The sequence below is a fragment of the Bacillus sp. E214 genome (genome assembly GCF_008087365.1).
GTDB lineage: Bacteria > Bacillota > Bacilli > Bacillales > Pradoshiaceae > Pradoshia.
The window spans coordinates 1,845,490-1,903,160 of record NZ_VENN01000001.1; the positions used below are offsets into that span (position 1 = coordinate 1,845,490).

The window sequence follows — 57,671 nt, forward strand, 5'->3', positions numbered from 1 at the left end:
GAAGCCTCCCACGTACGTGGATTCATTAATATTGCAGAATCAAGGCCCACATTGTATGGTGATTCTTGAATAAACTTCTTCCACCATGCTTTTTTAATATTGTTTTTTACCTCTACGCCAAGAGGGCCATAATCCCACGTATTCGCAAGTCCTCCGTAGATTTCGGAGCCGGGAAAAATAAATCCTCTATGTTTCGCGTGTGACACAATTTGATCCATTGATACTGTCATATTCGTTCTCTCCTTTGTACAAATTAAAAAAACTCTCGTCTCTATGCTTTTTAAGAGCATAGGGACGAGAGTTAACCCGCGGTTCCACCCTATTTGCCGGTTTTCCGGCCACTTTGTATGCGTTACTCCAGACTGCCTTCTTTGGTTGATATGTTCCGGCTTACACCAGCCCCGGACTCGCTTGGCATATCGTAATCCAAATACTACTTTCCTTCACTGTAACTACATATTAATTTATCTCACATTCTATACAATAACGACCTACATTGTCAATACAATCATATAAAGGAAATGATTAAAAATTCCCTTTAAATTTATTCATTTGATTTAAAAAACGCTTTGCCTTTAATTCTACACCTAAGTACTCGCCATAGTACGCATCCAGGACTTTTCGGATTTCCTGTTTGGTCTCATCTTTAATAGATATGGTACCAAGGCGATTTAAGTCCATGTAATACAAGATACGCAAAATCCTAACGACAGCCGGTGATATCTTAATTTTATAAGGATCAATATGCTCGCATCGATGACATAATAACCCGCCTTCTCTTACAGAAAAGGAAAATGTACCGTCCTGTGCTCCACAATTCACGCATCGGCTTAACTCAGGTCCGAATCCAAAAACGTTTAACATCTTCAATTCGACTATATTCATAATGACTTCCGGATCATATTCCTCATTGATATAATGGAGCGATAAATAAATTAGGTCATATAAGGATGGGTGAGGTTTTCTCTCCTCTGTTCCTTTATCCAGTAATTCAGCGATAAAGGCAGCATAGGCAGTTAAGAAAATATCCTCACGAATGGAACGGAAGGATTCTTTGGTCTCCGCTTGCTGTAATTGACCCAGCCCACGGCTCGCCTGAAATAAATATGTACCATAATGAAACAACTGAGTGACAGCTGAGAAGCGGCTGTTTGGCTTTTTCGCTCCTCTAGCCATCACTCCAATTTTTCCAAATTCTCTGGTATATAACGTAATAATTTTATTTGTTTCACCATAGTCAGTACTGCGAATGACAATTCCTTCGCACTTTGTTAGCACGTCACTCACTCCAATATGACGGCAAGATTATTAAATTATAGGGATTTCCATTTCTTCGTGATCCTCTTTAATCACATCAGGTTGGCCTTCATTCTGTCTTTCAAGTTCCTTAAAAAGAAGATAAGTATCCACACTGCCGGTTTGTCTAAAAACATTCCAGGTAAAGCTAATCATACTTATTCCACCTTTCGTTCATAGAAACGCTAATTGTCTCCCCTTACCTAACATTAGCTTCACCAACCTGAAAAAAATCATGTGATTAAAAATTTACTAATTCCGTTTCCCTATATTGCCGAATAAAATTATTTTTCAATGGAAAAGCCTGAAGGAAGCAGGTTATGAAGACTTGGCCACAGGATGTGGCGTTTTTAGTCTTTGATCCTTGATTCAGACCCTACGTCCTGCTTTTTACGCAATTGAGCTTCGACTCCTAACTCCTCGAGTCATAAGTGTAGCCACTGCGGAGGCCTACACGATGTTGGTCACAAAGACGTTGCCACACGATGTGGCGTTCTTAGTCTTTGATCCTTGATTCAGCTCCTACGTCCTGCTTTTTATGCAATCGAGCTTCAGGGCCTAGGAGCTCGAGTCATAAGCAAATACTCTACGGGAGAAAAATCCTCCCTCCGAGTATTCGTCTTATGCTTGTCGCGGGCCTATAGGAAGTAGGTCATGAAGACGTTGCCACAGGACGTGGCGTTTTTAGTCTTCGTTCCTTAATTGAGCCCTTCAGCATCTTGGTTAAAATCGAGCTTCGACGGCTAGGAGCTCAGGACATAAGCATAGCCACTGTGGGGGAGAACCTTCCCCTTCGTGCCTCTGTCTTATGCTCCTCGCTCCTGACCAAGCCGTCTCAGCATCTTAATAATCATCTTCCCTAAATCCAATGTCCCTTAGGTGGGAGGCTTTGTTTCTCCAGTCTTTTTGGACTTTTACCCATAGTTCTAGGAATACTTTGGAGCCTAGTAGGTTTTCGATGTCTGTGCGGGCGCGCTGTCCTATTTCTTTTAGCATCGCGCCTTTTTTTCCAATAATGATTCCTTTTTGGGAATCACGTTCTACAATCACCGTTGCCATAATGTGGACGGTCTCTGATTTTTCTTTTCGCTCAATTTTATCAATCACTACTGCAAGGGAATGTGGGACTTCTTCTCTTGTTAAATGCAGCGCTTTTTCACGAATCATCTCTGAAATAATAAAACGTTCTGGGTGATCTGTTATTTGATCAGCTGGATAATATTGCGGCCCCTCTGGCAAATAAGCATTAATTTGCTTTAATAAAGTTTCTATGTTATTTCCTTCAAGAGCAGAAATAGGAACAATTTCAGCAAAATCGTATTTCTCTTTATACGTATCTATGATGCTGAATAATTCATCGGGATGAATCTGGTCAATTTTATTAATGACAAGGAAAACAGGTGTCTTACATGTTTTTAACTTTTCAACAATAAATTCCTCACCGCGCCCAAAGCCCTCCTCGGCGTTTACCATAAAGAGAATAGCATCAACTTCCTGCAACGCAGTTGAAGCCACTTTCATCATAAAATCACCAAGCTTGTGCTTTGGTTTATGAATTCCCGGTGTATCAATAAAAATGATTTGACTTTCATTTGTTGTTAATACGCCTTGAACTTTATTACGTGTGGTTTGCGGTTTATCGCTCATAATGGCAATTTTTTGCCCAATAACTCGGTTGATAAAAGTCGATTTACCCACATTTGGTCTTCCAATAATAGATACAAATCCTGATTTAAATGGTTTATTAGTTTGATTAGTCATGCATTTCCTCCGGTGTAAGGCTCCGGATAACAGCTCCTGATCTTTCGAATCCTCTTTTGTCACACCTTGTATTAGCTTAAAATTACCTACCGGCAGCTCCACAAGAAGTAACAGGATGATCAGTATCAGCTGCTATCGCCAATTTTTTTATATTTGGTTAATCCATGAGAAAAAGACTGAAAAAATGCTTCTTGCACAGCCATACATAGAATAAGCTGCACTTTTATGTAACAGCAATGAATCAGTCACCTTTTCCGGCATCTGCTTCCAATAGGGTTAGTGCATATATCTTACCGCGCTTTTTACTCAATAATTAAACCTTGATTATCCATATCTTACTTTCTCTTCTTCAATTAAACAAGCATGCTCCAGATCTTAGGCAGAAAAATTATAAAACCGATAATAACCGAAAGAATAGCATACACCAATACTGCTCCGGCAGCTAAATCTTTTGCTGCCTTTGCTAGCGGATGATATTCTCCTGTTACTAGATCCACCACTTTTTCTATCGCTGAATTAATAAGCTCTAACGTCAGCATACCGCCAATCGCAATAAGGACAAATAACCATTCTATTTTTGTAATAGAGAAGTAAGAAGCCGCTATACAAACAACTATAGCGGCAGTCAAATGGAACTTGAAATTTGCTTCTTTTTTTGCTCCATAGAGGATTCCCTGCCAAGCATAATAAAATCCTTTAAAAAAACGGTACAATGGTTTCTTATCTTGTGAGTCCATACTGTTCCAACAATTCTCTTTGTCGTGAAAACATTACTTTTTCGTCCTCTTCATTCATATGGTCATAGCCCAGCAAGTGAAGGAATCCGTGGATTGCTAAAAAACCAAGTTCACGTTCATAAGAATGGCCATATTCTTCAGCCTGTTCCTTCGTACGGTCAATAGAAATAATAATATCCCCTAAGACTGCCGGAACGTCCTCTCCGATAATTTCAATTTCTCCCTCTCCCATTTCTTCCATAGCAAATGAGATAACATCGGTTGGCGCATCTTTTTGACGGTACTCTTTATTAATTTCATGAATACGTTCGTTATTTACAAAAGTTAGAGAAACTTCGCTGCCTTCTGTCACCTTTTCCTGAATAGCTGCAAATTCAAGCAATTTTGTGACGAGCTCCTGTTGTTCTGGAGTTACTTGCTCCGTTTCATCTAAGATATCAATGGTTAAACTCATTTCTTTCACCTACTCTATTCTTTTTCTAATTCTGGATATTCAATGCGATTATGAAATATACCAGCTAACGTTTCACACAAAGACTGACTTACTTTATTCAATTCCTTAAACGTTAAATCGCACTCATTCAACTGTCCATCATTTAGTCTATCAGCAATTATGGACTTTACAAGCTTTTCGATTGTAGCCTGCGTAGGAGACTTTAAGGATCGCACAGCTGCTTCTACACTATCCGCTATCCCAATAATTGCTGCTTCCTTCGTTTGTGCTTTCGGCCCTGGATATCGGAAGTTTTCTTCCTTAACCTCGCCCCCTGCTTCACATGCTTTGTGGTAAAAGAACTTTAGCAGGGTTGTCCCGTGATGCTGCTCAACAATATCGACAATCTCTTTCGGCATTTTATATTTTTTCACCAACTCAGCACCATCAGTCACATGGGAAACAATAATTTTTGTACTTTTCTCCGGTGATAGATGATCATGCGGATTTTCAATATTGACCTGATTCTCGATAAAATAATACGGTCTCTTCGTTTTCCCTATATCATGATAGTAACATCCAACCCTCGCAAGCAATCCATTGGCTCCAATCGCTTCACAAGCTGCTTCAGCAAGATTAGCAACCATCACACTATGATGATAGGTACCGGGAGCCTCCGTTAATATTTTTCGCAAAAGCGGATGATTCGGATTTGATAATTCAATCATCCTCATAGAAGAGAAAATACCAAACCCTGTTTCAATAAAAGGAAGAATTCCAATCGTAAAGACAGCAGAGATGACCCCTGAGGCAATCGCCGCGACAAGAATCATAATGTGATTAATACCGTTTCCGCCGATCCAGATCAGGCCTAATACCACTATCAAATTAATAATTGCATTAATCATACCTGCTCTTAATATGCTAGTACGCGCTATCCCTTGTTTTAATAGAAGGATTCCCGAGATGCCGCTTACAAGAATATAAATCCCCATCGTCACATGTACAGTTCCCGCTAATTCCTCTTTAAACATTATACTGCCGATAACGGAAAGGACAATAGTTATTCCCACAGCATAGCGCTCTCTCATGAGGATTGTTACAAGCATTGCCGCCATCGCTGCGGGAAAGAAATAAGCGATTGATTCCTGGCTTAACCCAACAAATATATGAATTATCTTCATAAGTAGTAATGCCAGCAGATAAACAATACTGAAGATGAATAGATTATCCCGATAGTCTTCATGTTCTTCGTTTCTGATTGTATTACCAAACATTACATAGACACCAGCAAAAACTAACACAATGACTGCAGCCAATCCAACATACGGAAGAAGGGAATCCTCACTATTCAGAAGACCAACCAGCTTTAATTGGCGATAAACATCTGCGTCAATTAAATATCCTTCCTCGGCAATGATCTGTCCCTGAAGAATCCTGACAGGTTCAACGGATTCACTTGCATTTTCCCTTGCTCTCTCTGTTGACTCAGGATCAAAAAACACGTTTTGAATGATTGCATACCTTCCTAAATCAATCGAAGCAGATTTTAATCGAACAGGGAGACTTGAGTATTTTATCCCCTCTTCGACCTTCATCTTGGCATTTTCCACCTCATTTGCCCTTATGCCATCCTTCATGGTTTCATTAATGCTGGTCATCGTAATATCCTTAGCTATCGATAAGTCAGATAAGGATGATCCCAGTAGATTAATCAATGTTTCATCAGTTAGATCTTTATTAACATTATCAGATAATTTCCCTCTTAAATCAGATACATAATCTGATGGCTTCAAGAGTGTTTGTGCCGTATTTTTCTCATCTTTCTCCACCTCTTGATTTTTCAAACCGGCACTAACCACACTCTCTGCCGATGTATAGATTTCATTTATTAAATTAACTCTCTTTTTCACATATTCTTTATTAACTGTATAAACATCCTCAACACTATTAACTGCTTTTTGCTGCTTTTCTTTTGTTTCGACTGGATCTTCTATTGTCTTCGGAGACCGAATTGTCGTTTCAGCAACATTGTAAAGTTCAACATTAAGTTTTTCCGGTTTAACACTGTCAAACAAAAAAATAAAGGAAATGAACGCCATTAATAAAAGAACACCTATCTGCGAAACTGGTTTGGATACCCAATTTTTAAAAGAGCTGCCTATGGTTTTGAATTTCATACGTTTCCCTTTCCGGCGGAGGATTTTATTTATATATAATTTTCTAACACTTTCTGTAATAATAACAGGTTTTATTGTTCCTTTCACTTACAATTGTAAGAATAACAAATTTATAATAAAAAAAGCCACAGTTGATTCTGTGGCATGTTTCTTAACTTTATTATCACTGTTGAGTTGGTCCAAAATTTTCATATGCCTGAATGATTTTTGCAACAAGCGGATGCCTGACCACATCAGTTTGATCTAGGTGGATAAACTTAATGCCTGAAACATCTTTTAATATTCGTTCAGCTGCCCTTAACCCTGATTGGACACCACGTGGCAGATCTATTTGTGAAGTATCACCCGTAACAACTATTTTAGAGCCAAATCCCAGTCGAGTTAAAAACATTTTCATTTGGGCCTGTGTTGTATTTTGAGCTTCGTCCAGGATTACAAATGCATCATCAAGCGTTCTTCCCCGCATATAGGCTAAGGGAGCTATTTCGATTGTGCCACGCTCAATCAGCCTGGTTGTTTGTTCTAATCCTAAGATGTCATGAAGAGCATCATAAAGAGGTCGTAAATATGGATCCACTTTTTCTTTTAGATCTCCCGGTAAAAAGCCCAAGCTTTCACCTGCTTCGACAGCTGGCCTTGTTAAAATAATTCGTTTAACATGTCCATTTTTCAACGCAGTCACAGCCATAACAACAGCTAAATACGTTTTTCCTGTTCCGGCAGGTCCAATTCCAAATACTAGATCTTTTGCTCTAATAGCAGAGATGTATTCTTTCTGGCCCAATGTTTTTACACGAATTGATTTACCTTTAGCGCTTCTGGCAATTTCCTCATCATATAAATCAGAAAAATACTCCAATGTACCGCTATTGGATAAATTTATGGCATAAACAACCTCACGAGGTCCGATTTTAATTCCTTTTCGTATAATGACTAAAAGCGTTTGCAGAATCTCATCCGCTTTTTCTAAGTTCTCAGGATTACCGGACACACTTATTGTTTCGCCCCTGGAAACAATACTGACTCCAAGCTCGCTTTCCAATATCTTCAGATTACTATCATGTACACCAAATAGTTCAACTGCCTCATTTGGTGATTCCAATTGTAAATTAATCAATTTAGACTTCTCTGACATTCCTTAGTCTCCTTGAATCATCGGTTGTCCGATTGCAATATTTTCTAAAACTTTATAATGTATAGTCATTTTAACTTTACCATTGTCAAGCTGGTTTTTCAAAATTTTTTCATTCAAAATAGTTGCATCATCAGGGGCATTCTTTAGAACATCCTTTTTCCCCATATTCATCGCCTGCTTCTCCGCCTCGATTTTTGTATAGATCCGTGTCACCTTTTCTTTACTGCGATAGATCTTTTTATGAAAGGCAATAGGAACATCCCACTTCAAAAATTTAAATGTTTTTTCATCCTCTTCCACTTCATATTCTTTGAAGTTATGTTCACCAAATCCCCATATCGGCACATGGGCATTTCCAAAACTTAGACTGTATTTATTTTTAGCATCACCATTAAACACATATAAATTCGTTTCGAGCGGAACCTCCACGCTTGTTTTATACCAGGCTTCACCCATGACCTTTCCTTTAGCTCCTACAAATTTTTGATTATCCTCTTTACCAATAAAACCGCTAACCAGGATTTGCCCCTTGCTGACAACCTGATGCTTTTCTACTAAGCCTTGTCCTCTTTCAACCATCGTTTGGACAATGGTCGCTTTTTTTGCGGAAATGAGATTCACATATAAATCAGCAGAATTCTTTTTAGGCTGCTTTTTTTCAACAACCTGAAAATGAAAGGTCGTCCCTTCCAGCTGTACGCCAATCCAGGTAATGGACGGTACCCGTTCACTGAGCTCCTTTTGTATATCTTCCATATCCCCAACAGCAAACTGGAGCTTCCCAACTTTTATATTCATATCATCCAATTCTTTACTGATTTGATGTTCAATTGCCGGACTGGCTCCTTCTATTTTTATCCCCCAAATCATATTGGATAGAATAAAAATGATCATAAAAAACATCATCACACCGACCACGAGACCACTGTACCTTTTCAGCTTTAAGGCAAAAAAAGGCCCTCCTCTTCTTTCTAAAAAAGAGACCTTACAGCCGCTGTTTCTTACTGCCTTCCTCAATTGAGGAACGTCAGATAGCTTCATATAAAAAACAACTGTTTCTGTGCCCATATTTTTCGCATCCCAAACTTGAATACCCTCTTTAAGCATTCTGTTTATAAATCGTTCTGTACCTTGTCCCTTTATTTTCACTTTAATATAGCCAGTAATAGTATTCGTCCATTGGTTTTTCATAAGAACCTCCTATTAGGTTATTCTTCGAGGAATATAACTTGATCAATTTTCCCTTCAAGTAAGATTTCTTCCGGAAGAATAGTTTTTAATACAAAAGCCTGACCTTTGACAAGGAGTTGTCCGTTCTTAAGCAGCAATCTTAATTCCTGGTCTGAAAATGTAAGTAAGCCTTTATGATTCTCTATGTAAATATGAATTTGACCCACCATCGTAATCCTTGGCAAATCCATCATGATATCCTGGGGCAGGTCCATTGCGGCCGTGACCCACCTCTTCAAACGATACCCCCATGCACGAGCCATAAGGAAACCTCCCTTTCCGCCGGTTAATATCTTCGTAATCGTTACAGGCTGTTCTGTAAAATCACCTCATAATCATACTTATTCGTTAAGAGGTCATTAAATGCTTAATTAAAACGTTCCGTTATCAATAATCTGACGGAGAGAAGACGTTGTTATCATTTATAATCCGATGTACATTCTAACGTTTACTTGATTAGCAAATAGTGTTGTAGAGTTTGATTGGTCAGATTTCATCTGTTTAAATCAATCAAGTAAAAGCTATGACCAATTACCATAGAAAGAATTGGGATTAAATGTTAAAATATTTTGTAAAAGTTAATTCAGACTATTCAATTAAATAACCTAAATCATGTAAAAGTGGACTTTCAACTATATAATTGAGGGTAAATAAAGGAGCTGACCGGAATGCCAAAATCTAATGCAAGACCTAAAATACACATACCGAAAACAAAAAGTGAGAGGATATGGGATACTATTGGTTATTCATGTTATATTGGATCTTTACTTTTTTTAATCTATATTTGGGGTGAACTTCCAGATAAAGTACCAGCTCATTTTAATGCTAAGGGCGAAGTTGATCGTTGGGGTTCAAAACTAGAACTTCTTATTTTGCCTATTATAGGTGCATTTCTTGCTGTATCAATGCATTTTGTCGAGAAATTTCCAGAATCACATAATTATCCTCAACGATTAAACAAAGAGAACGCTAAAGAATTTTATTTAAATAGCAGAAAAATAACAAATCAATTAAAAGCTATTTGTCTCATTATTTTTACATTAATTATTATTGAATCCGTTTCAATCGCGTTAGAATGGGGCGACGGACTTGGAGCATGGTTCTTACCAGTATTAATAGTGGGTGTTTCTATCCCCATCATATTAGGCATAATTAAACAAAGTAAGATTAGATAGCCAAATTCTCGATTTCCCTTATTCTTGATAGACGCCAAACTCTCTGCGTTGATCTATGTAATTCTGGAAAAATTTCATTTTTAACAATAAAAAAACTGCAGACGAAAACTTCAAAAAGTTTCTGTCTGCAGGCACTATAAGTAACTTTTATCTAATCTGTTTCCTTTTTGAACGGGGAGGACCCAATATTTCTGACATAACAAACGCTTCCTGCAGGTTGATATTCCGTACATCAAATCCCTGTTTAGAAGGCTTGACATGTCTTTCTGTTGCTTGTTTTACTGCTTTTTGAACTATTGGCTTGAATTCCCTCGGGACAATTACATCAACCGGGGTTTCCTTTATAACAACCGGCTTCTCAGCTTGCTGTACTTTCTTCTTCTGAGCTTCGTACTGCTCCTTTATTGTTTGAGCAAGAGAGGTTGCTTCTCTTTGCAAATCAGGATGCCCGCTTAATTTCTTTTTAATTTCTCTTTCGCGTTCCTGGATTTTTTTCCGGATATCATCATCCTGTTTCCCCCCAATAGGTTGTGATTGTCCCTTAACAGGTTCACTTTTGTTTTTTGGAGGAGATGTATATTTTCTATTTTGCGTTTCATCAGGCTTCTCTGTACCTTTATCCCTTTGAAAGAACCAGCTTATTAAAGTTATAATCAAAAACAGGATAATGGGATTATCCCATATAGCTCCCATACTCATGGGCAGGACCTCCTTTCCCAGCAATCAGATAGGGAAATTATTCATCATCTGTATTTCGATCATCCTTGTTGGCTTTGCTTATGGATTCTCTCATATGTGTATCAGATGCAAGGTTTTGATAGTTCATATAATCCATAACGCCCATATTCCCCGCTTTGAAAGCTTGAGCCATTGCAAGCGGTACTTCGGCTTCAGACTCAACAACTTTTGCACGCATTTCTTCTACTCTTGCTTTCATCTCTTGTTCTTGTGCAATCGCCATAGCACGGCGCTCTTCAGCTTTTGCTTGCGCAATTTTTTTATCTGCTTCTGCTTGTTCTGTTTGCAGCTCTGCACCAATATTTTTGCCGATATCCACATCAGCTATATCAATAGATAAAATCTCAAATGCTGTTCCGGCATCCAGACCTTTACTTAAGACAGTTTGAGAGATACGTTCCGGATTTTCCAACACAGTTGTATGACTTTCACTGGAACCAATGGTGGAGATTACACCCTCACCAACCCTCGCGATAACAGTCTCTTCACCTGCACCCCCAACCAAACGCTCAATATTGGCACGTACAGTGATTCTAGCCTTTGCTTTAACCTCAATCCCATTAATAGCAACACCCGCAATAAACGGCGTTTCTATGACTTTAGGGTTAACACTCATTTGTACAGCTTCCAGCACATCACGTCCTGCAAGGTCAATAGCTGCACAACGTTCAAATGTCAAATCAATATTGGCACGATGAGCCGCAATTAGCGCATTAACAACCCGATCTACATTACCACCGGCTAGATAATGACTTTCCAGTTGATTCGTTGTTACATTTAGACCTGCTTTTGACGCTTTAATTAAAGGATTGATAACACGGCTTGGAGATACTCGACGCAATCTCATCCCAATCAATGTAAAGATGCTTACTCTCACTCCTGAAGCGATCGCTGAAATCCAAAGCATAACTGGTACAAAAGTGAATAGTACTGCCAATAAAATGATAACTAAAGCAATGCCCACAAGAGCAAAAATAGATGCTGATGTTAATACCATTTGTTTATAACTCCCTTCATACTTCTAATTATTATGAATCTAATGGTCGTACTACTATACGGGAACCTTCTGTTTTAATTACTTTGACATGCGTTCCCTTCGTTACAAAACTACCTTCACTTACCACGTCAATTCTTTCCCCTTCAAGCGAGAGTGTTCCAGAAGGACGCAGGTCAGTGACAAGAACACCTACTTTTCCAACTAAATCATGACGATTAATATTGGAAACATATCCGCTCTCCGTATTCGTAGAATCTGTGAGTATAATCCTATTAAAGGCTGTCATTTTCTTTCCAAATACTTTAATTAATATCACACTTGCTATAAATCCTGCAATCAATGCAATTAATATTGCGATTGCCATATGCTCCACATCCCCCGCAGCAAGAAAGAAGCTTGCTATAATTGCCATAAAACCAATAATTCCTACAATACCGCCAGGAAGGAATAATTCCAGTAATAGGAATGCTATTCCAACTATAAATAAGATTAACGGTTCATATCCGGCCAGACCTGATACCATATGTCCATAAAAAAACAATAACAGAGACGTAATACCGGCAAAACCAGGTAAGCCAAAACCAGGTGAATAAAGCTCAACGACAAGACCTATTGTGCCAATCGACAATAAAATAGGAATCACAATAGGATTCGTAAGGAAACGGGCTACTTTATCAGCAAAGCTTTCACCAAATTGAATTAATTCAGCTTTTTCATATCCCAGCGTTTTTAATAATTCCTTTTGATTTTCAACTGTACCTTCACTATAACCAACCTTTACAGCCTGGTTTGCTGTCAGCGTAAGCAGCTCTCCTTTTTCCGCTCCATACTCTGGCAAATCAATATCCTCATCAGCCATTGCTTTAGCATATAACGGATCTCTTCCACTTGATTCAGCAGCCTTTTGCATATTTGCAAGCCAATAGGATTGCGCTTTTTTATCAGCTGCATTACCATCAGATGTTATGATAGCAGCTGCACCCATTGTTGCACCGGGTACCATATAGATCTCATCAGCATTTAAAGAAATAAATGCACCGGCAGATAGGGCTCGGTTATTAACAAAGGCTATTGTTTTTAATTTAGTATTTGCAAATGTTTCACCGATCTCATCTGCTGCATCTACCGCCCCGCCAGGTGTATTAATATCGAATATAATCGCTTCTGCCCCATCTTTCTCAGCGGTTGCTATTGCTCTTTTCAGGAAGTTAGATAGACCTTTTTCCACCTCATTTTGCAGAGGGACTATGTATACTTTATCAGTATTCGCATTTCCTGACGGCGGACCTGCAATTCCAATTAAAAAAAATGCAAAGATGATCATAATTGACCACCATCTTTTCCTCATACCTGTTCACCCCTCCTTTCTTCTCCATTTTTGACGTCTTAATTCATTATACGTTATTTACATGCATAAGTTTCACAATACTTTGATATTCATCATATAATTAATTTACGGGATATAAAAAACCCGCAATTAAAATTGCGGGTTTTAAACGTCTTATTTTGTAAGATTTTGCAGTACAAGTTTATTGACTAAAGATCCATCAGCTTTACCCTTCACTTTTGGCATGACTGCGGACATTACTTTGCCCATGTCAGCCTTGGAAGTGGCATTCGTCTCGGCAATCGCTTGAGTAACAATCGCATTTAACTCATCCTCGGATAATTGCTGTGGCAAATATGCCTCGACAATCTCGATTTCTGATTGAAGCTTTTCGACCAAATCTTGGCGTCCTGCTTTATCAAATTCCTGGAGGGAGTCTTTGCGTTGCTTTAATTCGCGAGAAAGTACGGTTAACTCTTCATCTTCGGATAATTCTTGTTTACCAAGCTTTATTCCTTCATTTTGAAGAGAAGCCTTCACCATTCGGATGACGGAGAGCTTGTCTTTTTCTCTGTTCTTCATAGCTTGTTTCATATCGCTGTTTAAACGCTCAACAAGACTCATTTAAGGGCACCTCTTTTAGAACTTGCGTTTTCTCGCAGCTTCAGACTTTTTCTTACGTTTTACACTAGGTTTTTCATAGAATTCGCGCTTTCTTACTTCCTGCATAGTACCTTGCTTGGAAACTGTGCGTTTGAAGCGTCGAAGAGCATCTTCAAGCGATTCGTTTTTCTTAACGACTGTTTTAGACATCTCTTTCCCTCCCTCCGAGCACAACAACTCTAATTTCCTACACATAGAAGGAAACCATGTACCTTCAAATTATAATATATGTGTCGTTCAAGGTCAACTGTTATTCCTATAATCGTGTAGGTTAATTGAATGATATTTATAATTGAGATTTAAACTCTCCAATCTTCCTATCTATATATACCTCATTTTAAAAAAATAAAAACGGGCTGACGCAATCTGCACCAGCCCCACTGCCTAATATTATGAATTAACTACAGCTTGTTCGACCATATCATCCATCACACGGACAAATTGTCCTTCATTGTATGGATATCCGGCTTTTGTAATTTTTACTTTCACAATCTTTCCAACCATATCTTCCGTTGCAGGGAACACGACTTTCAAATAGTTATCTGAATATCCTTGATAGAGTCCTTTTGTCTTTCCATCTTCATATAGTTCCTCTGGAATCACTTCTAGAACTTCATTTTCATAGCTGGAAGCATATTCTTTCGCAATTTGCTCAGATAGTGAAATCAAGCGATGCACTCGATCGTTTTTAACATCCTCATCCACTTGATCTTCCATGCGGGCAGCTGGTGTACCAGTACGTTTGGAATAAGGGAATACATGCAGTTCAGAGAAACGATGATCTTTAATGAAATTATATGTTTCCATAAACTCTTCCTCTGTTTCACCAGGGAACCCAACAATCACATCTGATGTAACCGCTAAGTCAGGAAGTACTTCACGCAATCTTTCCAGTCTTTCTGCAAAGAATTCAGTAGAATACTTACGACGCATACGTTTAAGGACCGTATTAGAAGCTGATTGTATCGGAATATGCAAGTGAGGCACTACTTTATCAGACTCACGCAATACTTCAATCACTTCATCTGTTATTTGAGAGGCTTCAATGGATGAAATACGAATTCGTTTCAAACCTGCTACTTTTTGATCGAGTTCTCTCAATAGCATAGCGAGATTATAATCCTTCAAGTCTTCACCATAACCACCTGTATGAATACCTGTCAGGACAATTTCTTTATAGCCCGCTGCGACAAGCTGCTGAGCTTGACGAATAACTTCCTGCGGATCACGGGAGCGCAGCAATCCGCGCGCCCAAGGAATAATACAGAATGTACAGAAGTTATTACATCCTTCCTGAATTTTCAGGGAAGCACGCGTACGATCTGTAAAAGCAGGTACATCCATTTCTTCATAAACTCTCGTTTTCATGATATTTCTTACGCCATTAATAGGCTGTCTTTCAGTTAAATACGTATCGATATAACCTATTAATTTATCACGGTCCTGCGTTCCAACAACTATGTCCACTCCTGGAATTGCCATGATTTCTGCCGGTGAGGTTTGTGCATAACAACCCGTTACACAAATAACAGCATCAGGATTCTTACGCACTGCCCTGCGAATAATCTGCCGGCTTTTTTTATCTCCTGTATTCGTAACAGTACATGTATTAATAACATAAACATCCGAGCGTTGTTCAAAATCGACTCTTTCATATCCTGAAGCTTGAAACAGCTGCCATATCGCTTCTGTCTCATAATGATTCACTTTACATCCTAATGTATGGAACGCTACAGTTGCCATTCCCTTCACCTCGCTAATTCTAATTGATAAGATATGGCTGACAATGCGTATAAAGGAGCAGTCTCTGTACGTAAAATACGCGGTCCAAGACTGCATGTTTGAAAGCCATTTTCTAAAAGTTGATTCACTTCCGCGGTATCCAAGCCGCCTTCAGGGCCAAATACCATTAAAAGAGACTGCCCTGGTACCATCCCTCTAATTGTTTTCGCCAATTGCGAAGATTCCCCTTGCTTAGCGTCTTCTTCATAAGCAACTAGCTTATAATCATAGCTTTCAGCAAGATCTAACAATCTGCGAATATCTACAGGATCGTAAACACTGGGTATTTCAGTCCGATGGGATTGTTCTGCAGCTTCCTTCGCTATTTTCCGAAGCCGTTCTGTTTTCTTTGCAGCTTTTTTAGAATCCCATTTTACAATAGAACGAGTTGCATTAAAAGGGATAAAGGTATTTGCACCCAATTCTGTCCCTTTTTGGATAATCAATTCTAGTTTATCCCCTTTAGGCAAACCGTTCACAATGGTAACTTGAATGGGCAGTTCTTTTGTTCCTTCTATCCAATCAATAATGCGGCCAGTCAGAGCTTTATCTTGAATGGATTCAATTTTGACGATTGCCGTTTTTTTATCAATAACTCCATAAAATGTATCACCTGGATTCATTCGCATGACCCGGGTCATATGGTGAAAATCATCTCCGGTTATCGTTACTTCAAATTGATTTTCTAATTTCTCAATAAAATATCTCTGCATGGCCTGCACCTTTCTATCCTTAAAATCAATAACGACTAAAGCATTATTGCGGCGGAAAAACGTTTAGGCGTCTGCCTAATAATCCCTCACGAAATTCCTGCCGTCCGCTAGAGTCCTTAACTTAAGTATAGTGGGAGTTTGAACTCCCACTATACTCTAACATCCACCTTGATGTGGTGATTTCACTTAAAACAAGTAATACTTATAATTTACGAGCTGTAATGGAGACCCAGTCTTCCATTGTCATGACATCCTCAATTACAAGTCCGGCTTTCTGAATAGCTTCTTCCACTTCCCGGCGTTTTTGCTGGATGATGCCGGAAGATATAAAGGTTCCGCCTGGTTTAAGCACTCTGGCTACATCTTCTGTACAACGTACAATAATTTCAGCCAATATATTAGCTACCACTATATCTGCTTCAAATTCAATTCCTTTTAAAAGGTCATTTTGTTTAATTGTAACTTTATCATGTACCTTATTTAATTTACAATTCACCCTGGCACTGTTCACAGCTACCTCATCCAGATCAAGCGCCAAAATAGACTCGGCGCCAAATTTAGCAGCAGTGATTGTAAGTACCCCTGAACCAGTCCCTACATCAATGACCTTCATCCCAGGTTTGACTGTTTTCTCAAGTGCTTGAATACAAAGTACAGTTGTAGGATGTGTACCTGTGCCGAATGCCATGCCTGGATCCAATTCAATAATTTTTTCGTCTGTATGAACCGGAGTGTATTCCTCCCACGTCGGAACGATTGTGACTTGTTCCGAAATCTTGACTGGATGGTAATACTTTTTCCATGCAGTGGACCATTCTTCCTCATTAACCTCACTGATGGTTACTTTATTATGACCTAGATCGATATCATATTTTATTAGATTATTGATAAGGTCCTTAATGCCATCTACTGTGTCACCAAGGAAACTTGTGACAGGGAGATAAGCTTTAATAAGTACGCCTTCTTCAGGAAAATCAGCAGGATTAAGTTGATAGATTTCTCCGAATACATTCTCCCTTTCACGAACCAATTCAAGCGGATCTTCAATCACTACCCCGCTTGCACCAGCCTCATGTAATATATTCGATATTGGTTCGATCGCTTCATTCGTTGTATGAATACATAATTCGGACCATTTCATTTTCTACCAACTCCTACCTGTTTATTCACCTTTGATTGCTCTTTTAACTTTCGAAAAAAAACCTTCATCATGTTCATCTAATTGTCCTTGACCACTGATTTCAGCAAATTCGCGAATTAATTCTTTTTGTTTATCGGATAATTTGGTTGGCGTTACAACTAAAATACGGATGTGCTGATCACCTTGACCATATCCTCTAACGTTAGGAACACCTTTTCCTTTTAAGCGGAAGCGAGTACCTGTTTGTGTTCCAGCCGGCACTTTCAGTTTCACTTTACCATGCATGGTTGGAACTTCAATTTCATCACCCAATGCAGCCTGTGCAAAGGTAATAGGCATTTCACAGTAAATATCGTCACCATCACGCTCAAAGAATTCATGCGGTCTGATTTGGAACACAACAAACAAGTCTCCCGGAGGGCCGCCATTAATACCAGGTTCACCTTTACCAGGAACACGTAATTGTTGACCATCATCAACACCTGCAGGTACTTTGATTTGAATTTTATTCCGTTTTTTCACAGAACCTTTACCGTGACAGGTAGCACATTTCTGCTTAATAATTTTTCCTGTACCACTGCAATGTTGACATACTCTGCGGTTCACAATTCGTCCGAATGGAGTATTTTGTTCTACATTTAATTGGCCTGTACCATTACAGTGAGAACATGTTTCCGGTTTTGTGCCAGGTTTTGCTCCTGACCCTTTACATGTATCACACTCTTCCTCTTTCGGTATTTCAATGGTCGTTTCTGTACCAAATACAGCTTCATCAAATGATAATGTCATTGTATATTGCAGGTCTGCACCTTGACGGGGAGCATTTGGATCTCTTCTTCCCCCTCCGCCAAAGAAAGAATTGAATATATCTTCAAAACCACCGAAGCCTTCGAAACCAGCTCCGCCTCCACCAAATCCCTGTGTTGGATCTTCGTGGCCAAATTGATCATATCTCGCTTTCTTTTGATCATCGCTTAACACTTCATAAGCTTCCTGGATCTCTTTAAATTTTTCCGTAGCATCTGCTGCTTTATTGAGGTCAGGATGATATTGCTTGGAAAGGCGGCGATATGCTTTTTTTATCTCATCCTTCGAGGCATTTTTGCCAACCCCCAACACCTCATAATAATCCCGTTTGCTCATTCCTCACACTCCTGATTCTATATAATCCGTCGTTTCACATAAAAATCATTGTACCACTTGACTAAGCTGCGGCGCAATATAAACAGAAAATGTCCAATTTGTTAAAAAAAGTCAAAGTCAAGGAGATCCTGACTTTGACTTTTTTACGTTCAATCATTATTTTTTGTCGTCGTCAACTTCAGTAAATTCTGCATCTACGACATCATCAGCCTTGCCCGCACCATCTTGACCTGGTTGTTGTTGCGCAGCTTGAGCAGCTTGCTCATAAAGTTTCACGCTAAGAGCTTGCACAATTTCCTGCAATGCTTCTTTTTTCTCTTTCATTTCAGCAAGATCATTCTTCTCAATTGCTGCTTTTAAAGCATCTTTAGCTTCTGTTGCTTTTTGAACTTCAGCTTCTTCTACTTTACCTTCAAGATCTTTTAATGTTTTTTCTGTTTGGAATACTAAAGCATCAGATTCGTTACGTAATTCAGCTTCTTCCTTACGTTTTTTATCTGCTTCTGCATTTTCTTCCGCTTCTTTAACCATGCGATCGATTTCTTCATCGCTTAAGCTTGTAGCTGATTGAATCGTAATCGCCTGCTCTTTATTTGTACCAAGATCTTTTGCACGTACATTAACGATACCGTTATTATCAATATCGAACGTTACTTCAATTTGCGGGATTCCGCGTGGTGCCGGTGGAATATCAGTCAATTGGAAGCGACCAAGCGTTTTGTTATCTGCTGCCATTTGACGTTCCCCTTGAAGAACATGGATATCTACTGCTGTTTGGTTATCAGCTGCTGTAGAGAAAATTTGAGATTTGCTAGTTGGGATTGTTGTATTACGGTCGATTAAACGAGTAAATACTCCACCCATTGTTTCAATACCAAGAGATAAAGAAGTTACATCAAGTAATACAACATCTTTAACGTCACCGGAGATAACTCCACCTTGGATTGCTGCACCCATAGCAACAACTTCATCAGGGTTTACCCCTTTATGAGGCTCTTTACCAGTTTCTTTTTTAATTGCTTCCTGAACAGCAGGAATACGAGTAGAACCACCAACTAAGATAACTTTATCAATCTCAGCCGGAGACAAGCCTGCATCACGAAGAGCTTGGCGAGTAGGTCCCATTGTTCTTTCTACTAAAGAAGCAGTGATTTCATCGAATTTCGCGCGTGTTAATGTTAAATCCATGTGCAATGGACCTGCTTCACCCGCAGTGATGAACGGCAAGGAAATTTGTGTAGATGTTACACCTGACAAATCTTTTTTCGCTTTTTCAGCAGCGTCTTTCAAACGTTGAAGAGCCATTTTATCTTTAGATAGATCGATTCCATTTTCTTTGCGGAATTCTTCGATTAAATATTCCATTACTGCGTTATCGAAGTCATCTCCACCCAAACGTGCGTCACCAGCTGTTGAGCGTACTTCGAATACACCGTCACCTAGCTCAAGGATGGATACGTCAAATGTACCGCCGCCAAGGTCGAATACAAGGATTTTTTGATCTTCTTCAGTTTTATCCAAACCATACGCTAATGCAGCAGCAGTTGGTTCGTTGATAATACGTTCTACTTCTAAACCAGCGATACGGCCAGCATCTTTTGTTGCTTGACGTTCAGCATCGTTAAAGTAAGCAGGTACTGTAATAACAGCTTTTGTTACTTTTTCTCCCAGGTATTCTTCAGCATAGGATTTTAAATATTGAAGAATAATCGCAGATACTTCTTGTGGAGAGTAATCTTTTCCTTCGATATTTACTGAGTAATCTGTACCCATATGGCGTTTGATGGAGCTGATCGTATTCAGGTTTGTGATAGCTTGGCGTTTCGCTACTTCCCCAACTTGACGTTCTCCGTTTTTAAATGCAACAACAGATGGAGTGGTTCTATTACCTTCTGGATTTGGAATAACTTTTGGTTCTCCGCCTTCTAATACGGATACACAAGAGTTGGTAGTTCCTAAGTCAATACCAATAATTTTACTCATTTACTTTTTACCTCCCATTAATTATGTAGCCTATGTGTTTGATTACTGATTCACTTTAACCATTGATGGTCGAATAACCCGGTCTTTTAATTTATAACCCTTTTGGAATTCTTCCACAATGATATTTGAACCGTATTCTTCGTTATTGTCCTGCATAATCGCTTGATGAACATGAGGGTCGAATTCTTGACCTACTGATTCGATTACCTCTACACCTTCTTCTTTCAAGGCAGATAAAATACTTGTTAAAACCATATTCATTCCTTGAAGAAGCGGTTTTGTTTCATCTGTTTCAGTTGTACTATTTATCGCCCTATCAAAATTATCTAAAGCAGGCAAAAGATTTGTTACAAGAGATTGAGCTCTATATTTTTGCGCTGCTTCAGCATCCAATTTAACACGGCGGCGATAGTTATCAAAATCTGCATAAAGACGAACATATTTTGCTTCAGCTTCCTGCAATTTCTTTTCTAGTTCAGCTACTTTGCTATCCCCATCATTTTCGGAAGCTTCCTCAACAGGTTCACTTGTTTCAGTGGTTTCCTCAGAGGCTGTATCATTCATTTTATTTTCTTCTGCTTCATCAAATATTTCTTCAATATTATCTTGATTTTTTTCAGACACTGCTTCTCACCTCCCTGAAAGTGTTGTTCTATATACGTTAAAGCAGTATTACTACTATTACCGTTACTTTTTATTTTGATACTGTTTTGTCAGCATCTCAGTTAAGTCATTCGCAAAAAATGACAATAAACTCATCACTCTGGAATAATCCATCCGAGTAGGTCCAAGAATAGCTATAGTTCCAAGATTCTCGTCTCCAATGGAGTAGGTAGTGCTGATAATACTGCAGTTTTCAAGCGCCATATTATTATTTTCGGTGCCTATTTTCACATTGATTCCTTCATGTGTTTTACTGACCAACTCATACAAGTCTCTTCCCTGTTCCATGATTTTAAAGATTGCCTTTACTTTTTCAATATCATGAAATTCAGGCTGGCTTAGCATATTCGCCTTACCGCCAAAGAAAAGTTTCTCGTTCTCCGGCAATTGCAGAGATGTTGCTAGCATTTGCAGAACCATATCATAATTTGTAATATGCTGTTTTAATAATACAGCTACTTCCCTGAAAATCTTATCTTTAAGCTGCACCAATGGTACACCGCTCAAGCGATCATTTAGGATATTTACCACTCTCTCCATTTCATTCATATCAAATCCTGGAGGAAGATAAATCATTTTATTTTCAACATGACCAGTATCCGTCACGATGATAGCAATTGCCTTATTTGTATCAAGCGGTACAATTTGGATTCGACGTAAGTGATTTTCTAAAACAGCAGGTCCAAGCATAATCGCCGTATAATTCGTAATTTCGGATAGTATGCCGGCAGAACGTTGCACTATCTTCTCTAACTCAAATAATCTCTCTTTAAAAACAGATTTAAGCTTAAGAACATCATCCTTTTGCAGCTGCTGAGGTGAAACAAGATGATCCACATAGTACCGATACCCTTTTTCAGAGGGAATACGCCCTGAAGAGGTATGTGTTTTTTCGAGATACCCCATTTCCTCTAAATCAGCCATTTCATTTCTGATTGTGGCAGAACTTAGCGAAATGCCTTCTTTTTTGGAAATATTTCTGGACCCCACAGGTTGGGCGGTAGAAATAAAATCATCGATGATCACCTGTAAAATTGCCAGTTGTCTATTTGTTAACATCGATAATCACCCCTGTTAGCACTCTTTACTACTGAGTGCTAAGTCTATAAATAAAGTAACAAAACCGTCGTTATGTGTCAACGGTTATGATTATGTTTTCTCTCTTATTTTTAAACTATAATAAAAATGCCTGGAACACTTCGTTCCCCATTAATTTACCCGGATGTGTCAGTCGGACTCTTCCGTTTACCAACTCCAATAACCCCTCTGAAACCATTCTTTTTATTGTTTCCCCAAATACGTCATTTATGTTTACAGAAAATCTCTTTTGGAAATGTTCCAGAGAAACTCCCTCCATTTTTCTAAGCCCCAAAAACATCTCTTCTTCCATTTGTTCCTTTCGCGTAACGGTTGCTTGCTCAACGATCGGCTTCCTGCCATCCTGAATAGCATTCATATATTTCTTTAGGGGTCCATGATTATGATAACGGACAGCATCGAGGTATCCATGAGCACCAGCACCAAGACCATAGTATTCTTCATTGTTCCAATATACGAGGTTATGCCTGCTTTCAAATCCTTTTTTTGCAAAATTTGAAATCTCATATTGATCGTAGCCCGCTTCTACTAAACGTTCCATGACATATTCATACATAGTAGCCTCAGCATCCTCACCCGGTAAGGATAATTTACCTTTATTGAGCATGATATAAAACACAGTCTTCGGTTCAATAATTAAAGAGTAAGCTGAAAAATGCGGAAGATTTAATTGTAAAGCGCGATCTACTGTATCCTCTAAATCACTGAGTGTTTGACCGGGCAAGGAATAAATCAAGTCAATGCTAATGTTGTCAAAACCTTCTTCTCTTGCCATATCAATGGTCTCATACACATCTTTGACATTGTGCGCACGGCCAATCTTTTTCAATAGTTCTTCGTTGAATGATTGAACACCCAGACTTAATCGGTTGACGCCTGCTTCCTTCATAATTCTCAATTTATCCTTTGACAAATCACCTGGATTGGCCTCAACTGTGTATTCATACCCTGGCGTAAGCGTAACTTTTTCTTTCATGGAAAATAACAATTGTTCCAGCTGCAGAGGTTCTAAAGCAGATGGAGTACCTCCCCCAATAAAAACAGTGGATAAGGGTTCATTTTGAGACAGATTATATAAATCCATCTCAGTCAATAATGTTTGGATATATTCATCCACCGGCTGGTTCTGAATAAAAAATTTATTAAAATCACAGTAGTGACATATTTGTGTACAAAATGGAATGTGGATATATAAACTTTTAACCAATTCCAACACCCCTTTCTAAGATCGAAAAAAAACGTTATATCTATCATAATAAAATAGAGGCCAGAACAAAAATGTCTGGCCTGCTTTTCTTACTATTTTATTTTTTTGAATTGGAGTCATCCATCTTCAGAACTGCCATAAACGCTTCTTGCGGAACTTCTACAGAACCAACTTGTTTCATGCGTTTTTTACCTTCTTTTTGTTTCTCTAATAATTTACGTTTACGTGAAATATCTCCACCGTAACATTTTGCAAGTACATTCTTCCTCATTGCTTTAATCGAAGAACGTGCAATGATTTTATTGCCGATTGCTGCCTGTATAGGCACCTCAAATTGTTGTCGAGGAATAAGCTCCTTCAACTTTTCTACAATAATTTTTCCACGCTCATATGCAAAGTCTCTATGAACGATAAAGCTCAATGCATCAACGGTTTCACCGTTTAATAAGATGTCCATTTTAACCAGTTTAGATTCTTGGTAGCCAATTAACTCATAGTCAAAAGATGCATATCCTTTTGTATTTGATTTTAATTGGTCAAAGAAATCATAAACAATTTCGGATAATGGCAGTTCATAAATGATAGTTACGCGGTTCTCATCAGCATATTGCATATCGATGAAATTCCCACGCTTCATTTGACAAAGCTCCATAATTGCACCGACAAAATCATTTGGTGCCATCAAGGTAGCTTTTACATATGGCTCCTCAATACTTTCAATCTTTTGCGGGTCAGGCATGTTAGATGGATTATCGATATTAATCTCACTGCCATCTGTCATCTTAACCTTATAAATTACGCTTGGTGCCGTTGTAATCAAATCAATATTAAATTCACGTTCAATTCTTTCCTGGATAATTTCCATATGCAATAATCCAAGGAATCCGCAACGGAAACCAAATCCAAGCGCCTGAGAGGTTTCTGGTTCATATTGCAAGGAAGAATCGTTTAGCTCCAGTTTTTCAAGTGCTTCACGTAAATCGTTAAATTTTGCTGTATCAATTGGATATAGACCGCAATAAACCATCGGATTCATACGGCGATACCCCGGTAATGGTTCTGTTGCTCCATTTTTAGCATTGGTGATTGTGTCCCCGACTTGTGTATCGCCGACATTTTTAATGGCAGCTGTCAGGAATCCAACATCTCCTACTGTTAGTTCATCGCATAGAGTTGCTTTTGGAGTATGGACACCCACCTCGAGAACTTCAAATTCCTTACCTGTCGCCATCATTCTGATCTTATCACCCGGTTTTACCGTACCCTCCATCACTCGAATGGATACGATGACTCCACGATATGCATCATAGATTGAATCAAAAATCAATGCTTTCAGAGGAGCTTCGGGATCTCCAGTTGGAGCAGGTACTTTTTCCGCAATTTGTTCGAGGATTTCTTCAATCCCGATACCAGCTTTAGCAGAGGCAAGAACAGCTTCAGATGCATCCAGCCCAATTACATCTTCAATCTCACCACGAACGCGTTCCGGGTCAGCACTAGGCAAATCTATTTTATTAATGATTGGCAAGATCTCCAAATCATTGTCTAATGCCAAATAAACATTGGCCAAAGTTTGCGCTTCGATTCCCTGTGCAGCATCGACCACTAGCACAGCACCTTCACAAGCTGCCAAACTTCTGGATACTTCATACGTGAAATCCACGTGTCCCGGAGTATCAATTAAATGGAAAATATATTCCTCGCCGTCTTTCGCCTTATATTTCAATTGAACAGCATTCAATTTGATTGTTATTCCGCGCTCTCTTTCCAAATCCATGGAATCAAGAAGCTGGTCTTTCATCTCTCTGGAAGTAAGAGCATTCGTTTTTTCTAATATTCTGTCCGCTAATGTCGATTTCCCATGGTCAATATGAGCAATAATCGAAAAGTTACGGATTTTACTTTGTCGTTTTAGCCGTTCCTGATTATTCATTCTGTTCACTCCTGTTACTTTCAAAACACAGATATTACTGATTATAGCAGAAATAAATTCAAACCGTAAACGGTTTAGGAGAAATGAGGGAATTAAATAGATAAATAAAGAAAGCTCGCGGAGTTTTAATCAGCTCCGTACGAGCTCGCTTGGATTATATTATTCATCTGAAATCATTCCTGCCATCCCTTTAAATAAACTTGTTAAGGTATCAGATATGCCTTTCCCTGCACTGGATAAAACATTAAATGCCTTCCATTCTTCCATTTCCTTTTTCTTTTCCTCCAGGTCAGTTGTCGAAACCTGATTTCCGAGAACCGTAGCGTTAATGTCTCCGTCATCCTGTTTATCAATTGTAAAGGCTTCATACATTTTTGGATCATCATATCCCTGCATTTTTTTCATATTTTGATTGGCCAGCTGCATTCCCAGGATGACCCCAAAGAGAAGGAGGAAAAGAAGCATACTTATTTTTAAAATAAATTTACCCATCTTGGCATTCTCCTTTATTTATTTCTCACTCTGCAGCATTTCCCTGTACTGGCTCGGCATCCCAATAATGCTCAGCTAATACATCAGCTAACACTTCCATTGAAGCATTTAATTCGTCCAATGTATTATCCACACCGCCAGCTTCAACTAACATGGCATTTCCGGATAAATCTTGATTAAACTTCCCATTCGTCCCCGCACCTCTTTTTTCAAAGACACCGCGACTTAAACCAGGATATTTTTCTGAAATTTTCTTGTGCATCTCCTCTGCCAACTTTAAGTTCTGTTCATAATTTGGATTTTCACCACCAATAATGAAGCATAATCTAGCATAAGCTTTTCCGTTAATTGAAATAGTCGTCACTTTTTTTCGCTGCGAATCACGGTGAACATCAATAAAATATTTCAAGTTTTTGTCGTTAGCCATAACCTCTTGGACAAGACTTCGCGATTGGCTGTATGAACTGCCATATTGCAGCCCTTTCTTGTTCAATATGGCATTAACATCTGTTTTATCTACCTTTGTCCCAATGCCTTTCGCTTCAAGCGACTTCTTGAGCTTCTCACCGACAAGCGTGACATTTGCTTTTGAATGAAAGGCAGAATTAGGATTTGTCACACCTTTTAATAAAGGAAGATACGATTCCCTTGTATGTGAGAAATAGATGTACATCACTTCTTCTTTCGTTTTCTGAGTACCAGCCTGTTCTGGTTTAACAGGTTCTTCTTCATCCACGATTTCCTCAGTCTCTGTATCTTTTTCCATAGCTTCCTCTGATGGAGGAGACTCAATTGGCATATTTGTGTAATTAGTACCCTCACCTGCCACTAAAATCTCCCCATCAAACAAGGAATATCCCGGTAGCTCATGTCCCAATAAACTCCGTGGATCATTTAATGAGATATTTGTCAGTGATTGGAAAATCTGCCTCGAAACAGACTCTGTCTCCTCTTCGGGGAATGATTGCAAAAAGTACTTATTCCCTTGCCCTAAATACTTATATAAAATTTTACCGGGAACTTGTCCAGTCGCTTCATTCACCGAATCTGAACTTGGTCGAAATTCTGGTTTAAGCGATGTCAATAATCCGGTTACCAAAAATATAAAAACCATCGTAACAAGTATAATCAGTATGAAACGAATGATGGTGGCTGCTTGAAGTGCAACTACGACAAAACTAGGTTTTTTTGCTTTCATGGTTCCACCCTTTCAGAAGCATTCTAGTAAAATGTATGCTTTGATAGAGTAACTAGAACCATACTCGGAGATTAATGTGTGTAATAGCCTGTATTATCTTGATTTATGGCCTCATGCAGAGCTGCATTCATACCATTGGCTATCAAGTTTGCCATTTCCTCTATGAATACATCCACTTCCTTAGGCGTAACCATCAAATTATGTCCCAAAGGAGCGAGCACTTCACGAATCAGCATTCTCTTTTCCTCATCGGATAGTGTGCCTACAATACCAAGAAATGTCTTTTTGTGCTCTTCTTCTGGTAAGTCTTCTTCTGTTAATTTACGTTTCTTTCCAAATGTCATCCCGGCCGGAGCAAGAGCTCGGCGAGGACGGTCTCCCTCTTTTAATTCACGTCCAAAATGCTTCAATATATAATCAATTGTATCAGAGGTAATCGATACAGCATCCACCACTGTTGGTACACCAATCGAGATAACTGGCACTCCTAATGTTTCCTTACTAAGTTCTTTCCGTTTATTGCCCACACCAGATCCAGGATGAATTCCGGTATCTGTAATTTGAATGGTAGTATTTACACGTTCAATAGAACGAGCTGCCAGTGCATCAATAGCAATGATGAAATCAGGATGAATATTGTCTACGATTCCTTTAATAATATCGCTGGTTTCAATTCCCGTCACACCCATAACCCCTGGTGAGATGGCACTGACCGGACGAAATCCTTCAGAAACAGATTCAGGCTGAAATTTAAACAGATGCCTAGTTACGATTAAATTATCCGTTACCGTAGGACCAAGAGCATCCGGTGTTACATGCCAATTTCCCAATCCTACAACAAGACAATGTGCATCTTTTTTTAATCCAACTCGGTCTATTAGATAGGCCAGTTGTTTAGCAAACACAACCTCGACTTTTTTTTGCAGCTCAGAATCCTGCTCACGAATTCCTTGAACTTCCAGTGTTATGTAAAAGCCAGGCTTTTTTCCTACCTGTTTTTCGCCTTCTTTCGTTATTTCAACATGCGATAATTTAATCCCATCCATCTCTCGCTCTTTAAAAATTACACCTCCGATATTCGATGTGTCCGGTGCGTCAGATAGCGGAATAGCCAGTTCCCTAGCCTCAATAGCCAAATCAGTCCTTATTTGATACTGACTCATATCTAAATCTTTATTCAAATGATTACCCCCATGAAATGATCTTTAGGAGCTATTTTCCCCGTATTTCTTTCTTCTCATTCTTTTAATATGTAAAGAGCTTTGTTTAAACAGAAAAAACTACTTATCACTATGGTTTTTTTTGATTTGATGCATCTGAGTATTGCATAAAGACATACATTTTGATAGAATATCATATGTTGTGAATGTTATTTGATTAGAATATCGAGTTGACATAATCTCGGTTCTTCTGGAGGTGAAAAGAATGGCTAATATCAAATCAGCTATTAAACGCGTTAAAACTAACGAAACTGCTAGAGCTAACAATATTGCTCAAAAATCTGCTGTACGTACAAACGTTAAAAAAGTAGAATCTGCAATTGCTCTTAACGATGCTACTGCTGCTAACGAATCTATCGTTGCTGCTGTTAAAGGACTAGATAAAGCTGCAACTAAAGGCTTAATCAGCAAAAATGCTGCTGCTCGTAAAAAATCTCGTCTTATGAAAAAAGTAAACAAGTTGAACGCTTAATGAAACGTACCCTCTAGAGGGTCGTTTTTTTTTGTGTGATTTATTATGAGAATATGGATTATTTCATTGATGGGAAATCACTTTAGAGATGATTACCAGTTGAATTTTGGGAGCTTGAACGAAATTAGTACACAACAGAAAGCTGCAGGAGCAGCATTGCAGCTTCCATTTTAACTTTTATAAAGACGAACCCTGTATAACACCCTCACTTTTTCAGGCCTAAAAAAAAGGAGCCTGATAGCTCCTTCCGATAAAAACTCTATTTAGCCTTCAACACTGTCTTCTACAGTATCTGTTTCCGGTTGCTTTGCCTGCATATATATTACTGTTGCACAAACTAGTAATAAGATTCCAATTAAGCTAAATTGCGTGGATATAGAAGCTGGTATTAATCCGAGACCTGATGATCCGGCAACAACCCCTAATGAAAATAACGCATAAAAATATCCATATGCCTTCCCGCGCATCCTTTTAGTAGTCGATTGAACCAATAATGAATTTACGGCAGGAAATAAGAAAGCAAACCCAATCCCGTATAAAACCATTATAGAATAAAGAACCATTAGCTCACTTGATTGCCCCAGTAAAACTTGGCTGATCCCCATACATGCTAATCCAATCGAAAAGCTAACCAAGGGCGGAATTCGATCAAAATATTTATTCGTCGGCAGAATAAATATAGCAACAGCAACCAATCCAAATATACTCATTAACGTACCGCTTAATCTTGAACTATAACCTAATACATCAATGTGCAAGGGCAGCAAATACGCAAGTGCCCCTTGTGAAAACATTAAAAAGAATGCTCCGGTGTAGGCTTGGAGTATCCCTTTATTAAAGATAAGTTTTCCCCTCTTCTCCGTCTTATGCTGTTTCGATTCAGAATGAGTTCTCAAAAACAACAATGTTGCAAGCAAAAGAATAATTCCACACGCAGCAATGGTCGTAAAAACAAATGGCACAGATGTCCTGCTAGCCATAATACCGCCATATGCAGGACCGCAAATAGCTGCGATTCCAATAAATGAACCTGTCACAGCACTTTGGCTGCCTTTCTTCTTACTATCCATTTGGTTAGCTAAGTACGTAAAAGCAGCAGGTACAATTAATCCACCAAGGAAGCCATGGAGGAAACGTACGATGATCAGTTCAGGTACATCATTTACAAAATTATAAAGCAGTAAAGAAATGCTCGTCATAAGCAAGCCTGTACAAAGTACAATAAAAGATCCATATTTATCCGTAAAAATCCCAGACAATATATTCCCAAAAGTATTCGTCAATGAATACATTCCCACAACAATCCCTGCAATCATTACACTTGCGCCAAGCGAAGTAGCATATGTACTCATAACTGGTAGCTGTGTAAATAAATCGATAAACGTAAACATGATAATGGCATATACAATCCACAGCTTCGGTAAGGGTTTTACATCGTACAATGATTGATGCTTTTTCAGCCACACATCAAAACAAAAATTACCGAATGGGATGAAAGCAACAAGGAAGGCTAACAGAGACCAGCCTATTTTCCACTGTATTCGAATTTGAGTATAAATAATGGAAGCTATATATCCAATAAATATCCCACCGTGGATTGAACCCGCAAGAGTAACGGCAAAGGGTAAATCTGCCCAGTATTTAAGCGGCATGGCTATGCCCAATAATAAAAGCAGTGAGATACCATCCAGTATTCCCGTAATCCGTAGTATGGTAATGGGATGCAATCCCTTATACTTCTTATTTAACACAATTTCACTCCTCTATGATGCAACAAACTTCACATTTAAATTATAGTCTATTTTTTATACCAAATTAATTCGAATAGCAAACTTCCATGTTCTAAATATGAACAAATAAAGAACTTTCTATTTTATCCTCTTGCATAGACCAATATCCATTTTGGTTATTCTTATTCCTTCCTCTACATACATTTAATATAATTAGCCACCGAAAGGAGAAAAGAAATGCAAATACATGTTGTCAGACAAGGAGAGAGTATCTATTCCATTGCGCAGACCTTTAATACTACTCCTGAACAAATTATCTCTTCAAATCAATTAGAAAATCCAAATGATTTGGTTATAGGTCAGGCACTTGTTATTCCGATTACAGGGAGCTATTACTTTGTGCAACCAGGAGATAGCCTATATACAATTGCCCGGAGGTTTGGAAGAACTGCTCAAGAAATTGCAGAAGTAAATAATATTTCATTAAACACACCATTAACTGTAGGATTAAGGCTGTATATTCCTCCAATCCCTAGACGTGAAGCTGAATTTAATGCCTATGTGGAACCAAGAGGAAATACTGTTTCTCCCAATCTGGAACGAGAAGCAAGAATTGCAGTACCTCACCTTACATACTTATCACCGTTCAGCTATCAAGTTCAACGCGACGGTACGCTAAAACCGCCTCTATTAGGTGAATTTCCGGCCATAGCCAGGAGCGCGAACAATGTACTGGTCATGGTTGTGACAAATTTAGAGAATGATGCGTTCAGCAGTGAACTCGGGGAGGTTATTTTAAACAATACGGATATCCAAAATAATTTGCTTTCCAACATTGAAGATACTGCCAAAGCTCAAGGATTTAGAGATATTCATTTTGATTTTGAAAGTCTTAGAGGGGAAGATCGGGAGGCTTATACAAATTTCTTACAAAAAGCAAAGGAAAGATTTTCACCGCAAGGCTGGCAGGTTTCAATTGCGCTGGCTCCAAAAACAAGCGCCACCCAAACGGGCAAGTGGTATGAAGCACATGATTACAAAGCACAGGGTGCAGTTGTAGATTGGGTCCTCATTATGACCTATGAGTGGGGTTACAGCGGTGGGCCAGCTCAGGCTGTATCTCCTATAGGACCTGTTCGCCAGGTGCTTACCTATGCGATTTCAGAGATTCCATCACGTAAAATTATGATGGGGCAAAATCTGTATGGCTATGATTGGACACTCCCCTTCGTACAGGGTACTACAGCCAGAGCGCTCTCCCCTCAGCAGGCCATTGATCTGGCACGACGTAATAACGTACCAATTCTTTATGACAATAATGCTCAGGCACCCTATTTTAGATACAGGGATGCCGAAGGAAGAGAACACGAGGTATGGTTTGAGGATGCTCGCTCCATACAGGCAAAATTTAATCTACTAAAGGAATTAAATCTTCGGGGGATGAGTTATTGGAAATTAGGATTATCGTTTCCGCAGAACTGGCTCCTAATAGAAAACAACTTCACAACCATTAAAAGATAGGATTACAAAAAAGGTATCATGCACTCGCCATGATACCTTTCGTTTTACCAGGTACTGTTATGATTTTAATATAAATAGCTCTAAAAGGATTTCTTTGTCTCCGGCACCGCTCTTCATTTTATAGTCCAGCTCTGCCAATTCAGAGAGAGCACGCATCAATTTCATTTCTGTAAAATCATTCACACGCTTCAGTGCAAGTTTTACCGGATAAGGGCTCATTTTTAATTTAGATGCTATTTGCTGGGCATTGTAGCCCTGTCCTGATAGTTTTTTAACCTGAAGTATAATCCTGTATTGCCGTGCAATGGCTGCTAATATACGAATTGGCTCTTCCTTTAAAATCAGAAGCTCTTTATATAACTGGATAGCTTCTTTTTTTTGGCCATTCATAATATAATCGACCAAATCAAATACATTTTGGTCAAAGGTCTTGGGAACAAGTTTATTTACCATTGCCTTGTCAATTTCCTGTTCGACCGTCGCATACAAAGCGAGCTTTTCTAACTCACTTGCAGCCATCATTAAGTGATTCCCCGTCAGAGATAATAAAGTTTCTACCGCCTCAGGTGTAATTTTCACTCCTAAGGATTTAGCGTTGGCAGTGATCCATTTAGATAATTCCTTTTCGTATAGCGGTTTCGCTTCCAAGACTGCAGAATTTCTCTTTAATTCCTTCGTTATTTTCTTACGCTCGTCCAGCTTTGGATATGGAGCTATAAAGATGGCAATTGATGTCGGTGAAGGATTAGCCAGATAGCTTTCCAATCTTTTTAGATCATGCTCAACCTTTTCCTTCTTTCTTTCGGCTGTCAAAAATATGGGATTATGTAATATAACAACCCTGCGCTCCCCGATAAACGGTAAGGTTTCCAATTCCTCGATTGCCAACTCTACAGGTGTTTCCTCCAGATCAATAGTAGCCAAATTAAACTCTGCTTCATCCTCTGATAAAGCATGCTCGCAGATTAAAGCCTTTGTTTTTTTTATAAAATACTCTTCTTCGCCAAATAAAAGGTAGACAGGACTAAACCGTTTACTTTTAATTGTATTCCATAAATCCATTACCAATATAATCGCCTCTGTTTATAAATTCCTTCTTTCATCCTAATCCCCACCATCAATTTTGACAAGTCTTTCAAGAGGAACCGGAAAAAATAACCGGTTCCCAGAATCTATATCAACGCCTTCTTGCCGGACCCGGGATACCTAACAAAAAAGCGAAAAAGCGCTATAGATCAGTTACCATTTAAATGACTCTTTCATGTACTGAAATGTTTATTTGGAAAATAGCAGGATAATAATTATATAAATTTGGAGATTGTGGATTTTTTTTACTAAATGTTCTATGATAAAAGAGGTCGGGGGGTGGATTAATGAACGAGTTTGAAAAGAATGTACAATCAAAAACAAATGACGTATCAGATTCCATCATGGGATTTGTTGTATCATTTGGTTTTTTCGCTACCATGTTTATTATTGCCATGGTCATCCAATTAATCGGTGCATAGTTCATTTTTTCAAGCGGCCTCATGGCCGTTTTTCATTTCTTACACATACTATGGACTTTGAATAGAAATCGTTCCATCTTTTTTGTTCGTATACGTATATTGAATACTGCCCTGTAAATCTGTTCTGTAAATAATAATATTTTCTTTATCAAGCAAATGAATGACTTCCTCATGTGGGTGGCCAAAACGATTATCTCTTCCCGATGAAATGACAGCTATTTTAGGATCTACCTCTCTTATAAAATCTATTTGGGAAGAGTTTCTGCTGCCATGGTGTCCCACTTTTAAAATATCAGCCCTTAGGTTCATTTTATTTTGCAAAAGCTTGTCTTCTCCGAGTTCACCTAAATCTCCAACAAATAACCAATCTACCTGATTAATACTTGCTTTTATAACAATTGAAGACTCATTCTTTTCCTCCACTTTCTCTACTGGCGATAAAATGGTAAATTTAGCATCTCCCGCAGTCCACCCCATTCCTGCTTGAACCTCTTTAACGGGGATTTTCTGATCAATCGCTTCCTTTATTACTTCCGTCTCTCTAAACTCCTTACGCTGTTCAAATGGTATCAATATCTCACCAATCTTCAATTCCTCAACAATGGCTCTTGCTCCTCCGACATGGTCCTGATCAGCATGCGTAAGGATTAGTTTATCAATGACTTTAATTCCTTTACTTTTTAAAAATGGTAATATAGTATCTTTTCCAGGATCGAACTGGCTATTATGTACTGCCCACTCCTCCTTTCCAAACAGAGTGGCTCCACCTGTATCAATAAGATATGTTCCATTATCACCAGGTAATTGAATGAACGTTGAATCCCCCTGCCCTACATCTATAAAGGTTATCTCTCCATTTCCTGAAAAAAACTGACTGTTATATTGATAAAAGAGCATTAAAATCGTGATTAGACACGTATTAAACAGGTGTTTCGAGCGGATTTCTATTCCAATAAGAATAGAGATAAAACAAACCACAATACATACCATTACCAGTTTGGATGGCTTACCAAATATAAGAGTGGAGGAGGGCAAGGCAGACATAAGCTCTGTAGATTTCTCCAATAAAGAATAAATAAAATTGAGCATCAGCAATCCCGGCTCAACAAGAATTTCAAGGATTATCAGCAAATAAACACCAATGGTTAAAGGAAATAATAAATAAGTAAACAACGGTACATAAAGTAAGTTAGAAATAAAACTAATGAGGGAAATTTCATAAAAATGATAGATGATGATTGGCGTGGAGATGATTTGGCATATTGCCGTCATAATAAAAAGACTGAAAACAGGTGAATGCGGCGATTTTTGAAGGATTTTTGTTGAAAGTATTAACCCATAAGTCAGCAAAAAGGATAACTGAAAACCGATATGGAAAATTTGATACGGATTAATAAGTAGATATCCCATTAGACAAATCGTTATTGTTTTAAAAGCTGTCAACCGCAGTCCGATAAACTGACCAAACATAAATATGGAAGCCATCATGCATGCTCTGACAATCGAAGCAGACAATCCGGTGATGACCGCATAAAAAGGAAGTAAACAAGCTAGCAGCAAAAAGGTTTGCCTCCGAGTAAAGCCGATTCTTAAGAATCCATAAAATAAAATAGCAGCCACTAATGCAACTTGCATCCCTGACAAAGCCAAGATATGGACAATCCCCAGTTTCTTAAATTGGTTATACATATCCTCTGATATACCACTTTGTTCACCAAATATGAGTGCTTTAGTAAAGCTGCCAGCGGTTCCTAAGTATAAATGATCAATCCGCTTAATTTCCCGCTCTCTCATTTGTGCCAGTTTTACAAACAAATTGCGGCTATCTTTGGATATATCTTCTTTATTTTCGATTTCCAAAATCCAATGCGCTCTATTAAACCTTAGATAGGTTCGAAAATCAAATCCATTCTCGACCGTTGCACGAGTTGGTTTTGTCAGATTTCCGTTTACGCGAAAGGACTTTCCCGTTAGAATCGTATTTTTTAAGACATTTGCCTCCTCTTCATTGTTAATCCGGTAAGTAATCCATATTTTCTCGTTATCTGAGAGTTCAGCAAGACCACTAACCCGGTCCCCTTTAATCTGGGGATAGGATGTAAAATGGATTAAAAGCTGAGTTTCAGCCCCGGTCAACTGGCTGGTATTTGAACGATCCCAAAAAAAGCTATGGACACAAAATATTGAAAAGATAATATACAGGAGAATCGATTGCTTAATTGGAAATTTGTTTAGAATGTAACAAAATACGAGGACTATTAGCAGAAGAAAAGTTTTACTTAAGTAAATGGGTGCTGTAATCCCTGAAATAGCAATTACAGCACTATAAAATAAAAATCGGTTGCTCATATCAGTCAAATTGCGGAAATAAACTTGCTGCATCTTTCAGATAGCGTGCAAGATCAGATTCAGAAGCTCCTCTTTCTTTTAGCTCATTAATAAGCTCCATGACAAAATTCATTTTCTTTTCATCATGGAAATCAACCCACTTTTCATCAACAATCACCTGTTTAACACGCACACCTGCCTGTTCAAATAATTCTTCAGCATATGGATGATTCTTATAGGATTCGGCATAATAGATTGTTTTAATTCCTGCTTGAATTAAGGCTTTACAGCATTGCAAGCAAGGGAAATGAGTAACATAAATCTCAGCCCCCTCAGTTGGTACACCAAATTTAGCACATTGCAACAAGGCATTCATTTCAGCATGGATGGTTCGAACGCAATGGTTATCAATAACATAGCATCCTTCGTCCACACAATGCACACCTCCAGCAATTGATCCGTTATACCCGCCGGCAATAATGCGATTATCCCTTACGACTGTCGCTCCAACCATTAACCTTGTACATGTGCTTCTTAATGCAAGTAAGTGGCTTTGCGCCATAAAATACTGATCCCATGAAATACGTTCCATTTCTCTCTCCTCTTTCAATGAACTTTCCTTCACTTTAACAAGAATTGTATCCTTCCTACAACTATTCTTTTCTTACTTAACAGTTATTAATTCCCTGAGCTTTTCAAATGTTTTATCACCTATGCCTGTAACTTCCTTCAAATCTTCAATCGTTTTGAATGATCCAAGTTCTTCCCGTTTTTGTAAAATCGCTGTCGCTTTACTCGGACCGATTCCCGGAAGTTCCTGCAGTTCTTCAGATGTTGCTTTATTCAAATTAATTGTACCATCCCCCTTGGCCGCTGAGACTGTATTCCCTGAACTTTCCCCAGCTGTATGATTAGAAGCCTCTGCTGTCTCACCCTTGATTGGGATATAGATGACCATTTCATCCTCTACTAATTGCGCCATATTCACTTGCTTACTATCAGCCCCATTTTTCAATCCACCTGCTTTTTGAATGACATCCGTTACTCGATCCCCCTTCAAAAATTCATATACACCAGGTTTTTGAACGGCACCCTTCACATCAACCTTATAAGTAGCACTCACCTCAGGTTCTGCCACCAGTTTTTCCGTATCTTCATTCTTTTTTTCTATTGCACTCTCCTCCGTCCAATTTATTTCACTTTGTTCGATTTGCCCATCTTCAGATTGCATATTCCAAAAGAAGAGTGCAGCACAGGCTACGCCTGCACCTGCTAGTAGGATTCCATTTCGCCTGATAAACTGTACGATTTTCTCATTCATTTAATTTACGCTCCTCTTCATATTTGATATTTACTTGCATAAATTTGTTATAAGGAATAGTGGATATCGTGATATTTATCCAATAAGGAGGATTTATAATGATTACCGGCATAATTGGCACAGGTAATATGGGAACCATCTTAATTCAAAGTTTAATTGGGTCTTCGGCCGTTGCAGCAAAGGATGTAATCATCATGAACAGGACTAAACACAAAGCCCAATCCCTGGCTGTTGAATTACCAGGAATCCATACAGCACACACAAGTATTGAACTTGCAAAACAAGCGGATTTAATCTTTTTATGTGTAAAGCCGCATGAAATGTATCCATTAATTGAAATTCTTGAACCTCATCTAAGTTCGGATAATTGCATTGTTTCCATCACAAGTCCAATCTCCATCAAACAATTGGAAGCTGTCGTCCCCTGCTCATGCGCTAGATTTATTCCATCTATTACCAATCGTGCCTTGGCAGGCGCAACACTGCTGACATTTGGTGAATCCTGCAGTCCATATTGGCGGAACCAACTTCAGCAGATGGCAGCAGCAATTTCAAAGCCGCTCGAAATCGACAACAAATATACCAGAGTATCCTCAGATATTGTTAGCTGCGGTCCGGCTTTTTTTAGTTTTATTGCAAGAAACTTTATCGAAGCTGCGGTTGATCATACGGGAATAAGCACTGAAGAAGCCACCCAGCTAACCGAATCAATGCTGATTGGGCTCGGTGAATTATTACGTCAGCAGCATTTTTCATTGCCTGCTTTGCAAGAAAAGGTGTGTGTGAAAGGCGGTATTACAGGTGAAGGTATCAAAGTGCTGGAAAGTGAATTAGGTGAGGTTTTTAGTCATGTTTTTCAGGCTACGCATCGAAAATTTGAAGAGGATTTAAAGGGAATTGAAAATCAGTTTGGGGTTTCATATCATTAATTCTAATCATATTATAAAAGTCCTTTACGAAAACAAAGGTATTTATGAAAACATTGTGTCAACATAACTAAAAAACCAGGAAAATCACGTTTCCTGGTTTTTTTACATTATTTCCTTTTACAAACAAAGAAGATTCGATCGGCCTCATCAAGGGAATTTCCTCCGAAGTCACCCATCAGTTCCACAAGCTCAAATCCAATCTCATCAAGCCAAGTTTTATACATATCGATCGGGTATGTACGTTGAAAATGATCTTCATCAAACCGGTTATACGCATCAAGCTCATGATCATAAACATAGAAAGTCAACTCATGTACGACACTGTGAGGAATATCTGTCCCTTTCCACGCATTCCAGATATAGGAAATATCATCTCCATTATCTGCATAGGTTTGATCACTAAAAAAAGTGGACATTTTTTTCACAGAATGAACATCAAAGATAAATAAACCATCCTCTTTCATATGGTTCAAAACACCTTTAAAAGTATCCTTTACATCATTCTCATCACCAAGATAATTTAATGAGTCACAAAAGATGACAACTATATCATATAGATTCAATCCTTCTAAAGCTCGCATGTCCTGGTGATAAAACGGGATGTCATGCTGATTCTCGCTTGCTTTTTGAATTGCCACAGCCAGCATTTCTTCTGATAAATCAACGCCGGTTGGCTGGAAGCCTGCTTCTTTCAAACGAATAGCAAGCTCACCAGTCCCACATCCAATATCAAGAATTGATTTTTCATTTAATTGATATTTTCGGGCAATTTTTTTTACAAACTCAACCCATTCCTGATAGGGAGCATCTTTCATTAAGTAATCATAAACATAAGCAAAGTTTTGATAACTTACATTCATATATTAAGTTCCTGCAATGATACTTCTGGGGCATCTCCCCATAATCTTTCCAATTTATAGTATGAACGATCATCTTTATGGAAAATATGCGCTACAACATCGCCCATATCAACTAGAACCCAACGGGCTTCATCAAAGCCTTCCATTCGGCGGACTGTCGCTCCGTTTTCTTCGACTTTTTCCTTCATTTCGCGTGCAATTGCTTGTACTTGTTTGTCTGAGTTACCGTGGCAAATAATGAAGTAATCAGAAATCAACGAAATTCCCTTCATATCCAAAACGAGAATCTCTTCTGCTCTTTTGTCATCAGCTGCTTTTGCAGCTACCTCTAATAATTCTTTACCATTCATTTAATTGTTCCTCCCTATCTGCTCTGCAAGATCGTTATAGGCATGGAAGGTATCCGGATAGATTGTTTGATTTTTTTTAATCAAAAATGTGATTGTATTTCCCATTGCCTGAAGCACAGCTTTATCCAGGCTTAGTAAGGACAACGCTCTCACTTCATCTACTCCAGGGAAACTTCTCCCAGGCTCTATATAATCAGCCAAATAAATGATCTTATCAAGCATACTCATTCCGACACAGCCCGAAGTATGGTTTTTGATTGCTGAAAGGATTTCTTCATCATGAAGATTTGCTTCTTTCTTAACTAAAACCGCTCCAACCGGTGCATGCCATAATTCAGTATTATATTCCAATAAATCCTGCGGTAATTGCTCATTCTTAATGATTTGTTCCATCTCATCCAGAGGACGATATTTGGCATAATCATGGAAGATTGCTGCCAATTTAGCTTTCTCTATATCTGCACCGTACCGTTCTGCCAATTCCTGAGCACTTTCCAATACACCCAATGTATGAATATATCGTTTATCAGGTAATTGCTGCCTAACGATTTCCAATGCTTTTTGTTGATCCATATAACTGATTCTCCTCAATATATATCTTTACCGCATCAGGAACCAAATATTTGATTGTCTTCCCATTGCTTATTTTTTCACGAATCCACGAAGAGGAAACAGCGATTTCCGGAATATCCACCAATGTGACAGGATAGGATGTCTCAGTACTGTAACCAGGGCGTTTAACACCTGTAAAGCGGACTAATTCACTCAATTCATCTATTTGTTTCCACTTCGGTAAATATTCAATCATATCAGCACCGATAATGAAATAAATTTCTGAGTTTGTATCCCGTTCTTTCAGGAGTTTAATGGTATCTATCGTATATGATGGCCCATTTCTTTCCCATTCTATTGTATCAATCGTAAAACATGGATTACTACCGATTGCTAATGTAAGCATATCCAAGCGCTCTTGATTAGACGTTGAAGTTTTGGTTTTATGCGGGGGCACATTATTAGGCATAAAACGTACCTCATCCAAATCTAATTGCTCCCTAACCTCATTTGCAATAATTAAATGACCGATATGAGGGGGATCGAATGTTCCGCCTAAAATACCAATTTTTTTCATATAGTGTGCCCCCTTCCCTAAATAGGAATTTAATTATGATGGAAGAATAATTTGTTTGTTTTCTCTTGATTCTTTATATAAAACAATCGTATTACCAATGACTTGAACCAATTCCGCACGTGCACCTTTTGAAAGCTGTTCAGCCACCGTATCACGGTCCTCTTCGCAGTTTTGCAAGATGCTGACCTTGATAAGCTCACGAACTTCAAGAGCCTCACCAATTTGTTTAATCATATTTTCATTCACTCCGCCTTTTCCAACCTGGAATATCGGTTGAAGGGAATGTGCCTTCGAACGCAAAAATCTTTTTTGTTTACCTTTTAACATTTATGATCCTCCTAATTGTTGTAAAACTAATTGTTTCATTCTTTCTGTATCCGGCATAACACCTGTCCATAACTCGAAAGCCAGTGCTCCCTGGTTTACAAACATATCCACACCGTTTTGAACCTTATTACCACGGTCTTTTGCCTCTTTTAAAATTTTGGTTTCAAGAGGGTTATAAATAATATCACACACAACCGCATTTTGATTTAGTTCTGTCAGAGAAAGTGGTGATGCATGTACGTCTGCTAACCCAACCGAGGTTGTCTGAATAATAATATCATATTGGCCGAGAGAGCTCTCTGCTTCTTTCAGGCTAATTGCTCTCGAATTTATATTCCCATGATAATCTGCCAGCAACTGTTCTGCTGAAATATGAGTCCGATTGGCGAGATCGATTTTTGCTACACCTGTTTTAGCCAGTGCAAAATAAATTCCTCTTGCCGCACCGCCTGCACCAATAATCAAGACATTTTGACCATCTATACGATCGGTTATAGTCAGCAGTCCTTTAATAAACCCAGGACCATCCGTATTGTACCCATATAACAGTCCATCCTTTATGACAACAGTGTTAACAGCACCAACTTCATTTGCAAATTCGTCTAAGACATCGATATAAGGAATAATGCGACTTTTAAAAGGTACCGTTACATTAAATCCGCCGGCCCCCAAAGCTTTCATTCCCTCGACTGCCTGTTGTAGCTCAATATCCTCAACACAAAACGGCAAATATACTCCATCTACTAAATATTTATCAAATGCGTCATTATGAATAAGCGGAGACATTGAATGCTCAATTGGATTCCCTAATACCCCGAACAGCTTCTTCATTTTACTCTCCTTTAAATCAATGATTTACGGATCGTCACTTGCACTCCTTTAGGAACATGTGCGGAAATAACTGCTCCCGGCTTGTTAATCGTTACCCAGCCCAGACCAGAAAATACGATGTCTGTCTTCCCTTCTTTTATAGAGAATTGGTGAGCTACTAGCGGTGGAAAATCATCTAATTCAGAAGGATGCGGCGGTACCAATAATTCGCCTACATGTGTTTTGTACAGCTCGTCTGCTTTTTCTAATTTCGTCCGGTGGATATTTAACTCATTGGACAAATAACAAGTAAATGAATTCCGTTCACCCTGAATAAAGTCAAATCGAGCCAAGCCACCGAAAAAGAGAGTTTGGCCAGCATTCAATTGAAAAACTCTTGGTTTAATCTCTTTCTTTGGAGTAATCACTTTTAAATCTTCTTTACCCACAAAGTGAGCCATTTGATGGTGATTAATGATTCCAGGCGTGTCTATTAACGCTCTTTCATCATCCAGTGGAATTTCGATAATATCCAGAGTTGTTCCTGGGAAGTATGAAGTCGTAATCACATTTTCTTCACCACTGCCCTGTTTAATAATACGGTTGATAAAAGTGGATTTACCGACGTTTGTACAGCCTACGACATATACATCACGTCCCTCACGCAATTCCTCTATACGCTCCATTGCTTCTTCAATTCCATGTCCTTTAGCACCGCTGACAAGCATAATATCAACAGGATGTAAGCCAAATTCAGCCGACATGTGCTTCATCCAGGTAATCAGCTTATTAGGCTTGACTGATTTCGGTAATAAATCACTCTTATTACCGATTAAAACAACTGGATTATGGCCGACAAATCGTTGAATTCCCGGCAGCCAGCTTCCATTAAAATCAAATATATCCACTAATTTGACGATTAAAGCATCCTTACTTCCAATTCCATTCAGAATTTTTAAAAAGTCGTCATCCGTTAGGGATACATCTTGTACCTCATTATAGTGTTTAAGTCGGAAACATCTTTGGCAAATGATTTGTTCTTTTTGAAGTGAGGAAGATGGTGCATATCCTATTTTTTCAGGATGCTCCGTTTGAATAGTCACACCGCATCCCACACAGCTAATTTGTTCTTTTTCCAAGTCTAGTCCTCCCATGTTATCTGTCCTTTTTTACGGAACCATGTTAATATTCTGCGTTCAATTTTACGATTTATTTTAGTTGTCCAGCCATCTGTTTGAGCAACAGGAACGACAAGGATTGTTTGAAACCCGTTACGATTGCCGCCCAACACATCGGTTAAAAGCTGGTCACCGATCACGACTGCTTCTTCTCTTTTAATACCCATAATCTCTACAGCTCTTCTGAATGCAGCTCCCATAGGTTTTTTCGCTCTAAAAATAAAGGGGATTTGAAGTGGATCAGCAAAGGACTTTACACGTAGTTCACTGTTATTGGACACAATTGTCACTTTAATACCATGTTGCTTCATCATTTCAAACCAAGCAATCAGTTCTGGCGTGGCAAGAGGACGATCCCATTCCACAAGGGTATTATCAAGGTCTGTAATAATCCCCTTTATACCATTATCTTTTAATTCCTGAGGTTTGATTTCATAAATACTTTTAACATGCTTGGAAGGTAAAAATGCTTTTATCACTCTATACACCTCTATTAATTCTTTTTCACCGCTATCCATCATAACGGATATTTTAATTTATGTCATAGCCAAATAGCTAAATTTGATGAAAAGTGCAGTCGAAATATAAAACCTTTCGACACATTGCGCCATTATTTAAATCTGTGGATAAGTTTATGCACATCACTAACAGATCATTTACCTTTTTATACGATACGTTTTCCCGATAAAAATTATAGATACACACAATTTACCCACAAGTTATACACCTATCCCTGTGGATAACAGAACGGTTGTTCCATCCTCTTGATTCTGTTAAATTAAGGGTACACCAAGGCAAACTACTAATATATTGTCGTTGCCACCCATTTAGAACAGTAAATTGGAGGTGAAGCCGCAAGGCAAAATAATGCAAAAACTACCAGATGATCTTTTAATTGAATCATATTACAAAGCCAGGCATTTAAACTTAAGCCAAGAATTTATCCGTCTAATTGAAAGAGAAATTGACAGGAGATCCTTATCTTATAAAATATTTTAAGCAGAGCCAAACTCATTTGTATCATGCGCCCTGGTTAAGATCCAGGGCAATTTTTTTGTATTATTATTTTATATACCCTATTGTCTCACCGACATGTACTGGTTGCGGCAAAGCACCTGTTATGTATGGAGTAAAGGTTTCCTTCTCAAATAATAGAACCACGGTTGAACCGAAAGAAAAATACCCGATTTCTTCCCCTTTATGTAGAGTATCCCCCGAATGTGTTCTCTCTATTGAATTAACAAACATGGCACCAACCTTTACAACAGATAGAAATCCTCCGGCATGCTGGATTTCTGTGATTTCACGGTAATTTTTTGATAGAGGGTATTTACCTAATGTCATCCCCCACTTGTTGACTGGATATGACTTTCGTCCAAGAGTACTTTTCCGTGTAACCAATCCCTCAACTGGAGAGTGAATACGATGATAATGGCTTGGACTTAAATATAGTACCATATATCTGCCGCCTAGATATTTTTCTGTATCTTTTGTGTTCCCAAGCATTTCCTCAACTGAATATACCTTCCCTTTCACCTGGAAAGAAGAATCTTCATGGATGGGCCCACTATCCTCCAATACGGCATCTACAGGACTGACAACAGTCCCCTCCTCATGATTAATTTCGCGCGCTCCATTTATTAAAGCCCTTGTAAAAAAGTCATGCAGGGATGTGTATTCCTGAATGGGACGATCCATCTCAGTCAAATTAATTTTGTATTGCTTTGCAAAAGATGGGATTATCCGCCTGCTTGCTTTAGAGTTTGCAAATTTTCTTAAAAGGGAAGAAGTCCATCTGCCATTGGTTAATTCGATTAATAATTGATATACCTTTTCCTTCACTTTCTTCACCTATTTTCTTGTTATATAGCTACTCACATTTAGCTATCTTTCGATTGGATATAAAATTAACAAAAACACCCATGACGATTAAGGGTGTTTGTCTCTACTTAGTTTACTATTCCTTTAAAGGAAGGGAAAGATTTTTCTTACTGATACAGTCAAGTATATCATCATTTCAATTTAAATCGTCTCTTCATCCTCGGAAACCACCAATTCCATTTTCCCATCATTTTCAAGAGGATTGGAACAAGGATTAACCTAATAATCGTCGCATCCAATAAAACAGCAATCGCTAAAGTAAAGCCCAGCTGTTTAATTTCTAATACGCGTGTCAGGATAAATGAAATAAAAACAATGATCATAATTAAGGCAGCCTGGGTAATAAAAGGACCTGTAGATTCGATTCCCCTTGCTATTGATTCTTCATTATCGTGGGATGATTCCCATTCTTCTTTAATCCTTCCGACTAAAAATACCTCATAGTCCATAGAAAGTCCGAACAAAATTGCGAAGGTTAATACAGGCAAATAAGACTGTATAAATCCTGGAGAAGTAAATTGAAGATACTCTTCTCCCCATCCAAATTGAAAGACTAAGACTGTCATTCCGCATGCTGCTGTTACACAAATAATATTTAATAGAATTGCTTTTATTGGAATAAAAATGCTCTTAAAAGCAATTACCAAGAAACAATAGGAAATCATTAAAACAACCACAATGACGATGGGTGTTTTTTTTGCTGTTTCTTCATGCAAATCATTCACTTGAGCTGTAAGCCCTCCAATATAAAGGCTCCCTTCATTCACCTGTTTCTCAAACCGCTCATTTAGCTTAGAGACAAAAGTTTTTGCTTCAGTAGAATCTGGGGCATATTTCAACGTAATCATTACAGGGGCTACATTAAAATCGTCATTAATCAAAAAACTGGTATATTCCTTAAGTTCAGGTAGTTTTATTAATTCTGCTACCTCATTGTATGTATCATCATCACCTAAAAGATTGTCAGTCAATTCTGTAATGGATGAAACCATTTGGACCTCATCAAAGGTTTTGAGGATATCTCCAACAGTCGAAATTTCCTTAAGCTCTTCCATACTGAACCGACTACCTGAAGCCTTCTTTACCAGGAGAACCGGTGAGTATAGACCGGACACAAACTTATCCTCTAAAAGCGTATTTCCTCTTCCAGATGGATAATCCTTTAAGGCATCTTGATTAAGCCCTATTCCCAAATGCATCTGCAATAATGGAGCGGTCAATGCTGCTAGAATAAGCAAACTCCCAATTAAATAAGGAAGTGAGTACTTCATGATATGCTTTGTCCATCGATACAGATATTTTCTCTGATTAGTCTTCTTTTTATATGGTATGGAGAAACTGTTCAGACGATGTCCAAGCAAACATAATAATGAAGGTAAAAAGGTAAGTGTCAGCAACAATAATATAAATAAAACAGCAAATGTGCCCACTGTTAAATTAAGAAATAATTTTGCATGAACAAGAGGGAGTCCGATTAATGAAATCATAACCGTCAACCCAGATAAAAATATAGACTTTCCGCTTGTGGCAATGGCTATGGCGATTGCCTGATGAGAATCATTTTGTTGAAGTTCCTCCCTATATCTAATAATCAAAAATAAAGAATAATCAATTCCTATTCCCAGTCCAATCATCGTGACTACACTTGGTACAATAATGTCAAAATCCTGATATCCCGAAAGACTTAAACATGCAAAGGTAAGAACTACCGCCATTCCTCCTAACATAATCGGGATTAAAGCCGCTGTAAGAGAACCAAATGCAAATAAAAGAACCACAAGAACAAAAGGCATGCCCAATTTTTCCGCAAAGGTAAGATCCCGCTTTTCCATATGGGTCAAATCCTTTATTGTCGGAGTGGCCCCTGTCAAATATAGTTCAAGCCCACCCTTCTGCGCATCCAAATATTCACTAAGTACATCAATCGTTTCTAAAACCCGACCTTTATTCCCTTCAATAAAAAGTAACGCGTAACAAGTGTGCAAATCCTTTGAAACTTGATTCTCCCCCTCCAGCAGAGGGTTCTCCATCGGATTTGCAACTACAGTTACCCCTTCTATCTTTTGGATTTCAGCCAGAACATTATCTACCGGTTCGTAAAATTTTTGTTCATTTACTTTCCATTGATTCGAATGAAAAACAAGAAAATTTTGTTCACCCATATCATCTGCAAAGTTATGCTCCATTAATTTTTGAGTTAGTTCTGATTGTGAACCTTTTACATTTAATTGCGGTGGTGAAAGATGGTTAAAAAAAGATGGTATTAGCATTATTCCGCCAAGAAACAGTAATCCCCAAACTAGCAGGATAACTTTATAATATTGAATGACCTTACAGCCAAAACGGTAAAAATAAGAAGAATTATGTTGGGGTTTAGATTCGTGCATATTGACACCTCAATTTTTTGAGCGTGACAATATTATTTCCTTTTAACGAAAAAAACGGACAAGTATCTTTTGCCCGTTTTGACTATTTTTTCTTCCTTTTTTCTTTCTCTGCTCGATAAAATTCATGGAACATTTTCATTAATGCTCTCTTTTCAATTCTTGAAACATAGCTGCGAGATATACCCAGTTCTTTCGCTATCTCTCTTTGTGTCTTTTCCTTTTTTAGATCTAGGCCAAACCTGCCAACAATAACCTCCTTTTCACGGTCCTCAAGCACATCAATATACTTCTTCACTTTTTCAAGTTCCATATTAAGCTGAATTGTGTCAATTACATCCTCAGACTCAGACTTCAATATATCAAGCAATGAAATTTCATTTCCCTCTTTATCCTGGCCAATCGGGTCATGCAACGAAACATCTTTTTTTGTTTTTTTTATCACTCTTAGATGCATCAAAATTTCATTTTCTATACAGCGGGCCGCGTATGTAGCAAGTTTCGTGCCTTTACCTGAGGAATAAGATTCGATTCCCTTGATTAAGCCAATCGTTCCGATTGAAATGAGATCCTCAGTATCTTCCCCAGTATTTTCAAACTTCTTTACAATGTGAGCTACAAGCCTTAGGTTATGTTCAATTAATAAATTCCTTGCTTCCGCATCTCCTTCCGCCATTCTTTCAATACATTCCCTTTCTTCCTTTGCTGATAATGGTTGAGGAAATGCATTGTTTTTAACATAGGAGACGAGAAAAACCAATTCTTTAATAAAATAGCCAAACGTTGCTAAAACTCCTGCCAATTAAATCAGCTCCTCACTGTTTCCAACCAGTTAGACTATTAGATATGTATGACAGCAGCCTCTATCCCTTGCCTGTCCTTCTGAAAATAAGATATTTGATTTATGCCCAACCATATAAGCAATCATCCCATATTATAATAATAATCTACGGTATATAAGGAGGTGCACCTATGTATCCTTATCATTTTGGAGGACCCAGTTGCGGTTGGGGCTATCCTCCTCCACCATGCCGAAATGGGTATGGCGCCGGATTTGCGATCTTAATTATTCTATTCATTTTATTATTCCTCTTTGGCTTTTGGGGTTTCTGGAGCGGGGGATACCTTGGTACTAAATAAAGAAAAAAACTTATGCTCTGCATAAGTTTTTTTCTTCTTTTTATAATTCTATAGTTGTGATATCAGCTACAATGACAAATGTGATTGTAACGGCAGTAGCAACCCCCATTACGAATAATAACATGGTAACCAACCCCTTATTCTTCCCATTTACCTAAATTTAACATAATAAAGGGGTGTCCCAAGCGACGTGATGTGAAGAATAATTGACTAATTCTTTACAGGAATGTGAACAGTTCGTTATGCACTATCCTTATTAATCCAGAAAAATTTTGATGTCTTTACTATCATATTGCTAGTCATATCTATCGCCTTCCTTCCGATTGAGCAAATTTTTTTGGACCGGTCAACCTTCGCATACTCGAGTATGGAATATAATTAATAGAATTTATTAATTATAGTTGTTTTTCGATCAAGTATTTCATTTTCCGCCTGACGTATTGAAACGTATTCAGACCTGCCCAATTTATTTGACTTGATTGTAACCGTGAACAGAATCATATTAAAGGTCATGCAATTACCTCCTTAAGCTTCAAATCATCGGTGTTTTTAGCACACTTTATCAATATATTCATCACACCACCAATATAGAACTAAAATTGTATAAAAATCCTATAGTTTAATTTACTATTTTTCACCAAAATATAGACCATTACAGACCTTTAGAAAACCAGAATGGGTAAGTATCTACATATCATAAATTTTAAACAAAGCAAAAAGCCGCAGAAAATTATTCTGCAGCTCTAATGCCAGGCTGTTTTGTCCAAGTTGTTCATGAACCGACAAGTGTTTAAGTGTGTCTTGATATCATCCCACTGCCCATATTACGCATTCTTACAATGCTGGCATTCCATTTCGTTTATTTGTCCATTGCTCACTTCAAAAATACGGTCTGCCATAGCCAGTACCTCCGGATGATGGCTGATGAGAATAACAAGTTTATCTCCCGCATGGGCTTTAATGGCCTGAAGAATGGAGGATTCATTCAACGCATCAAGATTGGTCGTAGGTTCATCCAGGATGAAAACCGAGGCATCATCCAGGAATAATCTGGCCAACGCTAATCGTTGGAGCTGTCCACTTGAAAGATTTTCACCGAATTCTTGAAGATGTGTATCCAATCCTTCTGGAAGACTTTTTATAAATTGATACAATCCTGCTTTCTCACAAGCATCCCAAATTTCTTCATCCTTATATTTTTTATACATCGTCAGATTCCGGCGCAATGTATCCGAAAATACAATTGTATGAGCATCAACCATACTGAAATGATTCCGGTAAGAATCGGCATCATACTCCTCGGCTGGCACTCCATTTAATAGTATGGTACCTTTCGTAACTGGAATATCCCGCAGCAGTAATGAAATCAATGTTGATTTCCCCGTACCATTATCTCCCCTGATGCCAATAATTTCTCCTATTCTCCATTCAAAATTAACGTTTTTATATAAATGTTTGCCTTTTTCATACTCAAATTGAACATCTTTATATTTAATATTACCAATATGGACGAGTTCACGACTGCCTCCCTCATTTACCTCAGGAGTAATATTCATGATTCCTAAGACACGTTTAGCACTGGAAAATGTATGAACAAGGCTCGAGCTAAGCTGCGATAAAGCTAGTGCAGGACCAAAGGAAGAATAAAGCAGCAGCATAGCTAAAAGCCCTGTACCTGCATCCACTTTACCAATTCCGTATAAATAAATAGATATACCAATTTGTATAAACACTGAAAGGTATAATGCCCCATCCGTCAATGCCTTGAGTAGACCTTCATGTTTCTTAAGGGACAAAGTAGAATTATTTAATTCCTCACTATATTCGTCAATTTGATTAATTGTCTGTTGCTCCTGTCCAAAAATGTATAGTTCCTTCAACCCTTTTAATCGATCAAGGATATATTGACTTTGCATGCCAAATTGAACACGATAAGCTTCTCCTGCTTCTTGTCCGCTTCTGTACACACTTTTCGGAACAACATAGCTTATTAACAAATATGAGAACAACGCTGCAACAGCATAAAATGGATGAAAAGACCAAAAAATCGCCAGATAAACAATTCCTGTGATAAAGCTAATACAAACAGGAGCTACTGTGTGCGCATAAAACACTTCAAGCATTTCTACATCCTTAGTAATAACATTCATAAGCTCCCCTTTTTGAAAGCTCATTAATTGCCTATTCCCAAGCTTTCCAAGGGATCTAAAGATATGAAACCGGATAGTAGCCAGAAGCCTAAATGCAATGTAATGGGTCATATATTGCTCGCACAGACGAAAAACAGCACGCATTATACCTGCTGTAATAATCATAATCAGCAACAGTCTTCCATTTCCAAAGTCCTTAAGGCCCATTACATCCAAGAAAGCCATCCCTCCTATAAGACTTATGGCTGAAACCGCCAAATAACCTAATGTACCAAGAAGGATTGTCAGCATCATATGTGGAATAAGCGGCTTTAATATTTTCATTAATTGAATCAAATTCTTTCCGCTGCTAATCATACTGCACACCTTCCGATTGATTGTTGTTCTTCAAATAGCTCTGCATAAATGTTCCCATTGTTCATAAGTGTTTGATGATTGCCTTGTTCAGCTATTTTTCCATTGGAGAATACATAGATTTGATTTGCATCTACTAAACGCTGCAAGTGATGGGTAATCATGATAACCATTTTTCCCTGACGGCTGATTCTTTGAATAATATCAAGAATATCATCTTCACTACTACGGTCGATATTGGCAGTAGCTTCATCAAAAATAAACACTTTAGGATTCTTTAACAGCATTCGGGCAATTGCTAATTTTTGGCGCTGTCCGCTTGAAAGATTCGTCCCTCCGCTTTGAATTTTATAATGAAGGTTAGCAGCAAATTGATCTAGCTTCACAAACCTAATAATCTCTTCTGCCTCTTCTACCTCCAAAGTTGGTTTAGCCATCATTAAATTAGAAAAAATCGTACCTTCAAAAATATAGGAACGGTTACTGACACAGCCAATCAATCGATGCACCTGATCAATAGGCAGTTCCGCTAAAGATGTCCCACCGATTTCAATTGTTCCATTTTCCGGTTCAATGAAACGTTGCAGAATATGTGTAATAGTCGTTTTTCCTGCACCAGAAGCACCTGCAATTCCCGTCACCTCGCTTTGCTTGATGACAAGATTGCAATCCTGCAAAGCCGGTTTTTCAGCATATGGATAAGTATAGGTTAAATTTTTAATGCATAAATCTCCTGTGATATCCTTATGAACAGCTGGTTCTTCTTTTTGCGAGTCAATTTTTAAAATGGAGGATAATAAATTCAAGGCACTCGTACCATTCATACCTACATGAAAATAGGATCCCAACAGTCGAAATGGTACAAAAAATTCAATCGCCAGCAGAGAAAAACAGATAAAGCCAGTTAAACTTAAGTTTCCATTTTTATAGGCAATCACTGAGCAGACGATTCCCAAAGCTGCTCCTAAATAGGCGATTAAATCCATAATGGTGATAGATTGCAATTGCATCCTAAGCACCTTCATCGTCATATAGCGGAATTCCTCTGCTTCCTTATTCATAATCTCTCCGTATGCCTTTTCTCCGTTATAAATTTTTAAGGTGCGCAGTCCCTCTACACCTTCAACGAACTTTTTACCAACATCCAAGTATTTATTCCAATATGTTTTAAAAATTCTCTTTCCAATTTTTACGCCGGCCACAATGGCAACCGGAATTAAAAAACCACTGATCAACAACATAAGCGCAATTTTCCAATTCAATTTTGCCATTACCACAAATAGCAGGACAGGAGTCAACAGGCTATAAAAAAATTGCGGCAGATAACGACTGTAATAAACATCAATATTCTCGATACCTTCTACCGCGAGCTGGCTAATTTTACTGATTTCCAGTTTGGTAATCTCTTGAGGGGTCAGTGAAAGAAGCTTTTCAAACAGTTCTCTCCGCACCTTATGCTTTAGCTCAAATGATGTATAATGTGTGAGCTTTGTCGAGTAATAATGACAGCCGAACTTTATAGCTATAATCAATCCAATATATAAAATGTAGTACATATCCATAACGATATTATGAACATAGAACAAGGCAGAAAATAATTCCGCAATCTCAAATACAATCACTATATTTATAACAACATTCAATAATTGCAATAATGTAACTTGAACCAAAACAGGGATGATTCCATACTTTTTTGCATAAATCATCATTTCTTTTTGAATCATATTTGTTGCACTTCCTCTTGATTATTAATCGTAGGAATTTTTATAAAAACAATCAATTTAACAACTGCCAACACGCATAGAACAATGCGAACGTGCAAATGATTGACCATTAAACCGCTGATTAGAAGTAATAAATACACGGTTAGTAAAATCGTTAATTTTCTTCTTAAAGTAAGACCACCATCCCTTTGGTAGCTCACTACATATTTTTCGTAAAATGACTGTTTCTTCAGCCAGTTTTCACATTTAACTGAATTACCAGCGAATAAAATTGCTGTCAGTAATAGTAAAGGTGTCGTTGGTAAAATAGGAACTGCGATTCCAATTAAACCAAACAATAGAGATATCCATCCCAATCCCAGTAAAATTAGTTTTTTCATCTGTCTTCCCCCACTAAATATGTATCAATACAAGCCATACTATAGAGCCTAACCCTCCAACTATATGAACGGCCGTACAATTTTTTTGTTTCTTTAAAAAAGGAATTATTGCTGTCAGAGCAATGATAAGCATATAAATGATATAACCAAATAAATTAGAACTCATTTGAAATAAATATATAAATATACTTATCAAGGCTATACAACCACTCCATCTATGAGTAAGTTTTATCGGTCTATTCTTTTTAAACAGGTGTAAAACCCCAAAGAATAAGCAAATAAAAAAAGAAAGTTTATGTAATGTCAACAATATCATTAGAAACCACCCGTACATTATTATTTTGATATATTAATATTATTGATAATGATTATCAATGTCAATGATAAATTTATCAAGTACCTGTAAAGATTCTTGATTAAAAGATTATAAAAAAAAGCCAACTCATTAAATGAGTTGACCTGTATTTTATAGAATCTATTCTTCGTCTTGTATTAACTTCCCGTATTTCTTGGATAAAGCAAAAAACAATGCGGATAACGCCAATACTCCGGCAGTAGCAAAAGTTAAGTATTCCTTTACTACTTCACTCATACCTTCCTTTGGCAATATGGATCCTAAAAAAAGAAATACAGCAAACATAAGGAGAGTTGTACCAAAACGTTTATAATCTATCATTTTCTCTTTCAAGGAAACTACCACCTTTCAAATAAACTAGTAATACAGTAACACGATATTCCTCCCTATGCTAATGTAAATAGTGGCAGGCGAACCACTAAAATAGATGGACAAAATGGTAGTAATATTTATGAACAATCTTATTATTTTTTAAAGAAAACAAAAAAAGTTCTGTCTCAGTATTTCGACAGAACTTCAAAATTTTATTTTAATTCTTTTACAATTCCCATTGCCAGTTGAGCTGAATGCAACGCAGCCTTTTCCAGGAATTGATCAAATGATAAATCTGACTCTTTGCCAGCAATATCACTTAATGCGCGCGTAACTACAAATGGAACACTAAACTGATAAGCCACCTGAGCAATAGCGGCTGCTTCCATTTCAACTGCCTGAAGCTGTGGAAACTTCTCTCTTACAAATCGAACACGTTCAGGATCAGACATAAATACGTCACCGGTTGCGATTAACCCTTTTCCAACTCCAACCCCGTCTATACCTGCAGCCACTTTCTCTGCAAGTGATACAAGCTTTTCATCAGCAATAAATGCTGCAGGTAATTGTGGAACCTGTCCGTATTCATAATCAAACGCCGTAACATCCACATCATGGTGACGTACCTCAGTTGAAATGACCATATCTCCTACATTTAATTCTGGGTTATAGCCACCTGCTGAGCCAGTGTTGATGATAAAATCAGGCTTGAACTTTTCAAGAAGGACAGTTGTTCCCATGGCAGCATTCACTTTGCCAATACCGGATTTTAACAAAATAACATCCACACCAAACATCTGTCCAGTTGTATATTCTGTATTAGCAATGACAACAGACTCGGCACTTTCTATATTCTCACGCAAATAAGCAACTTCTTCTTCCATTGCGCCAATAATAGCAATTTTCATCAGTATAACTCCTTTATTACAAAAATTAAAATGACATGTACCATTTTACCATAAATCATCTGCATAAACAGACCACTAATCCTTTATTGGAACTAGAGTATTCCAGGCATTTTTGGTAGACTTAGTTTGAAAATGAAGGAGGCAAAAAAAGTGGAATTTAAATTAGAACTAATTGAAGACAAAGTTGAATTTTTCGAGGCATCCTCAATTCAAAACCTTGAAAAACAAATCCAACAAAAAATAGATCAAAACAAAGCAATCATGCTATCCGTACACCACATATCCCACCAAATCCACACCACCCCCGAAGGCAAACCCATATACACAGCCGTAGTACACTATAAACTAAAAAGCTGAAGGGCCTTGTTCAGGAGTGAGAAGCATAAGACATAGGCTCGAAGGGGATGTTTCTCCCCCGTAGAGGCTATGCTTATGTCCCGAACTCCTAGGCCCTGAAGCTGGATTAACTAAAAAACTGAGACGACTGTTCAGACCCGAAAAGCATAAGACGAATACTCGGAGGGAGACGCTCTTCCCTCCCGCAGAGTATTTGCTTGTGTCTCGAGGGACTAGGAGTCGATGCTGATTGAATAAAAAGCTGAAGGGCCTTGCCCTAGATTAACTAAAAACCCAAAAACGGGTATATTAAGGAACAAAGACTAAAATCGGCACGTCCTGTGGCAACATCTTCATGACCTACATCTTTTAGGCCTCTGAAGCATAAGAGGAGGCACCGTAGGGAGCTTATTAGGGATTAAAGGCCTAAGTCACTACTTGGTGCGGCAACGCCATGATGACCTACAGAAATGAATAATAGGAGGTGCTATATATGGGGAGAGAAATAAAGTTTGATGACGATAAGCAGGAACTGGTTTTAACTCTTACAGGTTTGACAACTTTTTTTGCTTTAAAACAAAAGATTCAAATGCCCTACCCTCTAATAAAAAATGTTTTAGTAGATTATTTCGATGCTCCTACATGGATGATACGAATGCCTGGTTCTTCTATTTCATTCTTAAATATTTATGAAGGAAGTTATAAATATCAGGATGAATGGTATTTTCTTTCATACAGCGGTAGGATACCGTTGGTCATCATAGAATTGCAAGGACATAAAAAGTATAGATATATTATTTTCCAATGTGAAAATCCCACAAAAACCGCATCCGAGATTCGAACACATTTAAGAGATATTGACTGACATGATACATCCTTTTTGAAATGGCTACGATTACCTCTTTGTATTTCCACTCTTCAAATTATCTGGATTTCCCTTAAAAGTAACAATCAAAAAAGCTGCCAAACACGGCAGCTTTAAAAGTATTTTTATTTGGTTAACTAGCTTTGTCATTCTTTATAAGTTTTTCTACCTTTGTCGGTTTCCATCCTTCACCATCAACCCATTCGATATATACACGATACGTGCTTGATCCATCTTTAGGTGATACAGTACCAATTGCCTTATTCGGTTCACCGCCATTTTGTAAATACCATAAGGTCATATTACTTTGATCTATGCCAGCTCCATAGGCAATGGCTTGCTCCATTTCATTCCAATCAGTGGAACCTTTCTCGTATTGTGTAACATGCTCTCCACTTTGTTCCGTACCTACTGGCTTCCATGAAGGATCAGAATACGCTTCTTCCACATTTCCATCAGAAGCTGTTTCTTCAACTTTCTCAGACTCTACTGCATCTTCAGATTCAGAGGAATCTTGATCAGCGTTTTGGTCTTGATCTTGGCCCTCTTCGTCCTCATTCTCAGATGCTTGCTCATCTTCATTCATTGCAGTTTCTTCTTTGTCAGCTTCCTCTTTGTCAGCTTCGTCTTCTTTATTGGTTGCCGATTGATTACTTTCAGGATTGGTATCAGCCTTCTGACTTGCCGGTTCATCATTATTACCTAAAAATATAGTAGCTCCCACAACGACAATAAGGAGAACGACAACTGTAATCAGTATATTGTAGACTTTGTTTACCTTTTTATCCTGACGTTTATCCATACGCGAAGGATATTTATCTTGCCTATCCATATACACTTCCTCCTCAAATTTATAATAAAGATTATTTTAACATGGATAGGTAATCACTAAAAGTTATTCAATTTTTCGTCATATTTTTTATTCCAGGCCTCTTTTTTGATTAATTGCATGTATCCCATTGACCATTTGTAAGTATAAAGGAGTTACCGCACCCGACTTGCTCGCTGTATCCAGATTTACAATCACCATCGCATATTTAGGTTTTTGAAAAGGAAAATAACCTGCAAACCATTTATTGTACATCTGTTTTGTTTTATCTTCCTTGGCCCCAATTTCTGCTGTTCCTGACTTACCAGCAACATCGTACTTGGCTGTATGTAGATTACCCGCAGTGGCATATTTCCCTGTTGTTGTTACTACTCCTCTTAATAATTGCTGTAGCTTGCTGGCTGTTATTTTTGAAATGGCTTTACCTTCTATAGGCTGCTCTTTGAAGGTGGCAATGGTTAATCCGTCATCATCGACCGCTTTAGTGGCAGCTCTAGCCATCATTCTTTCACCACCTCTGGCAATCGTGGCCATCATATTGGCGATGGCAAGCGGAGTTACTTTTACATTTAGTTGACCAATCGATGTATTCGCCACAAAATTCTCATCCTTCTTCATGGAGGATTCTGTCCATATGACCCCAGATTTTTCTTCCGGCAGTTGTTTAATGAGAGATGTATGGAATACACTTCCATTCCACCCAATTGGTTGAATTAAGCCAAGCCGCTCAGCATACTCTTCAATAAGATTCGGATTTTTATCTGCCAATTCCTTTCCCAGAACTCCAAAAACTTGGTTGCTGCTTAATGCAAACCCTCGCTTAAAATCAACCATTCCTAGCAATCTTCCTGTATTTTTATCAACAGGTCGCCCTAAATGATCCAAATTACCGTTAAATTCTCTTCCATTCAGGTTTAGGCCTTCTTCTATGGCAGCAGCTGCTATAACCGTTTTAAATACGGAACCAGGAGTCTGTGGAGTAATCATTTGATTATGGTTACCCTCATTGTTTACATCTTTATTTACAAGCGGTGTGGAAAACATAGTCAGAATATCATTAGTCTCAACATCTAAAATGATGATTCCGCCTTTTTTCAGCCCACTATCATCAGCAACTTGTTCTGCAAGTTTTTGATAGTCCTGATCCAAAGTAGTCTGTATATTAATTCTTTCACCAGATTGACCTTCGTCCAAATAACGGATATCCACTCCAAACATTGGCAGTCCATTGGCTGCTTTGTGATAAACTAGTTTTTTACTGCCATTACCCTGCAGGAAGATCTGAAAGGCTTTTTGCAATCCTGTTTTCCCTACTTTTGTTTGATAATCAACCGGTGTATAGCCT

61 protein-coding genes (2 of these 61 only partly in view) are annotated in these 57,671 nt (G+C 38.2%); 10 read left to right on the plus strand and 51 right to left on the minus strand.

All coding sequences use genetic code 11. The features are described from left to right. The 10 genes from FHY47_RS08625 to yqfC all read right to left on the minus strand — a co-directional run. On the minus strand, window positions 1-230 hold the beginning of the coding sequence (locus FHY47_RS08625) for a glycine--tRNA ligase (RefSeq protein ID WP_066105215.1). The gene continues 1,153 nt to the left of window position 1, outside the view; only the first 230 of its 1,383 coding nucleotides appear in the window; the start codon lies at window positions 228-230; the stop codon falls past the left edge of the window. Between the two features lie 295 nt (window positions 231-525). Then, on the minus strand, window positions 526-1,278 hold the full coding sequence (gene recO / locus FHY47_RS08630) for a DNA repair protein RecO (RefSeq protein WP_066105218.1): 753 nt from the start codon (window positions 1,276-1,278) through the stop codon (window positions 526-528). A 30-nt stretch (window positions 1,279-1,308) separates the two neighbouring features. Beyond that, window positions 1,309-1,452, minus strand: a complete 144-nt coding sequence (locus tag FHY47_RS08635; RefSeq protein ID WP_066105219.1) for a YqzL family protein — start codon at window positions 1,450-1,452, stop codon at window positions 1,309-1,311. A gap of 687 nt (window positions 1,453-2,139) precedes the next feature. Beyond that, entirely contained in the window at window positions 2,140-3,057 is a 918-nt protein-coding gene (gene era, locus FHY47_RS08640) for a GTPase Era (RefSeq protein WP_066105222.1), read from the minus strand. A gap of 353 nt (window positions 3,058-3,410) precedes the next feature. Continuing rightward, the gene (locus tag FHY47_RS08645) at window positions 3,411-3,794 is read right to left on the minus strand and encodes a diacylglycerol kinase family protein (RefSeq protein WP_148630176.1); all 384 of its coding nucleotides are present in this window, start codon (window positions 3,792-3,794) and stop codon (window positions 3,411-3,413) included. Then, a complete protein-coding gene (ybeY, locus tag FHY47_RS08650) occupies window positions 3,778-4,248 on the minus strand; it encodes an rRNA maturation RNase YbeY (protein WP_066105227.1) in 471 nt (156 codons plus the stop codon). The genes FHY47_RS08645 and ybeY overlap by 17 nt, the downstream gene beginning before the upstream one ends. Window positions 4,249-4,262: 14 nt before the next feature. Continuing rightward, complete coding sequence (locus tag FHY47_RS08655) at window positions 4,263-6,407, minus strand: HD family phosphohydrolase (protein WP_066105230.1); 2,145 nt, start codon at window positions 6,405-6,407, stop codon at window positions 4,263-4,265. A gap of 163 nt (window positions 6,408-6,570) precedes the next feature. Continuing rightward, the gene (locus FHY47_RS08660) at window positions 6,571-7,542 is read right to left on the minus strand and encodes a PhoH family protein (RefSeq protein ID WP_066105233.1); all 972 of its coding nucleotides are present in this window, start codon (window positions 7,540-7,542) and stop codon (window positions 6,571-6,573) included. Between the two features lie 3 nt (window positions 7,543-7,545). Then, the gene (gene yqfD, locus FHY47_RS08665) at window positions 7,546-8,733 is read right to left on the minus strand and encodes a sporulation protein YqfD (RefSeq protein ID WP_148630178.1); all 1,188 of its coding nucleotides are present in this window, start codon (window positions 8,731-8,733) and stop codon (window positions 7,546-7,548) included. 17 nt (window positions 8,734-8,750) lie between these two features. After that, the gene (gene yqfC, locus FHY47_RS08670) at window positions 8,751-9,035 is read right to left on the minus strand and encodes a sporulation protein YqfC (RefSeq protein WP_066105239.1); all 285 of its coding nucleotides are present in this window, start codon (window positions 9,033-9,035) and stop codon (window positions 8,751-8,753) included. A gap of 405 nt (window positions 9,036-9,440) precedes the next feature. Between yqfC and FHY47_RS08675 the strand changes: the two genes are divergently transcribed. Next, window positions 9,441-9,947, plus strand: coding sequence for a DUF1648 domain-containing protein (locus FHY47_RS08675; RefSeq protein ID WP_066105242.1), 507 nt, complete (start codon window positions 9,441-9,443; stop codon window positions 9,945-9,947). A gap of 147 nt (window positions 9,948-10,094) precedes the next feature. Here the strand turns inward: FHY47_RS08675 and FHY47_RS08680 are convergent, their stop codons facing one another. The 17 genes from FHY47_RS08680 to gpr all read right to left on the minus strand — a co-directional run bounded on the left by FHY47_RS08680 (window position 10,095) and on the right by gpr (window position 28,188). Continuing rightward, window positions 10,095-10,646: a hypothetical protein gene (locus FHY47_RS08680; protein ID WP_066105245.1), complete on the minus strand. Its 552-nt coding sequence runs from the start codon at window positions 10,644-10,646 to the stop codon at window positions 10,095-10,097. A 37-nt stretch (window positions 10,647-10,683) separates the two neighbouring features. Next, window positions 10,684-11,682 (minus strand): flotillin-like protein FloA, encoded by a 999-nt coding sequence (gene floA / locus FHY47_RS08685; RefSeq protein ID WP_066105247.1) that lies wholly within the window; start codon window positions 11,680-11,682, stop codon window positions 10,684-10,686. A gap of 31 nt (window positions 11,683-11,713) precedes the next feature. Next, on the minus strand, window positions 11,714-13,030 hold the full coding sequence (locus FHY47_RS08690) for an NfeD family protein (protein ID WP_148630180.1): 1,317 nt from the start codon (window positions 13,028-13,030) through the stop codon (window positions 11,714-11,716). Window positions 13,031-13,183: 153 nt separating this feature from the next. Further along, window positions 13,184-13,633 carry a GatB/YqeY domain-containing protein gene (locus FHY47_RS08695; RefSeq protein ID WP_066105252.1) on the minus strand — a complete coding sequence of 150 codons (450 nt, stop codon included), beginning with the start codon at window positions 13,631-13,633 and terminating at the stop codon, window positions 13,184-13,186. Window positions 13,634-13,648: 15 nt separating this feature from the next. Then, window positions 13,649-13,822, minus strand: a complete 174-nt coding sequence (gene rpsU, locus FHY47_RS08700) for a 30S ribosomal protein S21 (protein WP_066105253.1) — start codon at window positions 13,820-13,822, stop codon at window positions 13,649-13,651. A gap of 240 nt (window positions 13,823-14,062) precedes the next feature. Continuing rightward, window positions 14,063-15,415, minus strand: a complete 1,353-nt coding sequence (gene mtaB / locus FHY47_RS08705) for a tRNA (N(6)-L-threonylcarbamoyladenosine(37)-C(2))-methylthiotransferase MtaB (protein ID WP_148630182.1) — start codon at window positions 15,413-15,415, stop codon at window positions 14,063-14,065. A 5-nt stretch (window positions 15,416-15,420) separates the two neighbouring features. Next, window positions 15,421-16,167 (minus strand): 16S rRNA (uracil(1498)-N(3))-methyltransferase, encoded by a 747-nt coding sequence (locus FHY47_RS08710; protein WP_066105259.1) that lies wholly within the window; start codon window positions 16,165-16,167, stop codon window positions 15,421-15,423. 202 nt (window positions 16,168-16,369) lie between these two features. After that, window positions 16,370-17,308, minus strand: a complete 939-nt coding sequence (gene prmA, locus FHY47_RS08715) for a 50S ribosomal protein L11 methyltransferase (RefSeq protein WP_066105262.1) — start codon at window positions 17,306-17,308, stop codon at window positions 16,370-16,372. Between the two features lie 21 nt (window positions 17,309-17,329). Then, a complete protein-coding gene (gene dnaJ / locus FHY47_RS08720) occupies window positions 17,330-18,451 on the minus strand; it encodes a molecular chaperone DnaJ (RefSeq protein WP_066105265.1) in 1,122 nt (373 codons plus the stop codon). 156 nt (window positions 18,452-18,607) lie between these two features. Further along, a complete protein-coding gene (dnaK, locus tag FHY47_RS08725; RefSeq protein WP_066105268.1) occupies window positions 18,608-20,434 on the minus strand; it encodes a molecular chaperone DnaK in 1,827 nt (608 codons plus the stop codon). Between the two features lie 42 nt (window positions 20,435-20,476). Next, window positions 20,477-21,058 carry a nucleotide exchange factor GrpE gene (gene grpE / locus FHY47_RS08730; RefSeq protein WP_066105271.1) on the minus strand — a complete coding sequence of 194 codons (582 nt, stop codon included), beginning with the start codon at window positions 21,056-21,058 and terminating at the stop codon, window positions 20,477-20,479. 63 nt (window positions 21,059-21,121) lie between these two features. Beyond that, the gene (hrcA, locus tag FHY47_RS08735; protein ID WP_066105273.1) at window positions 21,122-22,156 is read right to left on the minus strand and encodes a heat-inducible transcriptional repressor HrcA; all 1,035 of its coding nucleotides are present in this window, start codon (window positions 22,154-22,156) and stop codon (window positions 21,122-21,124) included. Window positions 22,157-22,271: 115 nt separating this feature from the next. Beyond that, window positions 22,272-23,402 (minus strand): radical SAM family heme chaperone HemW, encoded by a 1,131-nt coding sequence (gene hemW, locus FHY47_RS08740; protein ID WP_148630184.1) that lies wholly within the window; start codon window positions 23,400-23,402, stop codon window positions 22,272-22,274. Between the two features lie 97 nt (window positions 23,403-23,499). Continuing rightward, complete coding sequence (gene lepA / locus FHY47_RS08745) at window positions 23,500-25,335, minus strand: translation elongation factor 4 (protein ID WP_066105279.1); 1,836 nt, start codon at window positions 25,333-25,335, stop codon at window positions 23,500-23,502. Window positions 25,336-25,494: 159 nt separating this feature from the next. Further along, entirely contained in the window at window positions 25,495-25,827 is a 333-nt protein-coding gene (locus FHY47_RS08750) for a DUF3679 domain-containing protein (RefSeq protein ID WP_066105283.1), read from the minus strand. Window positions 25,828-25,852: 25 nt separating this feature from the next. Then, window positions 25,853-27,025 carry a stage II sporulation protein P gene (spoIIP, locus tag FHY47_RS08755; RefSeq protein WP_140462001.1) on the minus strand — a complete coding sequence of 391 codons (1,173 nt, stop codon included), beginning with the start codon at window positions 27,023-27,025 and terminating at the stop codon, window positions 25,853-25,855. A 71-nt stretch (window positions 27,026-27,096) separates the two neighbouring features. Next, entirely contained in the window at window positions 27,097-28,188 is a 1,092-nt protein-coding gene (gene gpr / locus FHY47_RS08760; protein WP_187393465.1) for a GPR endopeptidase, read from the minus strand. A gap of 262 nt (window positions 28,189-28,450) precedes the next feature. Here gpr and rpsT point away from each other — a divergent pair, with 262 nt between their 5' ends. Both rpsT and FHY47_RS19230 read left to right on the plus strand, forming a co-directional pair. After that, window positions 28,451-28,717, plus strand: coding sequence for a 30S ribosomal protein S20 (gene rpsT / locus FHY47_RS08765; RefSeq protein WP_066105290.1), 267 nt, complete (start codon window positions 28,451-28,453; stop codon window positions 28,715-28,717). 45 nt (window positions 28,718-28,762) lie between these two features. Continuing rightward, entirely contained in the window at window positions 28,763-28,891 is a 129-nt protein-coding gene (locus FHY47_RS19230) for a hypothetical protein (protein WP_262365985.1), read from the plus strand. 89 nt (window positions 28,892-28,980) lie between these two features. Here FHY47_RS19230 and FHY47_RS08770 read toward each other — a convergent pair whose 3' ends face one another. Then, the gene (locus FHY47_RS08770) at window positions 28,981-30,468 is read right to left on the minus strand and encodes an MFS transporter (RefSeq protein WP_140462000.1); all 1,488 of its coding nucleotides are present in this window, start codon (window positions 30,466-30,468) and stop codon (window positions 28,981-28,983) included. 216 nt (window positions 30,469-30,684) lie between these two features. On the opposite strand from FHY47_RS08770, the gene FHY47_RS08775 reads away from it, so the two are divergent. Then, window positions 30,685-31,968, plus strand: coding sequence for a glycoside hydrolase family 18 protein (locus tag FHY47_RS08775; RefSeq protein WP_066105291.1), 1,284 nt, complete (start codon window positions 30,685-30,687; stop codon window positions 31,966-31,968). Between the two features lie 57 nt (window positions 31,969-32,025). Here the strand turns inward: FHY47_RS08775 and holA are convergent, their stop codons facing one another. After that, complete coding sequence (holA, locus tag FHY47_RS08780; RefSeq protein ID WP_077248089.1) at window positions 32,026-33,030, minus strand: DNA polymerase III subunit delta; 1,005 nt, start codon at window positions 33,028-33,030, stop codon at window positions 32,026-32,028. A gap of 311 nt (window positions 33,031-33,341) precedes the next feature. Here holA and FHY47_RS08785 point away from each other — a divergent pair, with 311 nt between their 5' ends. Then, complete coding sequence (locus tag FHY47_RS08785; protein ID WP_066105296.1) at window positions 33,342-33,476, plus strand: YqzM family protein; 135 nt, start codon at window positions 33,342-33,344, stop codon at window positions 33,474-33,476. A 48-nt stretch (window positions 33,477-33,524) separates the two neighbouring features. On the opposite strand, the gene FHY47_RS08790 is transcribed toward FHY47_RS08785, so the two are convergent. From FHY47_RS08790 to FHY47_RS08800, 3 genes are all read right to left on the minus strand, one after another. Next, window positions 33,525-35,858, minus strand: a complete 2,334-nt coding sequence (locus FHY47_RS08790) for a DNA internalization-related competence protein ComEC/Rec2 (RefSeq protein WP_066105299.1) — start codon at window positions 35,856-35,858, stop codon at window positions 33,525-33,527. After that, window positions 35,827-36,396, minus strand: coding sequence for a ComE operon protein 2 (locus tag FHY47_RS08795; RefSeq protein ID WP_066105301.1), 570 nt, complete (start codon window positions 36,394-36,396; stop codon window positions 35,827-35,829). The genes FHY47_RS08790 and FHY47_RS08795 overlap by 32 nt, the downstream gene beginning before the upstream one ends. Window positions 36,397-36,468: 72 nt before the next feature. After that, window positions 36,469-37,125 carry a helix-hairpin-helix domain-containing protein gene (locus tag FHY47_RS08800; protein WP_077248068.1) on the minus strand — a complete coding sequence of 219 codons (657 nt, stop codon included), beginning with the start codon at window positions 37,123-37,125 and terminating at the stop codon, window positions 36,469-36,471. A 98-nt stretch (window positions 37,126-37,223) separates the two neighbouring features. On the opposite strand from FHY47_RS08800, the gene comER reads away from it, so the two are divergent. After that, window positions 37,224-38,054, plus strand: coding sequence for a late competence protein ComER (gene comER / locus FHY47_RS08805; protein WP_066105304.1), 831 nt, complete (start codon window positions 37,224-37,226; stop codon window positions 38,052-38,054). 107 nt (window positions 38,055-38,161) lie between these two features. Here comER and FHY47_RS08810 read toward each other — a convergent pair whose 3' ends face one another. The 8 genes from FHY47_RS08810 to FHY47_RS08845 are packed head-to-tail and all read right to left on the minus strand — an operon-like array spanning window position 38,162 to window position 43,226. Continuing rightward, the gene (locus tag FHY47_RS08810) at window positions 38,162-38,914 is read right to left on the minus strand and encodes a class I SAM-dependent DNA methyltransferase (RefSeq protein WP_140461997.1); all 753 of its coding nucleotides are present in this window, start codon (window positions 38,912-38,914) and stop codon (window positions 38,162-38,164) included. Next, window positions 38,911-39,264, minus strand: coding sequence for a ribosome silencing factor (rsfS, locus tag FHY47_RS08815; protein ID WP_066105311.1), 354 nt, complete (start codon window positions 39,262-39,264; stop codon window positions 38,911-38,913). The genes FHY47_RS08810 and rsfS overlap by 4 nt, the downstream gene beginning before the upstream one ends. Continuing rightward, window positions 39,265-39,837, minus strand: coding sequence for a bis(5'-nucleosyl)-tetraphosphatase (symmetrical) YqeK (gene yqeK / locus FHY47_RS08820; protein WP_140461996.1), 573 nt, complete (start codon window positions 39,835-39,837; stop codon window positions 39,265-39,267). Further along, a complete protein-coding gene (locus FHY47_RS08825) occupies window positions 39,806-40,393 on the minus strand; it encodes a nicotinate-nucleotide adenylyltransferase (protein WP_140461995.1) in 588 nt (195 codons plus the stop codon). The genes yqeK and FHY47_RS08825 overlap by 32 nt, the downstream gene beginning before the upstream one ends. Before the next feature lie 33 nt (window positions 40,394-40,426). Then, window positions 40,427-40,720 (minus strand): ribosome assembly RNA-binding protein YhbY, encoded by a 294-nt coding sequence (gene yhbY / locus FHY47_RS08830; RefSeq protein WP_066105322.1) that lies wholly within the window; start codon window positions 40,718-40,720, stop codon window positions 40,427-40,429. Beyond that, window positions 40,721-41,551 carry a shikimate dehydrogenase gene (aroE, locus tag FHY47_RS08835; protein ID WP_139892601.1) on the minus strand — a complete coding sequence of 277 codons (831 nt, stop codon included), beginning with the start codon at window positions 41,549-41,551 and terminating at the stop codon, window positions 40,721-40,723. A gap of 11 nt (window positions 41,552-41,562) precedes the next feature. Beyond that, window positions 41,563-42,684, minus strand: coding sequence for a ribosome biogenesis GTPase YqeH (yqeH, locus tag FHY47_RS08840; protein WP_395940461.1), 1,122 nt, complete (start codon window positions 42,682-42,684; stop codon window positions 41,563-41,565). Then, complete coding sequence (locus FHY47_RS08845; RefSeq protein WP_175354283.1) at window positions 42,672-43,226, minus strand: YqeG family HAD IIIA-type phosphatase; 555 nt, start codon at window positions 43,224-43,226, stop codon at window positions 42,672-42,674. Before FHY47_RS08845 ends, yqeH begins: the two co-directional genes overlap by 13 nt. Before the next feature lie 349 nt (window positions 43,227-43,575). Here FHY47_RS08845 and FHY47_RS08850 point away from each other — a divergent pair, with 349 nt between their 5' ends. Then, window positions 43,576-43,707, plus strand: coding sequence for a sporulation histidine kinase inhibitor Sda (locus tag FHY47_RS08850; RefSeq protein WP_066105330.1), 132 nt, complete (start codon window positions 43,576-43,578; stop codon window positions 43,705-43,707). Between the two features lie 63 nt (window positions 43,708-43,770). Here FHY47_RS08850 and FHY47_RS08855 read toward each other — a convergent pair whose 3' ends face one another. From FHY47_RS08855 to sigK, 3 genes are all read right to left on the minus strand, one after another. Then, window positions 43,771-44,550, minus strand: coding sequence for a phosphatidylserine decarboxylase (locus FHY47_RS08855; RefSeq protein WP_066105333.1), 780 nt, complete (start codon window positions 44,548-44,550; stop codon window positions 43,771-43,773). 170 nt (window positions 44,551-44,720) lie between these two features. Continuing rightward, entirely contained in the window at window positions 44,721-46,976 is a 2,256-nt protein-coding gene (locus tag FHY47_RS08860) for an MMPL family transporter (RefSeq protein WP_140461993.1), read from the minus strand. 82 nt (window positions 46,977-47,058) lie between these two features. Next, window positions 47,059-47,775: an RNA polymerase sporulation sigma factor SigK gene (gene sigK, locus FHY47_RS08865; RefSeq protein WP_066105338.1), complete on the minus strand. Its 717-nt coding sequence runs from the start codon at window positions 47,773-47,775 to the stop codon at window positions 47,059-47,061. A 170-nt stretch (window positions 47,776-47,945) separates the two neighbouring features. Here sigK and FHY47_RS18920 point away from each other — a divergent pair, with 170 nt between their 5' ends. Further along, entirely contained in the window at window positions 47,946-48,113 is a 168-nt protein-coding gene (locus FHY47_RS18920; protein WP_187393461.1) for a hypothetical protein, read from the plus strand. 378 nt (window positions 48,114-48,491) lie between these two features. Here FHY47_RS18920 and FHY47_RS08870 read toward each other — a convergent pair whose 3' ends face one another. The 6 genes from FHY47_RS08870 to mtnN form a co-directional block, all read right to left on the minus strand. Further along, window positions 48,492-48,626 (minus strand): YrzI family small protein, encoded by a 135-nt coding sequence (locus FHY47_RS08870; protein ID WP_077248070.1) that lies wholly within the window; start codon window positions 48,624-48,626, stop codon window positions 48,492-48,494. 311 nt (window positions 48,627-48,937) lie between these two features. Then, a complete protein-coding gene (locus FHY47_RS08875) occupies window positions 48,938-50,620 on the minus strand; it encodes an amino acid ABC transporter ATP-binding/permease protein (RefSeq protein WP_140461992.1) in 1,683 nt (560 codons plus the stop codon). Further along, complete coding sequence (locus FHY47_RS08880; protein ID WP_148630190.1) at window positions 50,617-52,341, minus strand: ABC transporter ATP-binding protein/permease; 1,725 nt, start codon at window positions 52,339-52,341, stop codon at window positions 50,617-50,619. Before FHY47_RS08880 ends, FHY47_RS08875 begins: the two co-directional genes overlap by 4 nt. Beyond that, a complete protein-coding gene (locus tag FHY47_RS08885; protein WP_066105347.1) occupies window positions 52,338-52,721 on the minus strand; it encodes a DUF454 family protein in 384 nt (127 codons plus the stop codon). Before FHY47_RS08885 ends, FHY47_RS08880 begins: the two co-directional genes overlap by 4 nt. 475 nt (window positions 52,722-53,196) lie before the next feature. Next, window positions 53,197-53,409, minus strand: a complete 213-nt coding sequence (locus FHY47_RS08890; RefSeq protein ID WP_077248071.1) for a YrhC family protein — start codon at window positions 53,407-53,409, stop codon at window positions 53,197-53,199. Between the two features lie 191 nt (window positions 53,410-53,600). Beyond that, window positions 53,601-54,296, minus strand: a complete 696-nt coding sequence (gene mtnN / locus FHY47_RS08895; RefSeq protein ID WP_140461990.1) for a 5'-methylthioadenosine/S-adenosylhomocysteine nucleosidase — start codon at window positions 54,294-54,296, stop codon at window positions 53,601-53,603. 150 nt (window positions 54,297-54,446) lie between these two features. Between mtnN and FHY47_RS08900 the strand changes: the two genes are divergently transcribed. Then, window positions 54,447-54,653, plus strand: coding sequence for a DUF2536 family protein (locus FHY47_RS08900; RefSeq protein WP_066105356.1), 207 nt, complete (start codon window positions 54,447-54,449; stop codon window positions 54,651-54,653). A 472-nt stretch (window positions 54,654-55,125) separates the two neighbouring features. After that, window positions 55,126-55,497 carry a hypothetical protein gene (locus tag FHY47_RS08905; RefSeq protein WP_148630193.1) on the plus strand — a complete coding sequence of 124 codons (372 nt, stop codon included), beginning with the start codon at window positions 55,126-55,128 and terminating at the stop codon, window positions 55,495-55,497. Window positions 55,498-55,630: 133 nt separating this feature from the next. On the opposite strand, the gene FHY47_RS08910 is transcribed toward FHY47_RS08905, so the two are convergent. Together FHY47_RS08910 and FHY47_RS08915 are read right to left on the minus strand one after the other, a co-directional pair. Beyond that, on the minus strand, window positions 55,631-56,329 hold the full coding sequence (locus tag FHY47_RS08910; protein WP_225983610.1) for a YrrS family protein: 699 nt from the start codon (window positions 56,327-56,329) through the stop codon (window positions 55,631-55,633). Window positions 56,330-56,416: 87 nt separating this feature from the next. Beyond that, window positions 56,417-57,671, minus strand: the 3' portion of a protein-coding gene (locus tag FHY47_RS08915; RefSeq protein WP_066105371.1) for a penicillin-binding transpeptidase domain-containing protein. Its footprint extends 527 nt past the window's final position; the window shows 1,255 of its 1,782 coding nt (coding positions 528-1,782); its start codon lies off the right edge, out of view; its stop codon occupies window positions 56,417-56,419.

What these genes read in the sequence shown, in the direction of transcription:
- FHY47_RS08880 (WP_148630190.1), bottom strand. Translation starts at nt 52,341, where the DNA reads ATGATTCAAAAAGAAATGATGATTTATGCAAAAAAGTATGGAATCATC.
- FHY47_RS08695 (WP_066105252.1), bottom strand. Translation starts at nt 13,633, where the DNA reads ATGAGTCTTGTTGAGCGTTTAAACAGCGATATGAAACAAGCTATGAAG.
- FHY47_RS08635 (WP_066105219.1), bottom strand. Translation starts at nt 1,452, where the DNA reads ATGATTAGCTTTACCTGGAATGTTTTTAGACAAACCGGCAGTGTGGAT.
- dnaJ (WP_066105265.1), bottom strand. Translation starts at nt 18,451, where the DNA reads ATGAGCAAACGGGATTATTATGAGGTGTTGGGGGTTGGCAAAAATGCC.
- FHY47_RS08750 (WP_066105283.1), bottom strand. Translation starts at nt 25,827, where the DNA reads ATGGGTAAATTTATTTTAAAAATAAGTATGCTTCTTTTCCTCCTTCTC.
- lepA (WP_066105279.1), bottom strand. Translation starts at nt 25,335, where the DNA reads ATGAATAATCAGGAACGGCTAAAACGACAAAGTAAAATCCGTAACTTT.
- FHY47_RS08680 (WP_066105245.1), bottom strand. Translation starts at nt 10,646, where the DNA reads ATGAGTATGGGAGCTATATGGGATAATCCCATTATCCTGTTTTTGATT.
- era (WP_066105222.1), bottom strand. Translation starts at nt 3,057, where the DNA reads ATGACTAATCAAACTAATAAACCATTTAAATCAGGATTTGTATCTATT.
- spoIIP (WP_140462001.1), bottom strand. Translation starts at nt 27,025, where the DNA reads ATGAAAGCAAAAAAACCTAGTTTTGTCGTAGTTGCACTTCAAGCAGCC.
- rpsT (WP_066105290.1), top strand. Translation starts at nt 28,451, where the DNA reads ATGGCTAATATCAAATCAGCTATTAAACGCGTTAAAACTAACGAAACT.
- FHY47_RS08825 (WP_140461995.1), bottom strand. Translation starts at nt 40,393, where the DNA reads ATGAAAAAAATTGGTATTTTAGGCGGAACATTCGATCCCCCTCATATC.
- floA (WP_066105247.1), bottom strand. Translation starts at nt 11,682, where the DNA reads ATGGTATTAACATCAGCATCTATTTTTGCTCTTGTGGGCATTGCTTTA.
- yqfC (WP_066105239.1), bottom strand. Translation starts at nt 9,035, where the DNA reads ATGGCTCGTGCATGGGGGTATCGTTTGAAGAGGTGGGTCACGGCCGCA.
- comER (WP_066105304.1), top strand. Translation starts at nt 37,224, where the DNA reads ATGATTACCGGCATAATTGGCACAGGTAATATGGGAACCATCTTAATT.
- rsfS (WP_066105311.1), bottom strand. Translation starts at nt 39,264, where the DNA reads ATGAATGGTAAAGAATTATTAGAGGTAGCTGCAAAAGCAGCTGATGAC.
- FHY47_RS08775 (WP_066105291.1), top strand. Translation starts at nt 30,685, where the DNA reads ATGCAAATACATGTTGTCAGACAAGGAGAGAGTATCTATTCCATTGCG.
- FHY47_RS08800 (WP_077248068.1), bottom strand. Translation starts at nt 37,125, where the DNA reads ATGAATGAGAAAATCGTACAGTTTATCAGGCGAAATGGAATCCTACTA.
- FHY47_RS08660 (WP_066105233.1), bottom strand. Translation starts at nt 7,542, where the DNA reads ATGTCAGAGAAGTCTAAATTGATTAATTTACAATTGGAATCACCAAAT.
- FHY47_RS08810 (WP_140461997.1), bottom strand. Translation starts at nt 38,914, where the DNA reads ATGAATGTAAGTTATCAAAACTTTGCTTATGTTTATGATTACTTAATG.
- mtaB (WP_148630182.1), bottom strand. Translation starts at nt 15,415, where the DNA reads ATGGCAACTGTAGCGTTCCATACATTAGGATGTAAAGTGAATCATTAT.
- holA (WP_077248089.1), bottom strand. Translation starts at nt 33,030, where the DNA reads ATGGATTTATGGAATACAATTAAAAGTAAACGGTTTAGTCCTGTCTAC.
- dnaK (WP_066105268.1), bottom strand. Translation starts at nt 20,434, where the DNA reads ATGAGTAAAATTATTGGTATTGACTTAGGAACTACCAACTCTTGTGTA.
- FHY47_RS08655 (WP_066105230.1), bottom strand. Translation starts at nt 6,407, where the DNA reads ATGAAATTCAAAACCATAGGCAGCTCTTTTAAAAATTGGGTATCCAAA.
- FHY47_RS08645 (WP_148630176.1), bottom strand. Translation starts at nt 3,794, where the DNA reads ATGGACTCACAAGATAAGAAACCATTGTACCGTTTTTTTAAAGGATTT.
- FHY47_RS08710 (WP_066105259.1), bottom strand. Translation starts at nt 16,167, where the DNA reads ATGCAGAGATATTTTATTGAGAAATTAGAAAATCAATTTGAAGTAACG.
- FHY47_RS08875 (WP_140461992.1), bottom strand. Translation starts at nt 50,620, where the DNA reads ATGATTAGCAGCGGAAAGAATTTGATTCAATTAATGAAAATATTAAAG.
- ybeY (WP_066105227.1), bottom strand. Translation starts at nt 4,248, where the DNA reads ATGAGTTTAACCATTGATATCTTAGATGAAACGGAGCAAGTAACTCCA.
- aroE (WP_139892601.1), bottom strand. Translation starts at nt 41,551, where the DNA reads ATGAAGAAGCTGTTCGGGGTATTAGGGAATCCAATTGAGCATTCAATG.
- FHY47_RS08795 (WP_066105301.1), bottom strand. Translation starts at nt 36,396, where the DNA reads ATGGAACGTATTTCATGGGATCAGTATTTTATGGCGCAAAGCCACTTA.
- FHY47_RS08790 (WP_066105299.1), bottom strand. Translation starts at nt 35,858, where the DNA reads ATGCAGCAAGTTTATTTCCGCAATTTGACTGATATGAGCAACCGATTT.
- yqeH (WP_395940461.1), bottom strand. Translation starts at nt 42,684, where the DNA reads ATGGGAGGACTAGACTTGGAAAAAGAACAAATTAGCTGTGTGGGATGC.
- FHY47_RS19230 (WP_262365985.1), top strand. Translation starts at nt 28,763, where the DNA reads ATGAGAATATGGATTATTTCATTGATGGGAAATCACTTTAGAGATGAT.
- FHY47_RS18920 (WP_187393461.1), top strand. Translation starts at nt 47,946, where the DNA reads ATGTATCCTTATCATTTTGGAGGACCCAGTTGCGGTTGGGGCTATCCT.
- gpr (WP_187393465.1), bottom strand. Translation starts at nt 28,188, where the DNA reads ATGAGTCAGTATCAAATAAGGACTGATTTGGCTATTGAGGCTAGGGAA.
- FHY47_RS08785 (WP_066105296.1), top strand. Translation starts at nt 33,342, where the DNA reads ATGAACGAGTTTGAAAAGAATGTACAATCAAAAACAAATGACGTATCA.
- mtnN (WP_140461990.1), bottom strand. Translation starts at nt 54,296, where the DNA reads ATGAAAATTGCTATTATTGGCGCAATGGAAGAAGAAGTTGCTTATTTG.
- FHY47_RS08850 (WP_066105330.1), top strand. Translation starts at nt 43,576, where the DNA reads ATGCAAAAACTACCAGATGATCTTTTAATTGAATCATATTACAAAGCC.
- rpsU (WP_066105253.1), bottom strand. Translation starts at nt 13,822, where the DNA reads ATGTCTAAAACAGTCGTTAAGAAAAACGAATCGCTTGAAGATGCTCTT.
- yhbY (WP_066105322.1), bottom strand. Translation starts at nt 40,720, where the DNA reads ATGTTAAAAGGTAAACAAAAAAGATTTTTGCGTTCGAAGGCACATTCC.
- FHY47_RS08905 (WP_148630193.1), top strand. Translation starts at nt 55,126, where the DNA reads ATGGGGAGAGAAATAAAGTTTGATGACGATAAGCAGGAACTGGTTTTA.
- FHY47_RS08845 (WP_175354283.1), bottom strand. Translation starts at nt 43,226, where the DNA reads ATGGATAGCGGTGAAAAAGAATTAATAGAGGTGTATAGAGTGATAAAA.
- FHY47_RS08885 (WP_066105347.1), bottom strand. Translation starts at nt 52,721, where the DNA reads ATGAAAAAACTAATTTTACTGGGATTGGGATGGATATCTCTATTGTTT.
- FHY47_RS08675 (WP_066105242.1), top strand. Translation starts at nt 9,441, where the DNA reads ATGCCAAAATCTAATGCAAGACCTAAAATACACATACCGAAAACAAAA.
- hrcA (WP_066105273.1), bottom strand. Translation starts at nt 22,156, where the DNA reads ATGTTAACAAATAGACAACTGGCAATTTTACAGGTGATCATCGATGAT.
- FHY47_RS08870 (WP_077248070.1), bottom strand. Translation starts at nt 48,626, where the DNA reads ATGACCTTTAATATGATTCTGTTCACGGTTACAATCAAGTCAAATAAA.
- prmA (WP_066105262.1), bottom strand. Translation starts at nt 17,308, where the DNA reads ATGAAATGGTCCGAATTATGTATTCATACAACGAATGAAGCGATCGAA.
- FHY47_RS08690 (WP_148630180.1), bottom strand. Translation starts at nt 13,030, where the DNA reads ATGAGGAAAAGATGGTGGTCAATTATGATCATCTTTGCATTTTTTTTA.
- FHY47_RS08860 (WP_140461993.1), bottom strand. Translation starts at nt 46,976, where the DNA reads ATGCACGAATCTAAACCCCAACATAATTCTTCTTATTTTTACCGTTTT.
- yqeK (WP_140461996.1), bottom strand. Translation starts at nt 39,837, where the DNA reads ATGGATCAACAAAAAGCATTGGAAATCGTTAGGCAGCAATTACCTGAT.
- FHY47_RS08910 (WP_225983610.1), bottom strand. Translation starts at nt 56,329, where the DNA reads ATGGATAGGCAAGATAAATATCCTTCGCGTATGGATAAACGTCAGGAT.
- yqfD (WP_148630178.1), bottom strand. Translation starts at nt 8,733, where the DNA reads ATGAAAAACCAATGGACGAATACTATTACTGGCTATATTAAAGTGAAA.